This window comes from Nonomuraea sp. NPDC049655, assembly GCF_044465465.1.
Lineage (GTDB): Bacteria > Actinomycetota > Actinomycetes > Streptosporangiales > Streptosporangiaceae > Nonomuraea.
In genome coordinates this window covers 1-54,623 of record NZ_JBITLS010000021.1, presented here as the reverse complement: position 1 = coordinate 54,623, position 54,623 = coordinate 1, and the positions used below count along the sequence as shown (strand labels likewise).

Annotated in this window: 56 protein-coding genes (1 of these 56 running past the window's edge); 36 read left to right on the top strand and 20 right to left on the bottom strand. The window is 74.6% G+C overall.

Annotated elements, in window-relative coordinates:
* Positions 1–1,980, top strand: the 3' portion of a protein-coding gene (locus ACIBQ6_RS46810; protein WP_397219117.1) for a hypothetical protein. 54 nt of this gene lie to the left of the window's left edge; 1,980 of the gene's 2,034 nt are visible here — the last part of the coding sequence; its start codon lies beyond the left edge, outside the window; the stop codon is at positions 1,978–1,980.
* A 15-nt stretch (positions 1,981–1,995) separates the two neighbouring features.
* Here the strand turns inward: ACIBQ6_RS46810 and ACIBQ6_RS46805 are convergent, their stop codons facing one another.
* From ACIBQ6_RS46805 to ACIBQ6_RS46795, 3 genes are all read right to left on the bottom strand, one after another.
* The gene (locus ACIBQ6_RS46805) at positions 1,996–3,411 is read right to left on the bottom strand and encodes an amino acid permease (protein WP_397219116.1); all 1,416 of its coding nucleotides are present in this window, start codon (positions 3,409–3,411) and stop codon (positions 1,996–1,998) included.
* 86 nt (positions 3,412–3,497) lie between these two features.
* Entirely contained in the window at positions 3,498–6,869 is a 3,372-nt protein-coding gene (locus tag ACIBQ6_RS46800; RefSeq protein ID WP_397219115.1) for an OmpL47-type beta-barrel domain-containing protein, read from the bottom strand.
* Between the two features lie 299 nt (positions 6,870–7,168).
* Positions 7,169–7,594 carry a hypothetical protein gene (locus ACIBQ6_RS46795; protein ID WP_397219114.1) on the bottom strand — a complete coding sequence of 142 codons (426 nt, stop codon included), beginning with the start codon at positions 7,592–7,594 and terminating at the stop codon, positions 7,169–7,171.
* A 159-nt stretch (positions 7,595–7,753) separates the two neighbouring features.
* Here ACIBQ6_RS46795 and ACIBQ6_RS46790 point away from each other — a divergent pair, with 159 nt between their 5' ends.
* From ACIBQ6_RS46790 to ACIBQ6_RS46765, 6 genes are all read left to right on the top strand, one after another.
* Positions 7,754–8,416: a DUF998 domain-containing protein gene (locus tag ACIBQ6_RS46790; protein ID WP_397219113.1), complete on the top strand. Its 663-nt coding sequence runs from the start codon at positions 7,754–7,756 to the stop codon at positions 8,414–8,416.
* Positions 8,417–8,456: 40 nt separating this feature from the next.
* Positions 8,457–8,828, top strand: coding sequence for a YciI family protein (locus ACIBQ6_RS46785; protein ID WP_358299488.1), 372 nt, complete (start codon positions 8,457–8,459; stop codon positions 8,826–8,828).
* The gene (locus ACIBQ6_RS46780; protein WP_397219112.1) at positions 8,825–10,063 is read left to right on the top strand and encodes an RNA polymerase sigma factor; all 1,239 of its coding nucleotides are present in this window, start codon (positions 8,825–8,827) and stop codon (positions 10,061–10,063) included. Before ACIBQ6_RS46785 ends, ACIBQ6_RS46780 begins: the two co-directional genes overlap by 4 nt.
* A gap of 113 nt (positions 10,064–10,176) precedes the next feature.
* Positions 10,177–11,301: a winged helix DNA-binding domain-containing protein gene (locus ACIBQ6_RS46775; RefSeq protein ID WP_358299494.1), complete on the top strand. Its 1,125-nt coding sequence runs from the start codon at positions 10,177–10,179 to the stop codon at positions 11,299–11,301.
* Positions 11,302–11,364: 63 nt separating this feature from the next.
* Complete coding sequence (locus tag ACIBQ6_RS46770) at positions 11,365–11,991, top strand: transcriptional regulator (RefSeq protein WP_397219111.1); 627 nt, start codon at positions 11,365–11,367, stop codon at positions 11,989–11,991.
* The gene (locus ACIBQ6_RS46765) at positions 11,988–13,118 is read left to right on the top strand and encodes an aminotransferase class I/II-fold pyridoxal phosphate-dependent enzyme (protein ID WP_397219110.1); all 1,131 of its coding nucleotides are present in this window, start codon (positions 11,988–11,990) and stop codon (positions 13,116–13,118) included. The genes ACIBQ6_RS46770 and ACIBQ6_RS46765 overlap by 4 nt, the downstream gene beginning before the upstream one ends.
* On the opposite strand, the gene ACIBQ6_RS46760 is transcribed toward ACIBQ6_RS46765, so the two are convergent.
* The 4 genes from ACIBQ6_RS46760 to ACIBQ6_RS46745 form a co-directional block, all read right to left on the bottom strand.
* On the bottom strand, positions 13,105–13,914 hold the full coding sequence (locus ACIBQ6_RS46760) for a TetR/AcrR family transcriptional regulator C-terminal domain-containing protein (RefSeq protein ID WP_358299503.1): 810 nt from the start codon (positions 13,912–13,914) through the stop codon (positions 13,105–13,107). The two genes, ACIBQ6_RS46765 and ACIBQ6_RS46760, sit on opposite strands and share 14 nt — an antisense overlap.
* 126 nt (positions 13,915–14,040) lie before the next feature.
* On the bottom strand, positions 14,041–14,394 hold the full coding sequence (locus tag ACIBQ6_RS46755) for a hypothetical protein (RefSeq protein WP_358299506.1): 354 nt from the start codon (positions 14,392–14,394) through the stop codon (positions 14,041–14,043).
* A 210-nt stretch (positions 14,395–14,604) separates the two neighbouring features.
* Positions 14,605–15,240 carry a GNAT family N-acetyltransferase gene (locus tag ACIBQ6_RS46750; RefSeq protein ID WP_397219109.1) on the bottom strand — a complete coding sequence of 212 codons (636 nt, stop codon included), beginning with the start codon at positions 15,238–15,240 and terminating at the stop codon, positions 14,605–14,607.
* Positions 15,241–15,313: 73 nt separating this feature from the next.
* Positions 15,314–15,703: a MerR family transcriptional regulator gene (locus ACIBQ6_RS46745; protein ID WP_352328115.1), complete on the bottom strand. Its 390-nt coding sequence runs from the start codon at positions 15,701–15,703 to the stop codon at positions 15,314–15,316.
* A 53-nt stretch (positions 15,704–15,756) separates the two neighbouring features.
* Here ACIBQ6_RS46745 and ACIBQ6_RS46740 point away from each other — a divergent pair, with 53 nt between their 5' ends.
* Positions 15,757–17,061, top strand: a complete 1,305-nt coding sequence (locus ACIBQ6_RS46740; RefSeq protein WP_397219108.1) for an MFS transporter — start codon at positions 15,757–15,759, stop codon at positions 17,059–17,061.
* Here ACIBQ6_RS46740 and ACIBQ6_RS46735 read toward each other — a convergent pair.
* Positions 16,985–18,421, bottom strand: a complete 1,437-nt coding sequence (locus tag ACIBQ6_RS46735; RefSeq protein WP_397219107.1) for an LLM class flavin-dependent oxidoreductase — start codon at positions 18,419–18,421, stop codon at positions 16,985–16,987. The genes ACIBQ6_RS46740 and ACIBQ6_RS46735 overlap by 77 nt on opposite strands.
* Before the next feature lie 93 nt (positions 18,422–18,514).
* On the opposite strand from ACIBQ6_RS46735, the gene ACIBQ6_RS46730 reads away from it, so the two are divergent.
* Entirely contained in the window at positions 18,515–18,985 is a 471-nt protein-coding gene (locus ACIBQ6_RS46730) for a MarR family transcriptional regulator (protein ID WP_358299520.1), read from the top strand.
* A gap of 23 nt (positions 18,986–19,008) precedes the next feature.
* Here the strand turns inward: ACIBQ6_RS46730 and ACIBQ6_RS46725 are convergent, their stop codons facing one another.
* Entirely contained in the window at positions 19,009–19,854 is an 846-nt protein-coding gene (locus ACIBQ6_RS46725) for an alpha/beta fold hydrolase (protein ID WP_397219106.1), read from the bottom strand.
* Positions 19,855–19,913: 59 nt separating this feature from the next.
* Complete coding sequence (locus ACIBQ6_RS46720; RefSeq protein ID WP_397219105.1) at positions 19,914–20,873, bottom strand: DsbA family protein; 960 nt, start codon at positions 20,871–20,873, stop codon at positions 19,914–19,916.
* A gap of 57 nt (positions 20,874–20,930) precedes the next feature.
* On the opposite strand from ACIBQ6_RS46720, the gene ACIBQ6_RS46715 reads away from it, so the two are divergent.
* From ACIBQ6_RS46715 to ACIBQ6_RS46690, 6 genes are all read left to right on the top strand, one after another.
* On the top strand, positions 20,931–21,494 hold the full coding sequence (locus ACIBQ6_RS46715) for a TetR/AcrR family transcriptional regulator (protein WP_397219104.1): 564 nt from the start codon (positions 20,931–20,933) through the stop codon (positions 21,492–21,494).
* A gap of 136 nt (positions 21,495–21,630) precedes the next feature.
* Complete coding sequence (locus ACIBQ6_RS46710; protein ID WP_397219103.1) at positions 21,631–22,605, top strand: small ribosomal subunit Rsm22 family protein; 975 nt, start codon at positions 21,631–21,633, stop codon at positions 22,603–22,605.
* Positions 22,606–22,632: 27 nt separating this feature from the next.
* Positions 22,633–23,400, top strand: coding sequence for a GNAT family N-acetyltransferase (locus tag ACIBQ6_RS46705; protein ID WP_358299534.1), 768 nt, complete (start codon positions 22,633–22,635; stop codon positions 23,398–23,400).
* A gap of 44 nt (positions 23,401–23,444) precedes the next feature.
* Positions 23,445–24,317, top strand: a complete 873-nt coding sequence (locus ACIBQ6_RS46700) for a pentapeptide repeat-containing protein (RefSeq protein ID WP_397219102.1) — start codon at positions 23,445–23,447, stop codon at positions 24,315–24,317.
* 23 nt (positions 24,318–24,340) lie between these two features.
* Positions 24,341–24,820 carry an Rrf2 family transcriptional regulator gene (locus tag ACIBQ6_RS46695; RefSeq protein WP_358299540.1) on the top strand — a complete coding sequence of 160 codons (480 nt, stop codon included), beginning with the start codon at positions 24,341–24,343 and terminating at the stop codon, positions 24,818–24,820.
* Positions 24,821–24,864: 44 nt separating this feature from the next.
* The gene (locus tag ACIBQ6_RS46690; RefSeq protein ID WP_397219101.1) at positions 24,865–26,100 is read left to right on the top strand and encodes an MFS transporter; all 1,236 of its coding nucleotides are present in this window, start codon (positions 24,865–24,867) and stop codon (positions 26,098–26,100) included.
* Positions 26,101–26,108: 8 nt separating this feature from the next.
* On the opposite strand, the gene ACIBQ6_RS46685 is transcribed toward ACIBQ6_RS46690, so the two are convergent.
* A complete protein-coding gene (locus ACIBQ6_RS46685) occupies positions 26,109–26,606 on the bottom strand; it encodes a MarR family transcriptional regulator (protein ID WP_358299545.1) in 498 nt (165 codons plus the stop codon).
* 76 nt (positions 26,607–26,682) lie between these two features.
* Here ACIBQ6_RS46685 and ACIBQ6_RS46680 point away from each other — a divergent pair, with 76 nt between their 5' ends.
* Together ACIBQ6_RS46680 and ACIBQ6_RS46675 are read left to right on the top strand one after the other, a co-directional pair.
* The gene (locus ACIBQ6_RS46680) at positions 26,683–27,594 is read left to right on the top strand and encodes an EamA family transporter (RefSeq protein ID WP_397219099.1); all 912 of its coding nucleotides are present in this window, start codon (positions 26,683–26,685) and stop codon (positions 27,592–27,594) included.
* A 37-nt stretch (positions 27,595–27,631) separates the two neighbouring features.
* Entirely contained in the window at positions 27,632–28,495 is an 864-nt protein-coding gene (locus ACIBQ6_RS46675) for an SMP-30/gluconolactonase/LRE family protein (RefSeq protein WP_397158406.1), read from the top strand.
* 16 nt (positions 28,496–28,511) lie between these two features.
* Here ACIBQ6_RS46675 and ACIBQ6_RS46670 read toward each other — a convergent pair whose 3' ends face one another.
* Positions 28,512–29,000 (bottom strand): DinB family protein, encoded by a 489-nt coding sequence (locus ACIBQ6_RS46670; protein ID WP_397219098.1) that lies wholly within the window; start codon positions 28,998–29,000, stop codon positions 28,512–28,514.
* A 67-nt stretch (positions 29,001–29,067) separates the two neighbouring features.
* Here ACIBQ6_RS46670 and ACIBQ6_RS46665 point away from each other — a divergent pair, with 67 nt between their 5' ends.
* The 8 genes from ACIBQ6_RS46665 to egtE all read left to right on the top strand — a co-directional run bounded on the left by ACIBQ6_RS46665 (position 29,068) and on the right by egtE (position 36,074).
* On the top strand, positions 29,068–29,466 hold the full coding sequence (locus ACIBQ6_RS46665; protein WP_397219097.1) for a VOC family protein: 399 nt from the start codon (positions 29,068–29,070) through the stop codon (positions 29,464–29,466).
* Positions 29,467–29,582: 116 nt separating this feature from the next.
* On the top strand, positions 29,583–30,290 hold the full coding sequence (locus tag ACIBQ6_RS46660; protein ID WP_358299560.1) for a sigma-70 family RNA polymerase sigma factor: 708 nt from the start codon (positions 29,583–29,585) through the stop codon (positions 30,288–30,290).
* A gap of 40 nt (positions 30,291–30,330) precedes the next feature.
* Positions 30,331–30,576: an anti-sigma factor family protein gene (locus ACIBQ6_RS46655; protein WP_397219096.1), complete on the top strand. Its 246-nt coding sequence runs from the start codon at positions 30,331–30,333 to the stop codon at positions 30,574–30,576.
* A gap of 97 nt (positions 30,577–30,673) precedes the next feature.
* Complete coding sequence (egtA, locus tag ACIBQ6_RS46650) at positions 30,674–31,939, top strand: ergothioneine biosynthesis glutamate--cysteine ligase EgtA (protein WP_397219095.1); 1,266 nt, start codon at positions 30,674–30,676, stop codon at positions 31,937–31,939.
* Positions 31,936–33,231, top strand: coding sequence for an ergothioneine biosynthesis protein EgtB (egtB, locus tag ACIBQ6_RS46645; RefSeq protein ID WP_397219094.1), 1,296 nt, complete (start codon positions 31,936–31,938; stop codon positions 33,229–33,231). Before egtA ends, egtB begins: the two co-directional genes overlap by 4 nt.
* Positions 33,232–33,942 carry an ergothioneine biosynthesis protein EgtC gene (gene egtC / locus ACIBQ6_RS46640; RefSeq protein WP_387674025.1) on the top strand — a complete coding sequence of 237 codons (711 nt, stop codon included), beginning with the start codon at positions 33,232–33,234 and terminating at the stop codon, positions 33,940–33,942.
* An 18-nt stretch (positions 33,943–33,960) separates the two neighbouring features.
* Positions 33,961–34,941, top strand: coding sequence for an L-histidine N(alpha)-methyltransferase (gene egtD, locus ACIBQ6_RS46635; RefSeq protein WP_397219093.1), 981 nt, complete (start codon positions 33,961–33,963; stop codon positions 34,939–34,941).
* Positions 34,938–36,074, top strand: a complete 1,137-nt coding sequence (gene egtE, locus ACIBQ6_RS46630; protein ID WP_397219092.1) for an ergothioneine biosynthesis PLP-dependent enzyme EgtE — start codon at positions 34,938–34,940, stop codon at positions 36,072–36,074. The genes egtD and egtE overlap by 4 nt, the downstream gene beginning before the upstream one ends.
* A 27-nt stretch (positions 36,075–36,101) precedes the next feature.
* Here the strand turns inward: egtE and ACIBQ6_RS46625 are convergent, their stop codons facing one another.
* From ACIBQ6_RS46625 to ACIBQ6_RS46615, 3 genes are read right to left on the bottom strand one after another with little or no spacing between them, the layout of a single operon-like run.
* On the bottom strand, positions 36,102–37,349 hold the full coding sequence (locus tag ACIBQ6_RS46625) for a cytochrome P450 (RefSeq protein WP_397219091.1): 1,248 nt from the start codon (positions 37,347–37,349) through the stop codon (positions 36,102–36,104).
* A 16-nt stretch (positions 37,350–37,365) separates the two neighbouring features.
* The gene (locus ACIBQ6_RS46620) at positions 37,366–38,742 is read right to left on the bottom strand and encodes an NAD(P)/FAD-dependent oxidoreductase (RefSeq protein WP_397219090.1); all 1,377 of its coding nucleotides are present in this window, start codon (positions 38,740–38,742) and stop codon (positions 37,366–37,368) included.
* Complete coding sequence (locus tag ACIBQ6_RS46615; protein WP_352355003.1) at positions 38,735–38,935, bottom strand: ferredoxin; 201 nt, start codon at positions 38,933–38,935, stop codon at positions 38,735–38,737. Before ACIBQ6_RS46615 ends, ACIBQ6_RS46620 begins: the two co-directional genes overlap by 8 nt.
* Before the next feature lie 131 nt (positions 38,936–39,066).
* On the opposite strand from ACIBQ6_RS46615, the gene ACIBQ6_RS46610 reads away from it, so the two are divergent.
* The 9 genes from ACIBQ6_RS46610 to ACIBQ6_RS46570 all read left to right on the top strand — a co-directional run bounded on the left by ACIBQ6_RS46610 (position 39,067) and on the right by ACIBQ6_RS46570 (position 45,860).
* A complete protein-coding gene (locus ACIBQ6_RS46610) occupies positions 39,067–39,639 on the top strand; it encodes a TetR/AcrR family transcriptional regulator (RefSeq protein WP_352327684.1) in 573 nt (190 codons plus the stop codon).
* Positions 39,636–40,997, top strand: coding sequence for a DHA2 family efflux MFS transporter permease subunit (locus tag ACIBQ6_RS46605; RefSeq protein WP_397219089.1), 1,362 nt, complete (start codon positions 39,636–39,638; stop codon positions 40,995–40,997). Before ACIBQ6_RS46610 ends, ACIBQ6_RS46605 begins: the two co-directional genes overlap by 4 nt.
* The gene (locus tag ACIBQ6_RS46600; protein ID WP_352354999.1) at positions 40,994–41,500 is read left to right on the top strand and encodes an FBP domain-containing protein; all 507 of its coding nucleotides are present in this window, start codon (positions 40,994–40,996) and stop codon (positions 41,498–41,500) included. The genes ACIBQ6_RS46605 and ACIBQ6_RS46600 overlap by 4 nt, the downstream gene beginning before the upstream one ends.
* Positions 41,501–41,620: 120 nt before the next feature.
* Positions 41,621–42,010 (top strand): hypothetical protein, encoded by a 390-nt coding sequence (locus tag ACIBQ6_RS46595; RefSeq protein WP_387674007.1) that lies wholly within the window; start codon positions 41,621–41,623, stop codon positions 42,008–42,010.
* A 71-nt stretch (positions 42,011–42,081) separates the two neighbouring features.
* Positions 42,082–42,636: a toxin-antitoxin system HicB family antitoxin gene (locus ACIBQ6_RS46590; RefSeq protein ID WP_397219088.1), complete on the top strand. Its 555-nt coding sequence runs from the start codon at positions 42,082–42,084 to the stop codon at positions 42,634–42,636.
* A gap of 5 nt (positions 42,637–42,641) precedes the next feature.
* Complete coding sequence (locus ACIBQ6_RS46585; protein ID WP_397219087.1) at positions 42,642–43,574, top strand: DUF4097 family beta strand repeat-containing protein; 933 nt, start codon at positions 42,642–42,644, stop codon at positions 43,572–43,574.
* Between the two features lie 17 nt (positions 43,575–43,591).
* A complete protein-coding gene (locus tag ACIBQ6_RS46580) occupies positions 43,592–44,557 on the top strand; it encodes an ATP-binding cassette domain-containing protein (protein WP_397219086.1) in 966 nt (321 codons plus the stop codon).
* The gene (locus ACIBQ6_RS46575) at positions 44,554–45,357 is read left to right on the top strand and encodes an ABC transporter permease (RefSeq protein ID WP_358299601.1); all 804 of its coding nucleotides are present in this window, start codon (positions 44,554–44,556) and stop codon (positions 45,355–45,357) included. Before ACIBQ6_RS46580 ends, ACIBQ6_RS46575 begins: the two co-directional genes overlap by 4 nt.
* Positions 45,354–45,860 carry a DUF1707 domain-containing protein gene (locus ACIBQ6_RS46570; protein ID WP_397219085.1) on the top strand — a complete coding sequence of 169 codons (507 nt, stop codon included), beginning with the start codon at positions 45,354–45,356 and terminating at the stop codon, positions 45,858–45,860. The genes ACIBQ6_RS46575 and ACIBQ6_RS46570 overlap by 4 nt, the downstream gene beginning before the upstream one ends.
* Positions 45,861–45,875: 15 nt before the next feature.
* Here the strand turns inward: ACIBQ6_RS46570 and ACIBQ6_RS46565 are convergent, their stop codons facing one another.
* Entirely contained in the window at positions 45,876–47,954 is a 2,079-nt protein-coding gene (locus tag ACIBQ6_RS46565; RefSeq protein WP_397219084.1) for a prolyl oligopeptidase family serine peptidase, read from the bottom strand.
* A gap of 402 nt (positions 47,955–48,356) precedes the next feature.
* Between ACIBQ6_RS46565 and ACIBQ6_RS46560 the strand changes: the two genes are divergently transcribed.
* On the top strand, positions 48,357–49,148 hold the full coding sequence (locus ACIBQ6_RS46560) for a putative protein N(5)-glutamine methyltransferase (RefSeq protein WP_397219083.1): 792 nt from the start codon (positions 48,357–48,359) through the stop codon (positions 49,146–49,148).
* Between the two features lie 166 nt (positions 49,149–49,314).
* On the opposite strand, the gene ACIBQ6_RS46555 is transcribed toward ACIBQ6_RS46560, so the two are convergent.
* The 3 genes from ACIBQ6_RS46555 to ACIBQ6_RS46545 all read right to left on the bottom strand — a co-directional run bounded on the left by ACIBQ6_RS46555 (position 49,315) and on the right by ACIBQ6_RS46545 (position 52,976).
* Positions 49,315–49,659 (bottom strand): WGxxGxxG family protein, encoded by a 345-nt coding sequence (locus ACIBQ6_RS46555; RefSeq protein ID WP_358299613.1) that lies wholly within the window; start codon positions 49,657–49,659, stop codon positions 49,315–49,317.
* 184 nt (positions 49,660–49,843) lie between these two features.
* Entirely contained in the window at positions 49,844–51,214 is a 1,371-nt protein-coding gene (locus ACIBQ6_RS46550; RefSeq protein ID WP_397219082.1) for a diaminopimelate decarboxylase, read from the bottom strand.
* A gap of 151 nt (positions 51,215–51,365) precedes the next feature.
* Complete coding sequence (locus tag ACIBQ6_RS46545) at positions 51,366–52,976, bottom strand: helix-turn-helix domain-containing protein (protein WP_358299619.1); 1,611 nt, start codon at positions 52,974–52,976, stop codon at positions 51,366–51,368.
* Positions 52,977–53,021: 45 nt separating this feature from the next.
* Here ACIBQ6_RS46545 and ACIBQ6_RS46540 point away from each other — a divergent pair, with 45 nt between their 5' ends.
* Positions 53,022–53,555 (top strand): hypothetical protein, encoded by a 534-nt coding sequence (locus tag ACIBQ6_RS46540; RefSeq protein ID WP_397219081.1) that lies wholly within the window; start codon positions 53,022–53,024, stop codon positions 53,553–53,555.
* A gap of 72 nt (positions 53,556–53,627) precedes the next feature.
* On the opposite strand, the gene ACIBQ6_RS46535 is transcribed toward ACIBQ6_RS46540, so the two are convergent.
* Positions 53,628–54,392 carry a PP2C family protein-serine/threonine phosphatase gene (locus ACIBQ6_RS46535; protein WP_397219080.1) on the bottom strand — a complete coding sequence of 255 codons (765 nt, stop codon included), beginning with the start codon at positions 54,390–54,392 and terminating at the stop codon, positions 53,628–53,630.
* Positions 54,393–54,623: the final 231 nt, after the last annotated feature.

Genomic DNA, 54,623 nt, shown 5'->3' with positions numbered 1-54,623 from the left:
ACGAGCGGTCCCGCGAGCGGCGCCGACCGGGCGGACCTCGTCCTCGGACGGCGTCTCGGGCCGGACGGGCGGGGCATGGTCCACGAGGTGCCCGGCCGCCGGATCAACGGCCAGTTCGAGGTCGTCTACAAGGAGTACGACCCCGACGTCCTGCCCGGCCTCGACGCGGGCGTCCTCACCGAGATGGCCGGGCTGATCGGCCGGCTGCCCGGATGGGACGCGGCCTGGTTGTGCGACAAGGCGGCCTGGCCCGCCGAGATCGTCGTGTCCGGCGGCGCGGTCCGTGGCTTCCTCATGCGGTCGGTGCCCCGCCGGTTCTCCTTCGACCTGCGAACGCCGTCGGGAACCGAGCGCCGCCCGGCCACGATGGAGCTCCTTCTCGACGACGACGCCCACGCCCATGCCCACGTCGGCGCTCACGCCCCCGCCCATGGCGGCGTCCATGGCGGCGGCATCGGCCGGCGGGTCGGCGATCGCGATCGTCTGCTGCTGCTGGCCGACCTGGCCGACACGCTCGCCCGCCTGCACACGATGGACATCGTCGTCGGCGGTCTGTCGCCCGAGCACCTGCTGTTCGCCACGGAGGGCTCCCCGGAGTGCTTCCTCATCGGCTGCGACGCGATGCGGCTCGCCGGGGCGGCGGCGTTACCCCAGGTGCACACGTCCGGGTGGGAGATCCCCGCCGACGAGCCCGAGGGCACGCCGCAGGGTGACGCCTACAGGTTCGCGCTGCTGGCCGTACGGCTCCTGGCCCGCGACCGGACCTCCACGGACCCCGGCCGGCTGGCCGCGGTCGCCCCCGCGGCGGCCGACCTCGCGGCGGCGGCGCTCCACGGGCCCGCGGACGAGCGGCCGCGTCCGGAGCGGTGGGCGCAGGAGCTGCGGCAGGCCGCCTCGTCGGCCACGACCGCGCCCACCCACGCACCGTCCCCGCTCCTGCCACCACCGCCGCCGTCACCTCCACTGGCGCCATCGCCATCACCACCGCCGCCGTCACCTTCGCTGCTGCCACCGGCACCGCCGCAGGGGCCACCGTTCCTGCCGCCGGCGTCACCCTCGCTGCCGCCGCAGGGGCCTTCGAGGCCGCCTTTTCCCGGGGCCGGGGGGCCGTCCCCGTCCGGCGGTGGGCTCAGTACGGGGATGAAGGTCGGTCTGGGGGCCGGCGTGGGAGTGGTCGGTGTGGTGCTCGCCGTGGCGGCCGCGGTGTTCGTGGTCTCGGTGGTGAAGGATCTCGGCCCGGAGCGCGAGGACAGCAGGCTGACCGCGGCGTCCTCCGGCTCGCCGGACGCGGTCGTCCCCACACCGTCGCCGTCCTCGGGCACCCCGTGGCCCAGCGAACAGCCCACCGAGACGCCCACTGAGACGCCCACTGAGACGCCCACTGAGACGCCCACGCTCGAACCGCCCACCGAGGAGCCGTTCGATCCGGGTGACCTCGACCGCCAGGACACCGACCCGATCCCGCTCACGCCGAGCGCCCTGCTTCCCAGCTCCTTCACCACGGCCAAGGGCGTGCGCTACACCCTCCGGTCGAGCGGCGTGGACAAGTGCCCGGACGCCTACCACGCGGCCAACGTCCGCTCGGTCCTGCGCAAGGCGCGCTGCTCCAAGATGGTCAAGGGCTCGTACGTGAACCCCGGGGCCCCCGGGAACAAGCGCATCATGGTCTCGGTGTGGGTCGTGCCGCTGAAGAACGACGGCCGGGCCGACACCGCGTACGCGCGGCTCGACGACGCCTACGCCGACGCCTGGGGGATCGTCTGCCCCAGGAAGGGCCCCGGCTCCGGGCTGTGCCACTCGACGAGCTGGAGCAGGGCCCAGACCTGGGGATGGGTCGGGTACACCCACCGCTACCTGCTGCACACCATGGCCCTCTACACCAACCGCGCCAACTCCACCAGCACCCGGCCGTGGCTCAAGGACGCCTCCAAGGCCGCGTACAAGGCGATCGGCCCCAAGGTCTACCAGGACACGAACTGAATCCGCCGCCGGACGTCAGTCGCGGCGGTTCAGCGCCGAGTGGCGGCGCCCGTAGGCGAAGTAGATCACCAGCCCGATCAGGAACCACACGACGAACCTGAGCCAGGTCAGCGGCTCCAGGAACGTGATCAGCCAGAGGGAGAAGAGCACCCCGATCGCCGGCACCACCGGCATGCCCGGCATGCGGAAGCCGCGCGGCAGGTCGGGACGCCGGTAGCGGAGCACGATCACCGCCGCGCAGACCACCACGAAGGCCAGCAGGATGCCGATGTTGGTCAGCTCCGCCGCCTCCCTGATCGGCAGGAACCCGGCGATGAGCGCGGAGCCGGCGCCGACGATCCAGGTCACCCTGGACGGCACGTGCCGTACGGGGTGGAGCTTGGCGAACCAGGAGGGCAGCAGCCCGTCCCGGCTCATCGCGAACCACACGCGGGTGACGCCCAGCATGAACGTGAACATGACGGTCAGGATGCCGACGATGGCGCCGACCGCGATGACGCTGGCCAGCCCGGACAGCCCGACGGAGGCGAACGCCGAGGAGAAGCCGCTCTCGGGGTCGATGTCCTGGTAGTTCTGCATGCCGGTGAGCACGAGGCAGGCCAGCACGTACAGGACCATCGAGATGGCCAGGGAGTAGAGGATGGCCTTGGGCATGTGCCGCTGGGCGTCCTTCGACTCCTCGGCCGCCGTGCTCATGGCGTCGTAGCCGAAGACCGCGAAGAACACGGTGGCCGCGCCCGTCACCGCCCCGCCGAACCCGTAGGGGAAGAACGGCGTGTAGTTGGCGGTCTTGATGTAGAAGAAGCCGACCACGATGACCAGCAGCACCACCGCGACCTTGATCGCGACGACGAACGTCTCGAACCGGGCGGCCGACCGCATGCCGAGGTTGAGCAGGAACGCGATGAACAGGCACAGGATCGCCGCGAACAGGTCCACGACGTGTCCGGGCCCGGTGCCCGGCGCGCCGAGCATCCAGGCGGGCAGGTCGATGCCGAACTGGCCGAGGAGGAAGCCGAAGTAGCCCGAGATGCCGATCGCCACGACCGCGACGATGGCGGTGTACTCCAGCAGCAGGTCCCAGCCGATGAACCAGCCGACGATCTCGCCGAGCACCGCGTAGCCGTACGTGTACGCCGATCCGGCCTTCGGGATCATGCCGGTGAACTCCGCGTAGGAGAACGCGGCGGCGGCGCTGGCGATGCCGGCGATCAGGAAGGAGATCACCACGGCGGGCCCGGCGGTCTGGTTGGCGACGGCGCCGGCCAGCGCGAAGATGCCGGCGCCGATGATGCCGCCCACCCCGATCGCGGTGAGCTGCCAGAGCCCGAGCACGCGGTTGAGCTCGCCCTCGTGCTCGGTGGCGATCTGTTCTACCGGTTTGCGGCGGAATATCCCGGACCCGCCGCCGAAGCCTCGCGCAGACGTCATGGCGGGGTCCTGCCCTGACAGGAAGCCCGCCATGCGCATGACGGCGGAAGTCGGACGAACCGGCTCGAAGGAGCCGGTTCGTCCGTTCACTGACCGGCGCGTCCCACGGTGACCTGGGCGCGGGTCTCGGTGGCGTTGCCCGCGCGGTCCATCGCCCGGTACGTGATCGTGTAGACCCGGTCCTGGCCGCCGTCCCGCTCGGCGCGCAGGGCGAAGGACGTGTCGGCGGTGCCGGTGGCGGCCTCGCGCACGTCGTCCCGGGCGTTGCCCTGGGAGCTGGTGATCGAGACCAGGGTGACGGTGACGGGCCCGGCGTCGGACGCCTTCAGCGCCACCTCCACCGGCACCAGCCTGCGGTTCGGCGGCCACAGCCGGGCGGGGTCCGGCGTGACGGTCAGGGTGGGGGCCGTCGCGTCGATCCGGACGGTGACCGACTTCGGCTCCTCGACGTTGCCGGCCTGGTCGGCGCTGCGGAAGGCCAGCACGCTCTCCCCTTCGCGGTCCACCCGGACGGGGGCCGTGTAGGGCTGCCAGGAGCCGTCGCCGAGCCGGTACTCGGTGCGCGCCACGCCGGAGCCCGCGTCGGCGGCGGTCAGGACCACGTCCACGGGCCCCTCCGACCAGCCGGCGGGCACCCCGGACGCGGTGGTCACCGGCGGCTCGCCGTCCTCGTTCGCGGGGGCGGAGTGGATCTTGAAGCCGTCCACGATGAAGTACGAGCCGTCCTTCTTGACGCCCTTGAGCGTGTGCGGGCCGGGCGGCAGCCCGGTCCTGGTGTAGACGACCTTCTGGTACTCGCGGGTCGGGTTGCTGTTGTCGATGGTGGTGTCGAGCTTGCCGTCCAGGTAGAGGTCGACCTTGCCCTCGTCGGAGTTGACCTGGGCGATGTACTCCACGCCGGTGCCGTGGAAGGCCAGCTCGAAGGAGTCGCCGTCGGTCTGGGTGGCGTGCAGGTCGTCGAGGGTCGAGCCGCCGCCGCCGCGCCGGTCGTTCTTCCAGTCCCAGCCCTCGCCGGTGTAGGTGACGCCGGAGACGTTGTCGATGGTCTCCACTCCGTACGCCTTGGTCAGGCTCAGCTCGGTCAGCGCCTGCGCGCGCCAGACCTTCAGCGGCACCGGACGCCCGGCGGGCGTGCGGTTGTAGACCTTCCAGAAGCTGTCGCGGCCGGTGACCTTGGTCCCCGCGATCTCCCTGATCACGTCGCCGGTGCGCAGCCCCTGCCCGTGGGCGTGGGACCCGGCCGGGACGGCGGCCAGGAACAGGCCGTCGTAGTCGGTGAGCCCGACCGAGGACTTCACCTCGTCGCTGTGGACCTCGGTGGCCGTCGCGCCCATGAGCGGCTCGGCCAGGTTGCCGATCGTCATGCCGGTCTCGGGCTCACGCCAGGTGAGCGGCGGCGGCGTGGGCGAGCCGGGCTTGCCGAACCCGGTCATCGGGAACGGCTGGAAGCCCAGCGCGAGGGCGGGGGAGCCGGCCTTGAGCGTGTAGTCGAGCTTGGCCGGGTCGGCGTACGGGCTCTGCCCCTCGAACAGCGGGTCGGCGACCACCGAGCGGGTGTCCAGCCCGCGGGCCCGCCAGGCGGCGGTGATGTCGGCGACCGGCTTGCCGTTGTTCCAGAACAGGTTGTCGTCGTAGACGGTGCCGGAGGTGGACGGGTCGCTCTGGATGAAGTCGTAGGGGTCGTCGGTGACGAAGATGTTCTTCTCGACGACGTCGCCGTTGCTCGCGTAGGAGACGTGGAAGTGGCCGCCGCCGTTGACGAAGATGTTGCCGCGCACGGTCCTGAAGAAGCCCTCGCGCAGCTTCACCCCGCCGTTGAGCAGCAGGTTCCCGGTGACCTCGTAGTTGGAGGAGCCGTCGTCGAGGTCGACGTCCCAGTGGGAGGAGTGCCGGATCCGGTTGTGCCGGATCTTCGTCGTCTCCATCGCGTCGAGCTTGGCGTACGCCTTCTTCTGGGCGTCCCCGGCGGTCAGCGGCCAGAAGCGGTCGCGGCCCCAGCTGTTGATCGGCCCGTGGTCGGAGGTCTCCTTCACGCAGTCGAAGATGTCGTTGTCCTCGATGACGTGGCCGCCCCAGGTGCCGTCGTTGATGTCGACGCAGGCGCGCGGGCCGTCGTGCACGGTGTTGCCGGACACCGTCACCCGGCGGCTCATCGAGATCTGCACGCCCGAGCTCTGCTTCTCGAACCGGCCGTTGCGGGTCATGTGGTTGCCGCTGATGGTGATGTCGCGCGGGTAGTCCTCGGTCTTCGGGCCCGGCGTGGTGTCGGTGATCGTGCGCCGCATGTCGTCCCAGGTGGACGGCTCGCGGACGGCCGCCGGAGAGCCGATGACCGCGACGTCGCTGGCCCCTGACTCGCGGAACTCGCCGCCGGAGACGACGTTGCCTTCGGCGTACCCGTCCATGAAGACGGCGTTGCCGCCGACCTGGTCGAACCGGGCGTCGCGGATGGCGACCCGCTGGGTGTCGCGCAGGTAGACCGCGCCGGCGCGGACGATGGCCCAGTCGCCGAGCTGCAGTTTCTCGTACGGGCGGCTGAACAGCGTGCGGTGGGTCTGGGTGAAGGTGAACCCGGTGAAGGTGAGGTCGCGCACCGGCGCGGAGGGCGAGTCGCCGACGACCCGCACGAGCTCCTCGCGCTCGGCGGTCTCGACGCGGGCCTTGGCCGGGTCGAGACCCGCGGGCGGCTGGAGGTAGAGGCGGCCGGCGTCCTTGTCGTAGAACCACTCGCCGGGGGCGTCCAGCTCCTCCAGGACGTTCTCGACCATGCGCTTCTGCGGATGCAGGCCGTCGCCCCGGTTGTTGTCGCCGACCCACTTCAGGATCGGGACGCCGCCGTCGCCGACGCCGGTCACCCTGAAGGAGTTCCCACCCCATTCGCCCTGGTGCAGCCCGCGGACCAGCGCGGTCGTGGGGTTCTTCCAGCGGGCCACCCGTTCGGGCGAGATCGCGTCGGCGGCGTACCCGTCGAGCACGGCCTCCTTGGGATCGACGTTGGGGTAGCGGGCCAGGACCTGCCGGGTGCCGTCGAGGAAGAGCTCGTCGAAGTCGAGGCCCGCGCCGATGTCGGCCACCAGGGTCGCACCCTGGTACGGGGTCCAGGCGGGGGTCAGCCGGCGTCCGCCGCTGAGCACGACCTGCTCGCCGGCGGCCGCCTCGTAGACGGCCCCGGAGTCGGCGGGGGTGAAGGTGAGGGGCTCGGCGAGGTGGTAGACGCCGCCGCGGACCCGTACCCGGGGCGGCTCGGCCGCGGTGGGCAGGACCGCGCGCACAGCGCGCTGGGCCCGCTCGATCGTACGGAACGGCGCCGCCTCGGTGCCGGCGGCGCCGTCGTCGCCGTCGGGGGAGACGTGGAAGACGGTGCCGGCCGCCTGGGCGGAGGCGGGGGAGAGAGCGGTCAGTCCGGTCGCGGCGAGAGTCGCCGCGAGGAGCAGCCGCCAGGGCTTGCCATGGCGCACAAGGGCCTCCAGTCGGGGGATGGCCCTCATTGTGGCCAACCCCTCAGACGAAGGCGATCACGCCAAGGTCACGTTTCATCCGACCAATTCACTCCAGAAGGCTCGTGGTGCACCGAAAATCGCGTTTTGTCCCCCAGATGATCGGATCTCTCCGGTCGTGCCTGAGCAGGTTGCCCGCGGCGTCCGAGGCGCTGACCGCGCGAGCGCCCGCGATGGCCGACGAGCAGCCACGCGGGCGGAAGGCGGCGGCGGGCCGTTCAGGACGGCTCGCCGCCACCGTGGGCTTCCCCGGCCGGGCGTCAGACGCGCGTCGAGGTGGAGGCGTACCCGCCGCCGCCGGGGTAGACCCACTCGCCGGTGAGCATGGTGCCCTCGGCGTCGAAGGTGCCCGCGTAGTAGGCCGGGCCGCCCTTGGCCCCGGCCCAGATGGTCAGCCGGTCGCCGTCCAGCTCGTAGACGTAGTCGAAGGTGTTGCCCGCCGAGTCGTAGTAGCGGGACACCACGTCCGCCCCGGTCGGCTCGCCGAACGGGCGCAGGTTGCCGATCACCTCGATGCCGGTGACCGGCTCGCCGAACTGGGTGAGCTCGACGTGCTGGACGAGGAAGAACCGTCCGGGCAGCCACTCGTAGCGCACGGTCCCCTCGGCGCCGCCGGTTACCTTCCAGGTGCCGACCAGCCGGTCCAGGGCCTTCAGGTCGGGGCTGGGCTGCTGGGTCTCGATCATGTCGTCCTCCTCTGTGGGTTGTTTCACCGGTACCTCGGAGCCCCCTGCCGGGCTTTGACACGAGATCGCTGTGACGTGAATCACACTCGATCGGCGTCAAGAAGGCCGATCCGGGTCCGAGGTAGCGAGCGGGAAACCCACCGACAAAGGAGGACGTTCATGACCACCACCACCGCCACCGGCGTCCCCGTCCGCAGGAGCGCCCGGACGTCCGGACGCCTGCTGCTGGCCGGGGCGCTGGCCGGGCCGATCTTCTTCGCCTCGGCGACCACGCAGATGCTCACCCGTGAGGGCTTCGACATCACCCGGCACCCCATCAGCCAGCTGTCCACCGGCGACCTGGGGTGGATCCAGATCCTCACCTTCGTCCTCGCGGGGACGGGGGCGCTGGCGCTGGCCGTCGGCGTCAGGCGCACGCTCACCGAAGGGATCGGGCGGCGGGCGCTGCCGATCCTGGTGGGCGTGTTCGGCGCGGGGCTGGTGGCGGCCGGGGTCTTCACCATGGACCCCGAGAAGGGCTTCCCGGCGGGGACCCCTGAGGGACCGGTCGCGCAGATGTCCTGGCACGGCATCGCGCACTCCGCCGCCGCCGCCGTGGCCTTCACCGCGCTGGCCGTCGCGGCCGTCGTGATGAGCGTCCGGTGCGCCCGCCGCCGGTCGGCGCCGCCCGCCGTGCCGGGCGCCGTGCTGAGCGCCGTCGCCGCGCTGGTGCTCCTCGTGCCGATGTCGCCCGACCGCATGAGCGTCCAGATCGCCGTGAACGGCCTGGTCGCCTTCACCTGGACGACCGTCCTCGCGGTGTCGCTGCGGCGTGCCGCCTGAGGCGAACGTAGAATCGGCTGCCACGATCAAGGGATTCACCATGAAATACCTGCTGCTCGGCTACACCCCGGCCGCCGCGTGGGACGCCGCCACCGCCGACGTCCCCTCCGAGGAGGCGCTGGCCGCCTTCGCGACCTACCAGAAGCTGGAGCAGGAGCTGATCGCCTCCGGCGAGTTCGTCGGCAGCGAGGGCCTGGGACACCCGGCGGTCAGCACCACCGTCCACCGCGACGGTGACAAGGTGGTCGCCACCGACGGTCCCTTCGCCGAGCTCAAGGAGGTCCTGGCCAGCTTCGCCGTGATCGACGTGACCGGCAAGGAACGGGCCGTCGAGATCGCCGCGCGCATCGTCGAGGCGCTCGGCGAACCGATCGAGATCCGCCCGATCATGGGTGCGGACTTCGGGGCGTGAACCGCGAGCTGGAGCACCTGCTGCGCACGGAGGCGCCGCAGGTGCTCGGCGCGCTGGTCCGCCGCTTCGGCCGGTTCGACATCGCCGAGGACGCGGTGCAGGAGGCGCTGCTGACCGCCGGGCGTACCTGGCCGGTCGAGGGCGTCCCGGAGAACCCGCGCAGCTGGCTGATCCGCGTCGGATACCGGCGCATGGTGGACCTGCTCCGCTCCGACCAGGCCCGCCACCGCCGCGAGCTGCGGGCCGGAGTGGCCGACCTGGCCATGCAGGAACCCGGGCGCCGGGCGAACCCCGCGGCCGAGAGCGACGACAGCCTGACCCTGCTGCTGCTGTGCTGCCATCCCGCGCTCGACCCCACCTCCCAGGTGGCGCTCACGCTGCGCGCGGTCGGCGGCCTGACCACCGCCGAGATCGCGCACGCCCACGGCACGACCGAGCCCACCATGGGCGCCCGGATCAGCCGCGCCAAACAACGGCTGGCCCGCGCCGGAGCCCGCTTCACACCGCCCACCGACGCCGACCGCGACAGCCGCGTGAGCGCTGTGATGCGGGTGCTCTATCTGATCTTCAACGAGGGCTACACCGCCACCGCCGGCGACCGGCTCGCCCGGGTCGACCTGACCCGCGAGGCCATCCGGCTGACCCGCATGCTGCACGCCGCGCTCGGCGACGACGCCGAGGTGACCGGCCTGCTGGCGCTGATGCTGCTCACCGAGTCCAGGCGCGCAGCCCGTACGGACGGCGGCGACCTGGTCCCCCTGGACGAGCAGGACCGCACCCGGTGGGACCGCGACCTGATCGCCGAGGGCACCGCGCTCATCGACGGCGTCTGGAACCGCGGCCGGACGGGCCCCTACCAGCTCCAGGCCGCGATCGCCGCCGTGCACTCCGCGGCCGCCGCGCCCGACCGGACCGACTGGGCCCAGATCGCCATGCTGTACGTGTGGCTCGAACGGCTCACTCCCACCGCGCCGGTCCAGCTCAGCCGGGTGGTGGCGGTGGCCCACGCCTACGGACCGGCCCGCGGCCTGGCGCTCCTGGACGACCTCAACCGCCGCCACCACCTGGACCGGCACCCGCTCACCAGGCAACGTGAGCACGCGGTCCGCGCCCACCTGCTCCAGATGACCGGCGACACCGCGCGGGCCGCCGCGCTCTACCGTCAGGCCGCCGGCCTGACCGCGAACCAGGTCGAGCAGCGCTACCTGCTCGGCAAGGCCGGCGATCTCAGCTGACCGGCCCCCGCGCCGGCACCGTGGGCGGATCGCCGGGGTGACACCCGCCGTAGCGGAACGAACCTTTCCGCCTGTCCCTCTACGGTGAGGGCGAACGCACCGAGGAGGAATTCGTGATCGAACTGTCGTGGCCGCAGGTCAGCGCGCGCCGTCTGGAGCGGGCGCACCTGGCCGCCCCCGCCGCCGACAAGGGCCAGGCCGCCGTCGTGGCCGCCATGTGCGGGGCGCACGCCCAGGTCATGTCGGCGGCCGAGCTCTCGATCGGCCTGCGGCTCGACGGCGTCACCCGCGCCCACGTGCGCGAGGCGTTGTGGGACGAGGGGACCCTGGTCAAGACGCACGGGCCGCGCGGAACCGTGCACCTGCTGCCGGCGGACGACCTGCCCATGTGGCTGGGCGCCCTGTCGTCGCTGCCCCCGGGGCCCGGCGGGGCCGAGGGCGTCCGGCTGACGGCGGAGCAGACCGACCAGGTCGTCCAGGCCGTCCGCGACGTGCTGGCCGGGGCCGACATGACGATCGACGAGCTGAGCGACGCGGTCGTGGCGGCCACCGGGCCGTGGGCGGGCGACCTGGTCATGCCCGCGTTCCAGGGCATGTGGCCGCGCTGGCGGCAGGCGATGCACACCGCGGCGCACCGCGGGGCGTTCGTGTTCGGGCCGGTCAGAGGGCGCAAGGTCACCTACCGCGCCGCGCCGGCCGCGCCCGTGCCGCCGGACGCTCGGGCCGGCCTGGTCAGGGCCTACCTGGCCGCGTACGGGCCGGCCACCCCGGCGCAGTTCGCCCAGTGGGTCGGCGCGACGGTGCGGTGGGCGGCCGAGGCGTTCGCGACGGTGGAGACCGAGGAGGTGTCGTTCGACGGGCGTCCGGCCCGGGTGCTGGCGGGGGACACGACGGTGCCGGACGAGCCGCCGCGCGGCGTGCGCCTGCTGCCGTACTTCGACGCCTACCTGATCGCGGGCCGGCCGCGCGAGCTGCTCTACCCCGGTCCGGCCTGGCAGCGGGCGCTGTCCGGGGGGCAGGCGGGCACCTTCCCCGTGCTGCTGGTGGACGGCGAGGTGCGCGGGGTCTGGCACCAGCGGCGCTCCGGCAGCCGGATCGACGTCACGGTGGAACTGCTGTCCGGCCTGACCGCCGCCCAGCGCGGCGAGCTCGACGAGCAGGTGGAACGGGTGGGAGAGATCCTGGAGGGCCGGCCGCGCCTGACCCTCGGCCCGGTCACGGTGGGCGCGCACGCCTGAGCTCGGGGAACGCGCATCGGCCCAGGCTGGACAAAGCGTCCGAATTGGACATAGCATCCGGGCGTGACGAACACGGATGAGCGCGTGCGGCTGTGGTCGCCGGTGTGCGAGGCGGTGGCCGCGCTGCTGGCCCCGTACGCCGAGGTGGTCCTGCACGACGTCCGCGGCGACCGGGTCCTGGGCGTGTGGAACCCGATGTCCGGGCGCGGCCCCGGCGCCCCGTCGCTGCTCGGCGAGCTCGACCGGCTCGACCCCTCGCCCAACGGCGTCTACGGGCCCTACGAGAAGCTGCTGGCCGACGGGCGGCGGCTGTCGTCGGTGAGCGCCGTGCTGCGCGACCCCGGCGGCGAGCCGTCCGCCGTGCTCTGCGTGAACCTCGACCGCACCCCACTGGAGCAGGCCGCGGCGCTGCTGGCCGCGTTCGCCGCGCCGTCGGCGCCGCGTCCGGAGGGGCTGTTCGAGCAGGACTGGACCGAGCGCGTGCGGCAGATCGTCGGCGCCTACGTCCGCGAGCACGGCCGGCCGGTGGAGCGGCTGACCCGCGAGGACCGCCTCGCCGTGCTGGCCGAGCTGGACCAGGCCGGGGTCTTCACCGTCCGGCGGGCGTCGTCCGTCGTCGCGGGGGCGTTGCGGACGTCCCGCTCCACCCTCTACGCCCTGCTCGCCGAGCTCAGGAGGAGCCGACCGTGACCCCGCTTCCCGACTTCCGGCTGGAGGTCTACTTCTCCCGCTGGGAGTTCACCGCCCGCCACCACCTGGCCGCCTCCGACGCGCAGACCATGACCATGGCCGAGCTGCTCGCCCTGGCCGGCGACGACGACAGGCACGCCTGGGAGACGCTGTCCCTCGGCTACACCGAGACCTTCGGCGACCCGGGGCTGCGTCAGGCCGTCGCGGACACCTACGAGCGCGTCGGCGCGGACGACGTGGTCGTCTTCGCGGGCGCCCAGGAAGCCCTGTACCTGGCCATGCAGGTGCTGCTCGGCCCCGGCGACCACGCCGTGGTGGTCACGCCGTGCTACCAGTCCGCCGAGACGGTGCCGATGGCGTTGTGCGAGGTCACCGGCGTCGCGCTCGACCCGGCCCGCGCCTGGGCCCTCGACCTCGACGCCGTGGAGGCCGCGATCCGGCCGAACACCCGCGTGGTGTCGGTCAACTTCCCCAACAACCCGACGGGCAAGGTCATCGGCGCGGCCGACCTCGCCCGGCTGGCCGCGCTGTGCGAGGAGCGCGGCATCCACCTGTTCAGCGACGAGGTCTACCGCGGCCTGGAGCTCGACCCCGCCCGCACGCTGCCGCAGGCCGCCGACCTGTCGCCGGCGGCGCTCTCGCTGAACGTCACCTCCAAGTCCCTCGGCATGCCCGGCCTGCGCATCGGCTGGATCGCCTGCCGCGACCGCGAGCTGCGCGCCCGCCTCGAACGCGCCAAGCACTACACGACCATCTGCAACTCCGCGCCCAGCGAGCTCCTCGCCCGCATCGCCATCAAGGCCCGGGACCGCATCCTGGAGCGCAACCGCGGGATCATCGCCGCCAACCTGCCGCGCTTCGAGACGTTCTTCGGCGAGTTCGGCGACCTGTTCGAATGGCGGGCGCCCGACGGCGGCTGCGTCACCTTCCCCCGCTACCTGGGGCCGGACGGCGTCGAGGCGTTCTGCGCCGAGCTGGTCGAGCAGGCCGGCGTGCTGCTGCTGCCCGCGGGCGTCTACCGCTCGGAGCTCACGTCCACGCCGGACGACCGGTTCCGCCTCGGCGTGGGCCGCGCCGACCCCGAGCCGGGCCTGGAAGCCTGGGCGTCCTTCCTCAAGGGGCGCTGACCGGCCCGGCGTGCGGGCCGGTCCGCTCGACGGCGGCCTGCACGCCGTCGAGCAGCACGGTGAGCCCGACCGTGAACGCCTCGTTCACCTGGTGTTCCAGGTACGGCTCGCCCTCGCCGGGGACGCTGCCCTCGCTCTCGATCCAGGCCACCATGGGGAAGCGGGCCGGGAAGCCCGGCGCGACCTCCTCCAGCAGCTGGGAGCGGGTGTGCCACCACTCCTCGTCCGACACGCCGGTGGCCGACGGGGCCTGCCGGGACTCGGCGACCGTCCGGGCCGCGCCGCGGACGAAGTCGAACAGCAGTGACACCACGCCGCGCAGCGCGGGCGGGCGCAGGCCGGTCTCACGCAGGATCGCGACCAGGCTCTCCAGCAGCGCGAACTCGTTGGGGCCCAGCACCGGACGGGCCTGCGACACCTGGAGCACCCAGGGATGGCGCTGGTAGAAGTGCCACAGATGCCCGGCCCACGCGGTGACCGCCGCCCGCCAGCCCCCGGCCAGGTCGTGGGCGGTGGGCAGCTCGCCCAGGGCCTTGTCGTACATGAGGTCCACCAGCTCGCCCTTGCTGGGGACGTAGGTGTAGAGCGCCATGCCGGTACGGCCGAGCCGTTCGCCGACCTTGCGCATGGACAGCGCGGCCATGCCCTCGGCGTCGGCGACGGCGATGGCGGCGTCGACGATCAGGTCCACGCTCAGGCCCGGCTTGGGGCCGGGACGCGACTCGCCCGGCTCCTCGGTCCGCCACAACAACGCCATCGAACGGCGCGCGTCCCCCTGCCCGGCGAAGACGACCACGGTACGACTCTCCTCTGCCCCGGATCTCTTTACGGCAGAAGATATCAGCGCTCTGAGTGGCAGGGCGGGGGCGTGCGTCGATCCCGGCGCCCCGCGGGGGCGCCGGGATCGAGGTGGGTGAGGGCGTCAGCCCCCGACGCCGACCCCCGCGCCGGGGCCGTAGCCGTGGCCGATCCAGTTGCCGTTGCCGCTGCCCGGCCAGTTGTGGCGGCCGTGGTCGTGCTTCCAGCCCCATTCGTCGTCGTCGGAGTCGTGCCCGTGCTCGCCGCCCTTGCAGGCGTCGGCGTCACGGGTGCCGGCGAACCGGCCGTACTTCGTGACGTGGTGGTACGTGGAGTCGTCGTTCGTTCCGAGGCTGCAGTTGTCCGGGTGCCAGTGCCTCTCGTCGGACCAGGCGTCCGCGGCGGCCACGCCGGCCATGCTGAACACCGCGGCCGCGACGAGCAGTGCACCGCCGGCGGCGATGAGGTTACCTCTCATGAGCTCCCCCTGTAATCACGAAGTGACATCGGCCATCACTATACGTAGCGATCTTGGACGCCCTCCGCAGCGCCACACCCGGTTTCCCCCAACAGCGGGCCCCCTACCAGCAAACTCCCGGACACCGGCAACCCCGGCCTGGCAAGGGCGGACGGGCCTTCCGCACGGCGTTCCGGCGCAAGCGGACGCCGGGCGCGCGACGCCTCCGAGTCAGCCGTTCTCCGGAACGAGCAGCACCTCGGCCCCCATCGGCAGATAGCCCGCGGCCAGGAAGGCCCGTACGCTCGCGGCGTTGCCCGGCGCGATCTGCGCCCACAGCGGGCCGGGCGTCAGGTGCCTGGCCGCCGCGGCCAGCGACCTGCCGAGCCCGCGCCCGCGGTGCTCGGGCTCCACCTCGACGGCCGCCTCCCAGCGGCCCGCCACTCCGCGGCCCAGCGTGACCAGGCCGGCGCCGTCGCCGGTGACCCACACGCGCACGGCGTCCCGGTAGCGGCGGGCCCGGACGACGCGCGGATGGTCGCCGGCGGTGAGCTCCTCCAGCGGGAGCGGGGGCGGCCCGGGGGCGGGGGCGGCCAGCGCCAGCAGGTCGAGGTTGCCGGTCCGCCTGCCGGTCGCGGCCTCCATCGCCGTCAGGAACGCCGGCATGAGCGGCGCCGACAGGTCGCCGGCGGGCAGCAGGGCGTGCACCCGAGCCGGATCGACGTCCGCGAAGACCACCGTGTGGGCGGTGAAGGCGATGATCCCCGCGTCGCGCTCCGACGGCTGGGGGAGGACGGTCACGCTGCCGTCGGGGGCGGGCGGGCGGCCCGCCGCCGCGTCCGAGAGAAGGTCGGCCAGGGTCTCCATGCCCTCATTCCAGCAGACCGGATGCGCAGCGGAACGATCAGCCCGAGGCCGGACTCCCGTCCCTGCGGAACGGTCACTCCGAGGGTGCGCCCCCGTCCGCCGCGGACCGTACGGCGGCCAGGTAGGCGTGGATGGCGTCCCGGTTGCGGGACAGGCAGTCGATGCGCTGCTGGATGCGGCCCGCCTCCGCCCGCAGCAGCTCGGCCAGTTCCGGCGTCAGGCACTCCGGATGCAGGTGGATCTCGTCGGGCTTGTTCAGGAACGGCAGGATGCGGCGGATGATCTCCGTGGTGAGCCCGGAGTCGAGCAGGCCGCGGATCTGCTGGACCCGGTACACCGCCGACTCGGGATAGTCCCGGTAGCCGTTGACGGCGCGGTCGGGGTGCAGCAGATCCTGCTCCTCGTAGTAACGCAGCATGCGCGTCGGCACGCCCGTACGCTGGGACAATTGTCCGATCTTCATGCTTCCCTCGGGATTTGCCTTCACACTGATGTGAAGGTTTCAGCATAGGCGGCATGTCTCCTGCGAAACTCCCGTGGGCGGGGCTGCTCGCGCTGTTCACGGCGGCGTTCACGGCCGTCATGACCGAACTCCTCCCGGCGGGCCTGCTGCCGCAGCTCTCCGCCGCCCTCGGCGTGCCGGAGGGGACGGCCGGGTTCCTCGTGACCGCCTACGCGGTCGCCTCCTTCCTGGCCGCGATCCCGCTCACCGCGTTGCTGCGCGGGCTGCCCAGGCGGCAGGTGCTGGTGGCCGCGCTGCTCGGTTTCGCGCTGCTCAACGCGGTCACGGCGGTGTCGTCGTCGTACGCGGTGACGTTCGCGGCGCGGGTGGGCGCGGGGGCGATGGGCGGCATCCTGTGGGCCATGCTCGTCGGGTACGCCGCCCGCATGGTTCCCGCCGAGCGCCGCGGCAGGGCCATCGCGATCGTCTCGGCCGGGATCACGGTGGCGCTGTGCGCGGGCATCCCGGCCGGGACGCAGCTCGCGGCGGCCGTCGGATGGCGGGCGGCGTTCGGGTCGCTGTCGGCGGTGGCGGTGGTCCTGGTGGGCTGGGTCCTGTGGAAGGTGCCGCCCTTCCCCGGCGAACCGGCGGCGCGGCGGGTGCCGTTGCGGCAGGTCGCGGTCGTGCCCGGCGTCAGGACCGTGTTGTCGGTGACGGCGCTGGTGCTGCTGGGGCACCAGGCGATGTACACGTACCTGGCGCTGTTCGCGGAGCAGGCCGGGTTCGGCCGTCCGGGGACCGTGCTGCTGGTGTTCGGCGTGGCCACGGTGGCGGGCATCTGGGTGGTCGGCGCGGTGATCGACAGGCGGCCGCGGGCGACCCTGCTCGTGGCGCTGGCCGCGGTGGCCGCGTCCATGACGGCCCTCGGTCTGTACGCCGGGTCCGCCGGGGTGCTGCTGGGCGCGGTCGCGTTGTGGGGCGCGGCGTTCGGGGGAGCGCCGACGCTGCTGCAGACCGCGCTGGTCATCGCCTCGGGGCCGGAGCACGCCGACGTGGCCACGTCGATGCAGACCACCGTCTACAACGCGGGCATCGCGGCCGGGTCGCTCACCGGCGGGCTGGTGCTGGAGGGCGCTGGGGCGGGCGCGCTGCCCTGGACCGCCCTCCCGGTGGCGCTCGCCGCCCTCGCGGTCGTGGCCGCCGCCCGCCGGCACGCCTTCCCGGCCCCCGGCGGCACGGCCCCTGGTGACCTGGCCCCCGGCGACCCTGTTGCCGGCAGCCGGGCCGCCGGAACGGGCGCCGCTAGAAGCCGTGCCTCGACAGCGGCGGCACCAGCTCCCGCTCCTCGTACGACAGGTGGGACAGCAGCGCGTCGCTGAGCAGGTCGACGGCGGCGCGCAGGTCGCCCAGGCCGCCGGGCTCGCCGACGAAGGCGACCAGAGTCCGGTCCACCCGTTCGATGATCTTGTGGATCGCCTCGTGCTCCTCCTGCAGCCGGTCCAGGACGGGCGCGAGCCCCGGCTCGGCGCGGCGCAGCTTCGGGAAGACCATGCTGTCCTCCCCGGTGTGGTGCATGGTGACGAGCCTGCAGTACGACTCGCAGTACGCCCCCAGCGTCCAGTTGTTCTGCCGCATCGTCATGGTCGCGATCTGCGAACGGGCCGCGCCCGCGTCGATCGTGCCGGCGGCCACCTGCTCGACGAGGTCGCGGAGCTGGGCCAGCTCGGCGCGCAGGTGGTCGTGCACGTCCACGAGGTGCTGCCCGGCGGCCTGCTCCGCCGGGGTGTACCGGCGGCCGGGGTCGGGGTCGGGCGCGGTGGGCCTGGTGGCCTCGTCCCAGACCTGGATCGCGGCGCGGGTCCCGGCGCGGTTGGCCGGTTCCGGCGACTGTCCGCGTCCGGCGGCGACCAGCTCCCGTACGGCCGGGGCGGTCTCGGCGGCGAAGCGCTCGATCTCGCGCGGATCGCCGGACATGAGGATGAAGACGCTCACCCCGTGGACGAGCGCGAGCTCGGCGAGCTGCGCGGCGGGCAGCGGACCGCCCAGGTTGAGCAGCCGCCGCACGTCGGACGGCGACCGACCGGCCTCCAGCGCGGCCTCGTCGATGACGGCGTTGCCCTCGCCCAGGGCGGCGACGTCCTGGAAGCGGGGGAGCGAGGGCAGCCAGCCGTCGGCCAGCCGCCCGGTGAGCCGGAGCATGCGCGGCTTGTACGCCCCGAGCCAGATCCCGATGTCGTGGGCCGGTCGCGGGCCGCGCTTGAGCCCGTCCACCCGGTAGTGCTCGCCGCGGTGATGGATGCCGCCGCGCGTGCCGATGTCCCAGACCGCGCGGATGATCCCGATGCCCTCCTCCAGCGCGGCCACGGCCTCGGACGGGGTGTGCCGGGGGCCGCCCATGGCCCCGATGGCGTCCCAGTAGCCGCCCGCGCCGAGCGCCAGCTCGAACCGTCCGTGGCTGAGCAGGTCGAGACTGGCCGCCGCCTGGGCGAGCACGGCCGGCGGGCGCAGCGGCAGCGGGTGCACGTTGCCGGCCAGCCGGATGCGCTCGGTGCGCGCGGCGACGAAGCTGAGCAGCGTCCAGGTGTCGAGGAGGGCGGGCTGGTAGGGGTGGTCCTGGAAGGTCACCAGGTCCAGCCCGGCGCGCTCGGCGAGCTGGGCGAGGGCCACGACCTCGTCCGCCTGCCCGGCGGCCGGGACGAGGTTGGCGCTGAACTGCAGGTCGTGACCGTAGTCGGGCATGAGGGGCTCACCCATTGGTTGGTTGTGCGAACTGTTGGTGTCGCGAAGTAAATTTAGTTCGTGCCGCCAACTACTGTCAATTACACTGGTCGCATGGTCGCCACCGAAGCCCCGGGTCTGAGCCTCACCGAGGCGCTCGTCCGCCTGGCGCACCTGGTCGAGCAGGTCTACGGCGAGGTCAGCAGGGAGCACGACCTGACCCCGCAGCAGGCCCAGCTCCTGTGCCTGCTGGTCGGCGGGCCCATCGGGATGACCGGCCTGACCCGGGCGCTGCACCTGGAGAAGTCGAGCCTGACCGGGCTCGTCGACCGCGCCGAGAAACGCGGGCTGGTGGCCCGGGTGCGCGACGCGCGTGACCGCCGCGCCTGCCTGATCGAGCTGACCCCGGCGGGCGCGGAGATCGCGGTGCGCGCCCACGACGGGGTGGCGGCCCGCCTGGAGACGCTGGCCGCCGGCCTGCCCGCGCGCCACCGCGACCTGCTGGCCGCGGCCATCGGGGAGATCCTGACCGAGGACACCGCCCGCACCGGCCGCGCCTGGGGCCGCCTGGAGCCCGGCCGCTGAGACGGCCGCTGGTCAGGGGGGCGTCAGGGGCGGGGGAAGACCTCCGCCAAGAACGACGTCAACGCCGCCGTCACCTCTTCGGGGCGTTCGAGGGGCGCCAAGTGGCCGGTCTCGGGCAGGTCGAGGCGGCGCGCGCCCGGAATGCCCGCCGCCAGGATGTCCGACACCTCCTGGATGCCCGGCACGTCCGACAAGCCGTTGATCACCAGCGTGGGCGCGGCGACCTCGCGCAGCCGCCCCGCGGCCGGCGGGGACAGGAACCGCTCCGACGACCTGGGCCCGGTCCAGGACCGCTGGAACACCAGGGCGCACATCTCCACCGCCGCCTCCCACACCGCGCCGGGCAGCGCGTCGCGGCCGCGGCCGGGCCCGGCGACCTGCCAGGCCGTGTGCGCCTCGGCCATCGCCCGCACGTCACGCGGATCGACGCCGGTCGCCCCGCCCTCGCGGTAGCGGGCCAGCCGGTCGGCGGGCACCGAGGTGTGCACGCGTTCGCGGGCCTGCGCCAGCATCTCCGGCGGCCACTGATGTCCGGCCAGGCCGGAGCCGACCAACGCCAGGGCCGCCACCCGGCCGGGCGCGGCCAGGGCGGCCTCCACGGCGTACGCGCCGCCCATCGAGCAGCCGACCAGCGCCGCCCGCCCGACCTCCAGCGTGTCCATCAGCTCCAGCAGGTCTTCGTGGTGGCACACCTCGCCCTCGGCGTCGCCGGACCCGCCGTGGCCGCGCCGGTCGTAGCGGATCACCCGATGACGCCGCGACAGCGCCGCGAACTGGTGCTCCCACATGCGCCGATCGGCCACCCCGGCATGGACCAGCACGACGGCGTCGCCCGACGCGGGCCCGGCCTGGTCAAAGGCGATCGTCATCCCCGCAACCTACTCCCGCGGGGGTGCGGGAGAAGGTCGCGTTCGCCGCGGGCTCAGCGTCAGGCGTAGTCGGGGGTCATGACGGCGGCCAGGGTCAGGTGCGGGGCGGCCTCCTCCGGGCGGCCCTGGCGGTGCAGGGTGCGGCCGAGGAGGTGGCGGGCGTAGGAGTCGTCGGGCGCCTCGGCGACCAGGCTCTCCAGGGCCGTGCGCGCCCGGCCGAGCTGGGCCGAGGCGAAGTACGCGCGGGCCGCCAGCAGCCGCACCCCGCGATCCGTGCCGTGCTCGTCGAGCAGCGGGCGCAGCAGCGTGAGCGCGCCGAGCGGGTCGCGCTGGTCGAGCAGCGACTCGGCGTGGCGCAGGCGCTCCACCTCGGCGGGCAGCCGCCGGACCGGGTGAGCGGCGGCGTCGGCCAGGAAGTCCCTGATCACGTCCGGCGGCTGGGCCCCGGCCAGGGCGCGGCCGCCCGCCACGATGGTCGGCGACGTGCGCACGCCCTTGGCCTTGCCCGTGAGCAGCAGCTCGCGCACCAGGCCGGCGCCCCTGCCGTCCCACGGCACGCCGGTCTCGGCGGCGATCGCCGACAACACGGCCGGGTCGCCGATGTCGAGGGTCTCGACGAAGTGGGCCGACAGGACCCGGCCGACCACGGCAGACTGCAGCGCCGCGCCGCCCGTCTCGTACGCCACGGCGATCAGCCGGTGCGCCTCCAGCGTGTTGGGGTGCCAGGCCGCGCCCCACTGCTGCCCGAGCCCTTCGTCGGCGGCGATGCCGGCCACCCGCAGCCGGTTGTCGGCCGGGGACAGGCCGGGCGAGCAGACCTGGAGCGCCTCCTCGACCATGGGGTCGCTCAGCACCTCGGCCAGCGGCTCGGCCTTCGCCGGCGCCGACGGATCGATCTGGAACGGCCGCCAGACCACCTCGACCGGCTCGCCCTCCCAGGAGGCGAGGGCCTTCTCCAGCCGCCGCTTCCCGATGTGGGCCCATCCGCAGACCATGTCCGCCCAGACTTCGATTCGCATGACGGGCAATTTATGCGACAACTGTCGATTAGTCAACATGTGTCGTATAGTGGCGGCGTGAACCCGGATGATCCACGGGCGCGGCGTACCCGCGCCCGTCTCAAGGCCGCCGTGCTGGACCTGGCCGCCCGGCAGGAAGTGGGCAGCATCACCATGTCGGCGCTGGCCCAGCACGCCGAGGTCAACCGCGCCACGATCTACCTGCACTATCCGGACGTCGACGCGCTGGTCACCGACGCCATGGAGGACGCCGTCACCGCCGTGGCGCGGGCGGCCGCCCTGTGCCCGCTCGACGCCCCCCGCGACCGGCCGCCGGCCCCGCTGGCGGAGCTGTTCGACCACGTGGCCGCCAACGCCACCCTGTACGAGCGCATGCTGGGCGGCCAGGGCAGCGCCCGCTTCGCCGCCCGGATGCGCGAGCGGCTCACCGAGGAGCTGACCGGCCGCTTCGCCACCGGCAGCCGCCCGGCGGGGTTCGAGGACGTGCCCGCCGACGTGCACGCCGCCTTCCTGGCCGGGGCGCTCATCGGCGTGATCACGCACTGGGTGTGCGGCGGCCGCCGCGACGCCGCCGCGGCCCAGTCGTTCTGGCGCCTGTTCCGGCCCCCGGCCCCCGGCTGAGCTCCGCCGCCGCAGCGCGCCGCCCGCTTGGTACGCTGCGTCGCGACATCGCCGGACAGGTCAGAGGCGTCGTTCCTCGCCTGGCAGCGGTCGCCCGCCCCGTCCCCGACCCCGACCCGACCGCCAGGACCACACGATGACCATGCTTCCCGACGAGCTCAGGACCGCCCTGGACTCGGCCCTGGCCCGCTTCGCGCCGCACGACCTGTCCCGCGCGACGGAACAGCTCACCGAGCGCTACCGCACCGGCCCGTCCGCCGCCGCGCCGCACCTGCGCACTCCGGCCGACATCGCGGCCTACGCCGCCTACCGCATGCCCGCCACGTACGCCGCCGCGGGCACCGCCATGCGCATGGCCGCCACGATGACCCCGGGCTTCGCGCCGCGGACGCAGCTCGACGTGGGCGGCGGCACCGGCGCGGCGGTCTGGGCGGCCGGGCCGGTCTGGCCCTCGCTGGAGCGGGTCACCGTCGTCGAGCACGACCCGCAGATCATCGAGCTCGGCCGGCGGCTGGCCAGGACCGCGCCCGTCCGCGACGTCACCTGGCGGCGCGCCTCGATCGACCCGGGGCTCGACCGGCCCGCCGCCGACCTGGTCACCATGTCGTACGCCCTGAACGAGCTGCCCGCGCAGCGGCACGCCGACGTCGTGCGCTGGCTGGCCGCGGACGCGACGATGGTGATCGTCATCGAGCCCGGCACCCCCGCCGGATACGCCAACATCGTCACCGCCCGGGAGACGCTGACCGGGTGCGGCCTGACCGTCGTCGCCCCCTGCCCGCACGACGGCCCGTGCCCGATCCGGCCGGGCCGTGACTGGTGCCACTTCTCCGTACGCCTGCCGCGCACCACCCTGCACCGCCGCGTCAAGTCGGGCACCCTCGGCTTCGAGGACGAGAAGTTCTCCTACGTGGCCGCCGTGCGGGGGGAGTGGCCGCGGGCGGCGGCACGCGTCCTGCGCCACCCGCAGAAGCGCAAGGGCCTGGTGTCGCTGCGCCTGTGCACCGCCGAGGAGGGCGTGCGCGACGTGGTCGTCTCCAAGCGGCAGGGCGAGCTGTACCGGCTGGCCCGCGACGTCGACTGGGGCGACGACTGGCCGGCCGCCGAGTGACCCGGCCGGGGCGGTAGGGTCGGCCGAATGGATCATGCTGAGGTGCTGGCGCTGTTCGACCGGCAGATGCGGCGGGAGGCGCGCCCCGACGGGCCGGACGTCAGGGTCGAGCGGGACGCCGACGTCGTCCGCCAGGTCGGCCCGCCGCACGCGTGGAACGGCGTCCTGTGGTCCGGCCTCGACGAGGGCAGCGCCGACGCGGCCGTCGCCCGCCAGGTGCGCTTCTTCGGCGACCTCGGCCTGGGCTTCGAGTGGAAGCTGTACGCCCACGACCGGCCCGCCGACCTGGCCGACCGGCTCCTGGCCGCCGGGTTCGCCGCCGAACCGGCCGAGACCGTGATGGTGGCCCGGGTCGCCGACCTCGACACCGAGGTGCAGCCCCCCGACGGCGTGAGCCTGGTGCCGGTCACCGACGCGGCGGGCGTGCAGGCGCTGGTCGAGGTGCACGAGCTGGCCTTCGGCGCCGACGGCGGCCGGCTGCGCGACCACCTGCTGGCCCGCCTGTCCGACGACACCGTCGTCCCCGTCCTCGCGGTGGCGGACGGGCGGGCGGTCAGCGCGGCCCGGCTCGACCTGTCCCCGGGCACGAGCTTCGCCGGGTTGTGGGGCGGCGGCACCGTGCCGGGCTGGCGGGGGCGCGGGCTCTACCGGGCGCTGGTCGCCTGGCGGGCCCGGCGGGCCGCCGCGCGCGGCTACGACTACCTCCAGGTCGACGCCTCCGACCAGAGCCGGCCGATCCTGCTCGGGCTCGGGTTCGTCCCGCTGACCACGACCACGCCGTACGTGCGGGACTGACCTCGCCGGTACCCTGGGCACACCCCGTCGTGACAAGGAGAGCGTTGCCCGAGAGGACCCCGCGCGAGCTCGGCCTGCTGGCCGACTGCGAGAGCTGTTTCGGCCTGTGCTGCGTGGCCCTGCCGTTCGCCGCCTCCGCCGACTTCGCCGTCGCCAAGGACGCCGGCCGCCCCTGCGTCAACCTGCGCGACGACTTCCGCTGCGGCATCCACGCCCAGCTCCGGGAGCGCGGCTTCCCCGGCTGCACCGTCTTCGACTGCTTCGGCGCCGGGCAGAAGGTCTCCCAGGTCACCTTCGAGGGCCGCGACTGGCGTGCCGCGCCTGAGACGTCCGGGCAGATGTTCGCCGTGTTCCCGGTCATGCGGCAGCTCCACGAGCTGCTGTGGTACCTCGCCGAGGCGCTGACCCTCGACGCCGCCGCGGAGATCGCCCCCGAGCTGCGGGCGGCGTACGAGGAGACCGAGCGCCTGACCCGCGAGAGCCCCGAAGTCCTGCAGCGGCTCGACGTGGCCGCCCACCGGGGTGAGGTCAACACGCTGCTGCTGCGTACGAGCGAGCTGGTCAGGGCCGGTCGGCGGGGCAGGGAGCACCGCGGCGCCGACCTGATCGGCGCCAACCTCAAGGGCGCCGACCTGCGCGCGGCCAACCTGCGCGGCGCCTACCTCATCGGCGCGAACCTGCGCGGGGCCGACCTGCGCCTGGCCGACCTGATCGGCGCCGACCTGCGGGGCGCCGACCTGTCCGGGGCCGACCTCACCGGCTGCGTCTTCCTCACCCAGGCCCAGGTCAACGCCGCCAAGGGCACCCCCGCCACGAAACTGCCCGCCGCGCTGACCCGTCCCGCCCACTGGACGGCCGCCGCCGGGCCGGAGCCGCGCGCCCGGCGCGGCAGGCAGGGCCGCCGCGGCCGACCTTAAAGGGACATGTAGTATCCCCTTTCATGCGCATGGGTGAAGGCGTCGAGTGGGGGCTCCACTGCTGTCTGGTGCTGGCGTGGCTGGAGGACGAGGCCCCGCTGCCCACCGGGCGGCTGGCGGCGCTGTTCGAGCTGCCGCCCGTCTATCTCAAGAAGCGGCTCCAGGCGCTGGTCCGCGCGGGCGTCCTGGCCTCGGTGCCGGGCGCGCAGGGCGGGTTCAGGCTGGCCAGGCCGCCCGCCCGGATCACGCTCATGGACGTCGTCGCCGCGGTCGAGGGCCCCGACGAGGCGTTCAGGTGCACCGAGATCCGGCAGCGCGGCGCGGGGGCCGAGGCGCCCGCCCGCGAGTTCGCGCATCCGTGCGGGGTCGCGGCGGCCATGCGCCGGGCCGAGCTCGCCTGGCGGCGCGAGCTGGCCGCCCAGACGGTCGCCGACCTCATGGACGCGGCTCCGGCCAACGCCCCCGACCGCGCGCGCCGTCACTACGAACGCCTTCGCGGCTGAATTCGACCCCGCCCGTGGGGCGCACACGTGGAAGGAGAATCGGGATGTTGAATGTCCCGAATAAGACGGAGTCCCGGGGCCTCGCCCCGACGCTGGTGCTGGCGCTCGGTACGTTCGCCGTGGGCACGGACGCCTTCGTGGTGGCCGGGTTCCTGCCGGACCTGGCCGCGTCGCTGGAGGTCACCGAGGGGGCGGCCGGGCAGTCGGTGACGGTGTTCGCCGTCGCGTACGCGCTGTCGTCGCCCGTGCTGGCCACCGTCGCCGCGCGGGTCCCGCGGCGGGCGCTGCTGGTGACGGCGCTGGTCGTGCTCGGGCTGGCCAACCTGGGGTCGGCGCTGGCGCCGTCGTTCCCCGTGCTGGTGGTCAGCCGGGTGCTGGCGGCGGCCGGGGCGGCGGCGTACACGCCGGGCGCGGGCGCGGTGGCGGCCGTCCTGGTGCGGCCCGAGCTGCGGGCGCGGGCGCTGGCCGTGGTGGTGGGCGGGCTGACGGTCGCGACGGCGCTCGGCGTGCCGCTCGGCGACCTGGCCGGCGAACGGCTCGGCTGGCGGTACGCGCTGGGGGCGGTGGCCGTGGCCTGCCTGGCGGTCGCCGCCGGGGTGTACGCGATCATGCCGGTGCTGCCGGGCGCGCCCCGGGTGCCGCTGCGCGCCCGGCTGGAGGTGCTGAGGCGGCCGGCGGTGACGGCCATCCTGCCGCTCACCGTGCTCGGGATGGCGGGCAGCTACACGGTGTACGCCTACAGCGTGCCCGCCCTGCGCGCGGTGGGCGTGGAGGGGACGGCGGGCATGCTGTTCCTGTACGGGCTCGGCGCCGTCCTCGGCAACCTGGCCGCCGGGTACGCCACCGACCGGTGGGGCGCGCACCGGGTGCTGCCGGTCGCGTACCTGGTCATGGCCGTCAGTCTGGGGCTGCTCGGCTGGATGGCCGCGGCCGGCCCGGCGGGTGGCCCTGCGGTCGGCGCGGCGGCCGGTGTTGCGGCCGGACCTGCGGTCGGCACTGTGGCGCTGGTCGGTGTGCTGGTGCTGGCGTGGGGGGCGAGCAGTTGGTGCCAGACGCCGCCGCAGCAGCACCGGCTCATCGCCGCCGCGCCCGGGGAGGCGCCGCTGGTGGTCTCGCTCAACTCCTCGGCGATCTACGCGGGGATCGGCGCGGGCACGCTGCTCGGCGGGCTCACGCTGCCGTCGGGCGCGGCCCTCACGTACGCGACCGGCGCGGCGCTGGCGGCCGCCGCCCTGCTGTTCGCCCTGGCCACCAGATCCGCGGGCGGCGCCCCCGAGTGACCCACGCGTCAGGAAGTGTGGTCGCCGAGGGATTCGAGCAGGTCGCGCAGGGTGGCGGCCAGCTCGTCGCGTCGTTGCCCGGTGAGCGCCGACAACATCCGTTGCTCGGTCGCCAGATGGTCGGGCAGCGCGCGGTCGATCAGCGCGAGCCCCTCGGCGGTGAGCGTCACGTGCACGCCGCGCCCGTCGGAGTCGCTGGGCGTGCGCCGCACCAGCCCCCGCGACTCCAGCCGGTCGAGCCGCTGGGTGACGGCCCCGGAGGTGACCATGGACGCGCGCATCAGGGCGGCGGGGGTCAGGCGGTGGGGCGGTTCGCTGCGCCGCAACGTGGCCAGCACGTCGAACGAGGCCCGGTCGAGCCCGTGCCCGGCGAACGTACGGCCCAGCTCGGCCTCGATGAGCCGGGACAGCCGTGACAGCCGCCCGATCACCGCCATGGGGGAGACGTCCAGGTCAGGGCGCTGCGCGTGCCACTGCCTGAGGATGTAGTCGACCTGGTCAGCCACCCTCGCAGCCTACAAGTGTCTTAGCGGTGAGGAAAATCACCTGGCCGGAACGTCGGCGTTCGGTTAATTTGTCTTAGTGCTAAGTAATCGAACGGGAACCGTTCTGCTGACCGCCCTCACCCCCGCCATCTGGGGGACCACCTATCTGATCACGACCGAACTGCTGCCGCCCGGCCGGCCCTTGCTGGCCGCGTTGATCCGCGCCCTGCCGGCGGGGCTGATCCTGATCGCGATCACCCGCCGGCTTCCCCAGGGGAACTGGTGGTGGCGTGCCCTGGTGCTCGGCGCGCTCAACATCGGGTTGTTCTTCGCGTTGTTGTTCGTGGGCGCCTACCGGTTGCCCGGAGGGGTGGCCGCCACCGTGGGGGCCATCCAGCCGCTGCTGGTCGCGTTGTTGTCGGCGGGGTTGCTGGGGGAGCGGCTGACCTGGCGCGTCGCGCTCGCCGCGGCGGCGGGCGTGGCCGGGGTGAGCCTGCTGGTGCTGCGCGCCGACGCCCGGCTCGACCTGCTGGGCGTGGCCGCCGCGCTGGGCGGCGCGGTGGTGATGGCCGTCGGGGTCGTGCTCAGCAAGCGCTGGCAGTCGCCCGCGCCGCTGCTGGCCACCACCGGATGGCAGCTGACGGCCGGCGGCCTGCTGCTCGCCCCGGTGACGTTCCTCGTCGAGGGGCCGCCGCCCGCCCACCTGACCGGCGAGAATCTCGCCGGGTACGCCTACCTCGCGATCATAGGCTCGGCCCTGGCCTACACCCTGTGGTTCCGGGGCATCCGCGAGCTGTCGGCCACCAAGGTCACCTTCCTCGGGCTGCTCAGCCCGGTCGTCGCCACCGCGCTCGGCTGGCTGGTGCTCGGCCAGCGGCTCACGCTCGCGCAGGTGGCCGGCGCCGTCATCGTGCTCGCCGCCCTCCTCGTGGCGCAGCTCCAGCCCGTACGGCACCGCGCCGCGCCGCAGCCGCTGGAGGCCCCCGTGCCCGCGGGCGGGAAACGATGATCGCGTCCGACGCTAGGATCGGGCCGAGGAGGCCGGTATGAGCGTGCAGGCGTACCCCGTGACCGGGCCGGTGGCCGAGCACGGCGAGGGGCCCGTGTGGTCCGCCCGCTGGGGCGGGCTGCGGTGGGTGGACATGCTGGCCGGTGACGTGCTCGCCCTCGACGACTCCGGCGGCGTGCGGCGGCGGCACGTCGGCCCGGTCGCCGCGGCCCTGCGCCCGCGCGTGACCGGCGGTTACGTGGTAGCCGGCGAACGCGAGCTGCTGCTGGCCGACTCCGACGACCTCGACGCGCCGCTGCGCCCGCTCGGCCAGGCGTGGAGCGACCCCGGCGTGCGCATGAACGACGGCGGCTGCGACCCCGAGGGCCGCTTCTACATCGGCAGCATGCCCTACGACGAGACCCCCGGAGCCGGCTCACTCTACGTGGCCGGGCCGGACGGCGCGCTCAGCCCGGTGATCAGCGGCGTCACCGTCTCCAACGGCCTCGACTTCAGCCCCGACGGCGGCCTGGCCTACTACGCCGACACCGCCACCGGCCGGGTGGACGTCCTCGACCACGACCCGGCGGGCGGGCTCACCGGGCGCAGGCCGTTCGTGACGATCGACCCCGCCCAGGGCGCGCCCGACGGGCTGACGGTCGACGCCGAGGGCGGGGTGTGGGTGGCGCTCTGGCAGGGGTTCGCCGTGCACCGGTACACCCCCGGCGGGCGGCTCGACGCCGTGGTGGAGCTGCCGGTCGGCAAGGTCACCGCGGTCACGTTCGGCGGCCCCGGCCTCGACCGGCTGTACGTCACCACGTCGAGGCTCGGGGTGGACGCCCGGGAGCAGCCCGAGGCGGGCGCCCTGTTCGCGGCCGACCCCGGCGTGCGCGGCCGCCCGGTGCTGCCCACCACCCTGTGACGGGAGCGAAAGGCGATCAGCGGGGGTGGTCGCCGGTGGCGCCGTCGATCAGCTCGCGCAGGATGTCCATGTGGCCCGCGTGCCGCACGGTGTCCTCGATCATGTGGATGAGCACCCAGCGCAGGGTCACCCGGCGGCCCGCCCACGAGGTGCCGGGCTCGTCGAGGGGGAGGTCGGAGATCGCCTGGTCGGCGGCGGCGCGGGCCCGGCCGTAGAAGGCGACGATCTGCTCGGTGGTCTCCCGGTCGCCGATCGCGAAGTCGTCCTCGGGGGCGAACCACAGCGGCTCGGCCTCGCGGCCGAACGTCGAGCAGAACCAGCCGTACTCGACGGCGGCCAGGTGTTTGACGATGCCGAGCAGCGACGTGCCGGACGGTGTCATCGGCCGCCTGACCTGCTCCTCGCCCAGGCCCTGGAGCTTCCACACGATGACGTCGCGGTGCCGGTCGAGGCTGGCGTGCAGGCTCTCCTTCTCGCCACCGGATGGCGGCACTCCTCTTCCCATGCCCGCGACCGTAACAGCCGGGACCGACACGTTGCCGTCGCCCGCCGGGGGCCGCGATACTCCCTGCATGATCGGTCATATCGGCATCAACGTCCCCGACATGCGGGCGGCCAAGGAATACTACGACGCCCTGCTGCCGTACCTCGGTCTCAAGGAGTTCTTCAGCAGCGAGGAGGAGATCGGCTACATGCCGGCGAACGACAAGCCGGGCACGTACCTGTTCCTCTACCCCGCGCAGGAGTCCGGGGACTACTCGCGGCACCGCACCGGGCTCCAGCATCTGGCGTTCTCGCTGCCCAGCCGGTCCGCGGTCGCCGAGGCGCACGCGCGGGCGGTGGAGCTCGGCTCGCAGGTGCTGCACGAGCCCAGGGAGTTCCCCGAGTACCCGCCGCCCTACCACGCCGCGTTCTGGCTCGACCCGCACGGCGTCATGCTGGAGGCCGTCTGCCACTACGACCGCGACTGACCTGCGGCGATCCCGGTCCCGCGCGGCTGGATGGCCTCCGCCGGGGAAGGTTCCCCATGGGTGCCGCCGTACGACGTGCGGGCGTGGACCGGTGTGCGATCTTCAGGTGCGAGGGGGTGAGGGCTAGCCTGGAGCATGACGTCCCGCACGGGCCCGGCGGCAGGCCGGGCGTGGACGACGCGCGGCCCGATGTCATGATGTCCCCGACGCTCGACCGGGAGGAAACGATCGTGGGGCCTTTCGCGGGCGGTGGGCTGCCCCCGGACGACGTCGTCGTCGCGGCGCTGCGGGCCGGGGACGAGTCGATGTTCGCCGCGCTCCTCGACACCTGGTCGCGGGGGATGTTGCGGGCGGCCAGGTCCTACGTGTCCACCGACGACTCGGCCGAGGAGGTCGTGCAGGACACGTGGCTGGCGGTGATCGGCGCCATCGACGCCTTCGAGGGGCGCTCCTCGGTCAAGACGTGGGTCTACCGCATCCTGGTCAACACCGCCAAGAAACGCGGCCTGCGCGAGAGCCGCACGCTGCCGTGGAGCGCGTTCGAGCCGCCCGCCGAGCCGGCCCAGAAGGTGGACGGCCCGACGCCGGAGGGCGCGGTGCTCGCCTCGGAGGCGCGCGGTCTCATCGGCGAGGCGCTGGCTGGCCTGCCGCCCCGGCAGCGGATCGTCATCACCCTGCGTGACCTGGAGGGATGCACGTCCGAGGAGGTTTGCGAGATCCTGGAGATCTCGGCCGCCAACCAACGGGTGCTCCTGCACCGGGCAAGGGCCACGGTCCGCGACCGGCTCGAAGGCTACTACCAGTCCGTGAAGCGGTCAGAATAGGTTAAACGGTTCAACGTTCAGAGGTGAGGCGGTCAACGTCGTGAAGCGGTTCACGTGCGACGAGCTGGTAGAACTCATCACCGCCTACCTTGACGGCGCTCTTGACCAGCCCGAACGCGAGGGGTTCGAGGCGCACGCCGCGGCCTGCGCCGACTGCGCGCGGCAGCTCGACCAGTTCCGCGAGACCGTCCGGGCCCTGCGCGAGCTCCCGCCGGAACGCAAGTTGTCCGACGGCACGCGCGACCGCCTGATGTCCGCGTTCAGAGCCCGCCGCCACCGGAGCTGACGGCCCCTTGCCGCACCAAGAGCCGCAAAAAGGGCAAATCTCAGCAGATCATCAGATTTCCGTGTAACGCTGGCGGGTCTCGCGGGTCTGTAAGCACATGCGCCACGCGATGACCGGCCCGGCGGCCGGCGGGTCCGGCGCCTCGGGAGCGGCCGGCGAGCCGCTCCGGGGCGTGCCGGAGGTGGAGGAGTTCGCACGCCGGTGCTTCGCCCCCGCCCCGGGTGACCGGGTGGGGGCCGAGCTGGAGTTCCTGATCTTCGACCGGGCGGATCCGGCGCGGCAGGTGCCGATGGACCGGGTGAAGCGGGTCGTCCCGGCGCTGGCCGGCGGGAGCCGGGTGACGTACGAGCCGGGCGGCCAGATCGAGCTGTCGGGCCCGGCCGGGCCGCCCGCCGAGGCCATCGGACGGCTGGCCTCCGACGTGGCCGCCGTCCGCGCGGCGCTCGGGCGGGCCGGGCTGGTGCTGGGCGGCGTGGGGCTCGACCCGCTGCGCCCGGCCCGGCGGCAGCTCCGCCAGCCGCGCTACGACGCCATGGCCGAGTTCCTGGGCCGCCCGTACGGGCCGCTGATGATGTGCTCGACCGCGTCCGTCCAGGTCAACGTGGACCTGGGGGAGCGGCCGGCGGTCCGGTGGGAGCGCGCCAGGCTGCTCGGGCCCGTCCTGACCGCGGCCTTCAGCAACTCGCCGCTGAGCCGCGGACGCCCCTGCGGCTGGATGTCGGGCCGTCAGGCCGTCTGGGAGAACCTCGACCCGACCCGCACCGCCCCCGTCGACGGCTCCGGCGACCCGGCGGCGGCCTGGGCGGCGTACCTGCTCGACGCCCGGCTCATGCTCGTCCGCGAGGACGAGCGCCGCTACCGCGCGGTCGGCGACGGCTCGACCTTCCGCGACTGGCTCGACGGCGCGGGCGAGCGCCCGCCCACCCCCGACGACCTGGCCTACCACGCCACCACGCTGTTCCCGCCGGTCCGGCCGCGCGGCTGGCTGGAGATCCGCTACCTCGACGCCCAGCACCCGGACGACTGGCCGGTGTGCGTCGCCGTCACCCACGCGCTGATCACCGACGACCGCGCCGCCGACGCCGCCCTGTCGGCCGCCGAGCCCGTCGCGGGCCTGGCCGAGGTGGCCGCCAGGTGCGGCCTGACCGACCCGCGGCTCGCCCGCGCCGCCGAGGCGGCCTTCCGCGCCGCCGTCGAGGCGCTGCCCCGGCTCGGCGCGCCCGCCGACCTGGTCGACGGCGTGTCCGGCTTCGCCGCCCGGTACGTGAGCGCGGGCCGCTCCCCGGCGGCCGACCTGATGGACCTGATGACGGACCCGGTACGGCGCCTGCCGGCCTGGCTGAGCGGAGAAGGACGGGCATGAACGACATCAAGGAACGCATCGCCGCCGAGCTGACCGCGGTGCGCGACCGTTCGCTGACCTACACCGAGGCCGAGGACGACCTCCTGCTGCGCCAGCACTCCCCGCTGATGTCGCCGCTGGTGTGGGACCTCGCGCACGTCGGCAACTACGAGGAGCTGTGGGTGCTGCGCGAGGCCGCCGGCATCACGCCGCTGCGCCCCGAGATCGACGACATCTACGACGCCTTCAAGCACCCCCGCAAGGACCGTCCCACCCTGCCGATCCTCGGCCCCGAGGAGGCCAGGAGGTACATCGGCGGCGTGCGCGGCCGGGTGCTCGACGTGCTGGACGCGATCGACCTGGAGGCCGCCGCGCCGCTGCACCGCGACGGGTTCGTGTTCGGCCTGGTCATCCAGCACGAGCACCAGCACGACGAGACGATGCTGGCCACCTGGCAGCTGTCCCGGCAGCCCGGCCTGGTCCGCGACGGCGACCTGCCGCCGGGCCGCGCCACCGGCCCCGCCGAGGTGTACGTCCCCGCCGGCCCCTTCCAGATGGGCACCGGCACCCTGCCCTGGGCCTACGACAACGAGCGCCCCGCCCACCGGGTCGACCTGCCCGCCTACTGGATCGACCGGCTGCCCGTCGGCAACGCCGCCTACGCCGCGTTCGTCGAGTCCGGCGGCTACGACGACCCGCGCTGGTGGCACCCGGACGGCTGGCGCTGGCGGCAGGAGAGCGGCGCCACCGCGCCGCTGTTCTGGACCCGCGAGGGCGGCTCCTGGTGGCGCACCCGCTTCGGCCGCGCCGAGCCCGTCCCGATGGACGAGCCGGTCCAGCACGTGAGCTGGTACGAGGCCGACGCCTACGCCCGCTGGGCGGGCCGCCGGCTGCCCACCGAGGCCGAGTGGGAGAAGGCGTGCGGCTGGGACCCGGACGCCGGGCGGGCCCGCAAGTACCCGTGGGGCGACGAGGATCCCCGTCCCGACCTGGCCAACCTCGGTCACCGGGCGGCCCGGCCGGCCCCGCTGGGGGCCTACCCCGCCGGGGCGAGCGCGTACGGGGCCGAGCAGATGGTCGGCGACGTGTGGGAGTGGACCGGGTCGTGGTTCCAGCCCTACCCCGGGTTCCGCAGCTTCCCGTACAAGGAGTACAGCGAGGTCTTCTTCGGGCAGGAGTACCGGGTGCTGCGCGGCGGCTCGTGGGCGGCCGACCCGGCGGCGGTGCGGACGACGTTCCGCAACTGGGACTACCCGGTCCGGCGGCAGATCTTCACCGGCTTCCGCTGCGCCCGCGACGCCGAGAGGGCCTAGATGTGCCGGCACGCCGCCTGGCTGGGCGCCCCGCGCCCGCTGACCACGCTGATCCACGAGCCGCCGCACGGCCTGCTCGCCCAGTCGTACGCGCCCCGGCGGCAGCGCCACGGCACGGTCAACGCCGACGGCTACGGCATGGCCTGGTACGACCCGGCCAGGCCGGAGCCGGTGCGCTACCGCCGCGCCATCCCCATCTGGGCCGACGCCAACCTGCCCGCGCTCGCCGAGATCGCCCGCTCCGGCTGCCTGATCGCGGCCGTGCGGTGCGCCACGACCGGGATGCCGGTGGAGGAGAGCGCCACCGCGCCGTTCGCCGGGGGCGGCTGGCTGCTCAGCCACAACGGCCGGGTCGAGCGCGACGCGGTCATGGACCTGGCCGACGACCTGCCCGAGAGCCCCTGCGACTCGGCCTGGCTGGCCGCCGCCGTGTTCGCCCGCGGCAGCGCCGGGCTCGGCCTGGCCGCGGCGCTGGCCGACGTCGTCGTGCGCGCGGGGGAGAAGGACCCCGCCGCCCGCCTGAACCTGCTCGCCTGCGACGGCACGGCGCTCGCCGCGACCGTCTGGGGCGACACCCTCTTCTTCCGCGCCGACCGGGACGGCGTGTACGTGGCCAGCGAGCCGCTCGACGACCGGCCGGGCTGGCAGGCGGCGCCCGACCGCAGCCTGCTCACCGCCACGCCGGACGACGTACGCGTCCAGCCGTTGTGACCTTTTCAGGAGGATCTCGTGCCCGTCACCCAGCCGACCGTCCATGTGATCAACCATCTTGACCCCGGCTACCTGCGCCAGGCGCTCGAACACGACGTCAGGACCGGGCTGACGGCCACGCCCAAGTGGCTGCCGCCCAAGTGGTTCTACGACGAGGCGGGCAGCGACCTGTTCTCGCGCATCACCCGGTTGCCCGAGTACTACCCGACCCGCCGCGAGCTGACGATCCTGCGCGCGCGGGCGGCCGAGATCGCCGCCGCGAGCGGCGCCGACACGCTGGTCGAGCTGGGGTCGGGCACGAGCGAGAAGACCGTGGTCCTGCTGGACGCGCTCACTGCGGCGGGCACGCTGCGCGCCTACACGCCGGTGGACGTGGACGCCGTCACCCTGGAGGCGGCCGCGCGCCGGCTGGGCGGCCGCCATCCCGGGCTGGAGGTGCGGCCGGTGTGCGCCGACTTCGAGCGGCACCTGCGGCTGCTGCCGCGCTCGGGCAGGCGCATGGTGGCCTTCCTCGGCGGCACGATCGGCAATCTCGAACCGGCCGCCCGCGAGGTGTTCCTGAAGGAGGTGCGCGCCACCCTGCGGCCCGGCGACACGTTCCTGCTCGGCGCCGACCTGGTGAAGGACACCGGGCGGCTGGTCGCGGCCTACGACGACGCCGCCGGGGTGACGGCCGCGTTCAACCGGAACGTCCTGCGCGTGGTGAACCGGGAGCTGGCGGCCGGGTTCGAGCCGGCGGCGTTCGAGCACGTCGCCCTGTACGACCAGCGCAACGACTGGATCGAGATGCGGCTGCGGGCCACCCGGGACATGCGGGTACGGGTCGGCGCACTCGGCCTGACCGTGGACTTCGCCGCGGGCGAGGAGATGCGGACCGAGATCAGCGCCAAGTTCCGGCTGGAGCCGCTGGGGGAGGAGCTGGCCGCGGCCGGGTTCACCGTCCTGCGGTCGTGGACCGACCCCGCCGGCGACTTCGGGCTGCTGCTGGCCGGGGCGTGATCGCCGCACGCTGGCGGGCCGCCCGCTCGGCCGCGCCGCCCGGACACCTGGACGCGGCCGGCTGCAACGTGCCCAGCGACCGGACGCTGGCCGCGACGGTCGAGCACCTGCGGCGCGAACGCGATCTCGGCGGGTACGCCGCCGTGCCGGGACTGACCGCGCCCAGGGCCGCGCTGGCCGCACTGACCGGCGCGGACGCGGCCGACGTCGCCTTCCTGGAGAGCGGCACGGCCGCGATGGCGGCGCTGCTCGGCGGCTGGCGGCTGCCGCCGGGCGCCCGGGTCGGCTTCACCCGCTCGGAGTACGGCAGCACGCTCATGCTGCTGCGCCGCCTGGCCGCCGAGCGCGGCTGGACCCTCGCCGAGCTGCCCGCCGACGACGACGCCCGCCTCGACCTCGACGCCCTGTCCGCCGCCCTGCGCCGCGGCCTGGACCTGGTCACCCTGCCGCACCTGCCCTCCCACCGGGGCACCGCGCAGCCGGTCGGCGAGATCGGCCGCCTGTGCCGGGAGGCCGGCGTGCCCCTGGTCCTGGACGTGTGCCAGTCCCTCGGCCACCTGGACGTCACCGGCGCGCGGGCCACCGCCTACGTCGGCACCTCCCGCAAGTGGCTGGCCGGGCCGCGCGGCGTCGGCTTCCTGATCGTCCCCGGCCTCACCGAGGACATGGACGCGGCGGCCCCCGCGCTCGGCGGCCACGTCTGGCTGGAGGACCCGGCGCACAGCGGGCCGCTGCCCGGCGCCGCGCGCTACGAGAGCGCCGAGTCGGCGGTCGCGGCGCGGATCGGCCTCGGCGTCGCCGTCCTGGAGCACCACGCGCTGGGGCCGGACGCGGTCCGCGCCCACCTCGCCGAGCTGGGCGCGGCGGCCCGGCGCACGCTCGACGGCAGGGGCGGCTGGCGGGTGGTGGAGCCGCACGACGAGCCGACGGCCATCGTCACCCTGCGCCCGCCCGGCGGCGCGGACCCCACCAGGACGGCCGCGGCGGCGGCCGCGGCGGGCCTGCTGGTGGGCGTCGCGCCGGTCGCCCGCGCCCCGCTCGACCTGCGGGAACCGGTGCTACGCGTCTCGCCGCCCCCCGGAACCCGGCAGGAGACCCTGGACGCCCTGGCCCGCGTCCTCGACGGACATTAGAGCGGGCGGGCGCCAGAGCGGGCGGCGTCAGAGCAGGCGGTCGAAGCCGACCAGCAGGTGCGCGGGCCCGCGCAGCGACGCGCTGTGCCGGTACGGCGGCGGGCCGGCGGCCAGCTCCGGCCCGACCAGCCTGCTCACCAGCGCGCCCAGCGCGACCCGCGCCTCGATCCGGGCCAGCGGCGCCCCCACGCAGTAGTGCACGCCCCCGCCGAACCCCAGATGCTGGTTGTCCCGCCGCGCCGGGTCGAAGCGGTCGGCGCCGGGGAAGCGGGCCGGATCCCGGCTGCCCGAGGCCAGCAGCAGCGCCACGTCCGCGCCCTGGGGGACGGTGACCCCGGCGATCTCGATGTCGGCCAGCGTCGTGCGGGTGCGGAACTGCACCGGCGGGTCGTAGCGCAGCACCTCCTCGACGGCCGGCACGATCAGCCCGGGGTCGGCGCGCAGCCGCGCCAGCGCCTCCGGGTTGCGCAGGAACGTCAGCATGCCGTTGGCGATCAGGTTGACGGTGGTCTCGTGGCCGGCGATGAGCAGCAGGGCCATCGTCGCGATGATCTCCGGGGCGTCCATGCGCTCGGCCTCGCCGTCGGTGAGCAGCGCCGACAGCAGGTCGTCCGACGGGTGGGCGTGCCGCTCGCCGGCCAGCTCCACCAGGTACGCGCGCAGCTCCGGCGCGGCGGTCTCGGCCTGCCGCACCTCCTCGGCCGACAGCCCCTCGGGCGGGTCCAGCGTGCGGGCCAGGGCCGAGGCCCAGCCGTGGAAGCGCGGCTCGTCCTCCTTGGGCACGCCGAGCAGGTCGCAGATCACCGTGACCGGCAGCGGGTAGGCCAGGTCGTCCACCACGTCCATGGAGTCGTGGCCGGCGCGCCGGTCGAGCAGTTCGGCCACCAGCGACACCACGTGCTCCCCGAGCCGGTTGACGCGCTGCGGGGTGAAGTGCCGCATGACGATCCGCCGCAGCCGGTCGTGGTCGGGCGGGTCGAGGAAGATGAACGCCGGTTTGCGGGACTCCTGGCCGTCCTGGGCGTCCTGTCCGGCCATCAGCCTGCCGGAGGCGCCGAACGAGCCGGAGCCGCTCCTGCTCTTGCGCTCGTCGGAGCTGATCCGCGGGTCGTGCAGCAGCGAGACGATCTCGGCGTACGTGCTCACCGCGTACAGGTCGTCCCCCTGGCGGGAGACGGGCGTCTCGCGCAGCCGGGCGTACAGCGGGTACGGGTCCGGGCGGCTCGCCTCGTCCAGGACCTGCGCGAACAGGCTCTGCGTCACCTGGTGGGCCATGGTCGTCCTCCGGCTCTCATTCCAGCGGCGGCGCGGTCAGCGGCGAGCGGGGGTCGCGCTCGCGCGGCACCTCGCGCGCGGTCGGGCCCTGCCCGGTCACCGCGGCCGTCGGGCTGTGCGTGGACTGGCCGTCCACGGCCAGGCCGGCGGCCACCGGGAGCAGCGTGCGCGGCCCGTCGGCGGCCCGCAGGTCGGGCGGGAAGGGCGCGGCCGCCTCGATGAGGCCGGCGTAGGCGGGCAGCGAGCGCGGGGCGTCCACCGCGACCGCCGCCACACACCGGCCCTGGCGGCCGAAACAGGCCACGAAGCGGCGCTCGGCCACCGAGCCCTGCGTGACCACCACCTCGTCGGCGATCGTCGGCAGCCCGACGGACTTGATGCTGACGCCGAACTGGTAGGACCAGAACGCCGGCAGCCCCCGGTGCGGGCGCGGCCGGTCGGCGACCATGTTGTGCGCGGCGGTGGCCGCCTGGCGCACCGCGTTGTCCCAGTGCTCCACGGCCAGCAGCAGGCCGTCGTAGTGCGGGTGCGGCCAGCGCGCCACGTCGCCGGCCACGAACACGTCGGAGGTGACGATCGCGTCGGCGTCGAAGGCCCGGCAGGCGGCGTCGCACACCACCCCGCGCGCGTCGGCGGCCAGGCCCGCCCCGTCCAGCCATTCGGTGTTGCGGACGGCCCCGAGCGCCACCACCGCGACCTCGACCGGCAGGACGTCGCCGTCGGACAGGTGCGCCGCGCGCAACCGGCCCTCCGCGTCGCCCTCCAGCGCCATCACCGTGGTGTTCACCCGCAGGTCCACGCCGTGCTCGCGGTGCAGCCGGGCGGCCACGCTGCCGGCCGCCGCGCCCAGGGCGCCGGCCAGCGGGGCCGGGCCGCGTTCGGCGACCGTCACGGCCAGGCCCATCTCGCGGCACACGGAGGCGATCTCCGAGCCGGTGAACCCGCCGCCGATGACCAGCACCCGGCTCGGCCCGGCGGCGAGCGCGGCCCGCAGGCTCGCCGCGTCGTCGCGTCCGCGCAGGGTGAACACGCCGGTCAGGGCCGCCTCGGCGGGCTCGGGCCAGGGGCGCGCCCGGGTGCCGGTGGCGATCAGCACCCGGTCGAAGCCGATCTCGCGCCCGCCGGCCAGGCGTACCTGCCGGGTGCGCAGGTCCAGGCCGGTGGCGGGCTCGCCGAGCAGCCAGCGCGCCCGCAGGTCCCGCGCCGCGACGAGCGCGGTGTGCGCGGGCGAGGCGCGTCCGGCCAGCACCTGCTTGGACAGCGGCGGCCGGTCGTAGGGCTCGTACGGCTCGTCGCCGATCAGGGTCAGCTCCCCGGTGAAGCCCTCGGCGCGCAGCGTCTCGGCGGCCCGCAGGCCGGCCAGCGAGGCGCCGACGATCACCGCGCTACGCATGGTCGTCCGGCGAGCAGGTGATCGCCTGCACCGGGCAGGCCGCGGCGGCCTCGCGCACCTGCTCGCGCAGCGCGTCGGCCGGGGCGTAGTCGTACTCGAGGGACTCGGCGCCGTGGAACCGGAAGACCGCCGGCGCCGCGAACACACACTGGCCGTAGCTCAGGCAGCGGTTCAGATCGACGAGCACTCTCATGTCCGCCACGTTACGAACGGCTGCTCCAGCCACGTTCCAACCTGATCCCAAGTTTTCCTGATTTGCGAAACCTAGGACTCCTAGGGTAAAACCTAGGAACGTTAGGTTTCCTGCTGCGGAGGTGGATCATGATGGCTCGGGCCGGTCTGACGGCGGACCGCGTGACGGAGGCGGCCGGGGAGCTGGCCGACGAGGCCGGGTTCGACAACCTGACGGTCTCGGCCCTGGCGCGCCGCTTCGGCGTCGCGGACGCCAGCCTCTACTCCCACGTCAGGAACCTCCAGGACCTGCGCGTCCGGGTGGCGCTGCGCGCCGCCCGCATCCAGGCCGACGCGCTGACCGCGGCGGTGGCCGGCAAGGCGGGCAAGGACGCGCTGGCCGCCTTCGCCGCCGCCTACCGCGACTTCGCGCTCGCCCACCCTGGCCTGTACGAGGCCACCCAGCTCCGGCTCGACCCCGAGATCGTCGCCGGGTGCGCCGACGTCCAGCGCATCTTCACCACCACCAACGCGGTCGTGGCCGCCTACGGGCTGCCCGAGCCGGCCCACACCGACGCCATCCGGCTGCTGCGCAGCACCTTCCACGGCTTCACCAACCTGGAGGCCCGCGGCGGCTTCCAGGCGTCCCGCGACGTCCGCAGCTCGTGGGACGCGATCATCGACGCGCTCGACAGCGCACTGAGACATTGGCAGGTTTCCCCATGACCGGAACGACCGCGGCCCGGCCCGGCCTCGACCGGCGGCTGCTGACGGTCGCCGGGGTGCTCACCCTCGGCGCCTTCACCGCCCTGCTCGACGGCACGGTGGTCGGCGTCGCCACGCACACCCTGGCCCGCGCCTTCTCCGCCGACCTGGCGGCCACCCAATGGGTGACGACGGCCTACCTGCTCGCCCTGGCCGCGGTCATCCCGGCGACCGGGTGGGCGGCCCAGCGGTTCGGCGCCGGGGCGGCCTGGACCGCCTCGCTCGCCGTGTTCCTGGCCGGCTCGATCCTGTGCGGGGCGGCCTGGTCGCTCGGCAGCCTCATCGCCTTCCGCGTCGTGCAGGGGGCCGGGGCGGGCATGCTCTTCCCGCTCAGCCGGATCATCGTCGTCGAGGTGGCCGGGCGCGAGCGGCTCGGCCGGATGATGGCGCTGATGGCCGTGCCCGCCGTGTTCGCGCCCGTCCTCGGGCCGGTCGTCGGCGGCGTGCTGCTGGAGACGCTGTCGTGGCGGTGGGTGTTCCTGGTCAACGTCCCGTTCGTGGCGGCCGGGGTCGTCCTGTCGGCTCTGTACGTGCGCACCGCCCGGCCGGAAGGCCCGGCCGAACGCCTCGACGTGGCCGGCCTGCTCGGCGTGAGCGGCGGCCTGACCCTGCTGCTGCACGGCCTGAGCGGGGCCGGTGAGCCCGTGGCCGCGCTGACCGCGGCCGCCGGCGCGTTACTGCTGGCCGCCTGCCTGTGGCGGGCCGCCCGCACCTCCGGGCCGCGGATCGTCGAGCCCGGCCTGTTCCGCGACCGGGCCTTCGCCGCCTCCGCCGCGCTGGCCTTCCTGGCCAACTTCTCCCTGTTCGCCGCCGTGTTCCTGGTGCCGCTGTTCGTCCAGACGGCCGAGGGGGCCGGAGCGCTCGGCGCCGGGCTGGTGCTCGCGCCGCAGGGGCTCGGCATGCTCGTCGCGGTGCTGGCGGCCGGTCGGCTGATCGACCTGAACGGCAACCCGCGCCGGATCGTCGTCACGGGCCTGGTCCTGCTGGCGGCCGGGACGCTGCCGTTCGCGCTGGCCGATCCCGGCGCGGGCACGGCGCTGCTGCCGGTGGCGCTGTTCGTCCGCGGGGTGGGGGCCGCGCTCGCGGTCGCACCCACCATGATCACCCTCTACCACTCGCTGCCGCCGGCCAAGGTGCCCGCCGCGACCACCGCCAACGCCATCGGCCAGCAGGTCGGCGCGGCGGCCGGCACCGCCTGCGTGGCCGTGCTGCTCCAGCACGGCGGCTACCGGCCCGCCTTCTGGGTCACGCTGGCCGCCGTCGCGCTCTGCCTCCTGCCCGCCATGTTCCTCCCGTCCTCGAAAGCAGGCACGTCATGAACCCCGTCACCGAGAACGAGATCCGCTCGTCCTTCGTCAACTGCTCCAAGGGCGAGGCCCGCCGGCTCGCCGTCCCTAGGGGGCTGCCCGAGCTGCCCTGGCCCGACCTCGACTTCCTGGGCTGGCGCGATCCGGGGGCGCCCGAGCGGGCGTACCTGGTGGCCGAACGCGGCGGCGCGCCGGTCGGCGTCGCGCTGCGGCTCGGCCAGGAGGTGCGCAGGAGCTTCACCAAGAGCACGCTCTGCTCGGTCTGCGTGACCCCGCACGCCGGGACCGGCGTCGCGCTGTTCACCGCGGCCCGGGTCGGCGCGGCGGGGCGGCAGGGCAACACGGTGGGCGCCTACATGTGCGCCGACCTGGCCTGCTCCCTGTACGTCCGGGGACGCAAGGAGACCGAGCTGGGCGTCCGGTTCGAGTCGCTGAGCGTGGCCGAACGCGTCGCCAGGACCACGGTCAACCTGGACGCCTTCCTCGACAAGATCCTGCACGACACCCTGGCGTGATCCGGGTGTGGAGGGGCGGCGTCCGGCTCGCGCCGCGGGGCGGGAAGGACGCCGCCCGGTTCCCTTCCTCGGGAACGTGGCGGCCGGTGAACTGTCGGGGCTGCCTGCGACACTCCCCGGATGCTGATATTGGAACTGTTGCGGCCGACGTTGCGCGCCGCCTGGGGGCCCGACACCTGCGACACCGCCGCGCGGGAGGAGTGGCGGGCCGACAACCCGGCCAGAGGGCAGTGCGGGATCACCGCGCTGGTGGTCCAGGACCTGCTCGGCGGAGACCTGATCCTGGCCGAGGTGCACGCCGACGGCGTCAAGGTCGGCCACCATTACTGGAACGTGCTGCCCGGCGGCACTGAGGTCGACTTCACCTCAGACCAGTTCCACCCGGGTGAGGTCATCGTGAATCCCCAGCTCCAGCACCGTCCCCCGGACGCGCCGCGCCGGTGCCGCGAGCAGTACGAGCTGCTGCGCCACCGCGTCGTCACCGCGCTGTCCGGGCCGCCGCCCGCCTGAGACGCCATGTGACGCCATAATGACGCCATAGCGCATTGCGATGGCGTCACTTCGCGTGTCATGATGGCGTCATGGACCTTGCCCCGTATGTCGATCAACTCCGGCGCGAGCTCATGCTCGCCGCCGGGACGGGCGGCGAGGAGGCCCGTGCGCTGGCCGAACGCTTCGCCGCCACGTTGGAGTCGGCCGCCCGGCTCGCGCTGCTGGAGGCCCTGTCGGCCGCCGCGGACGAGATCACCCAGGACCTCGCGCCCGGCTCGGTCGAGGTGCGCCTGCGCGGCCGCGACCCCGCCTTCGTCGTGACGTCACCGCCCGCCGCCCACCCGTTCCCGGACCAGGACGAACCGCCCGTCAGCGCCGGGCCGGGCGAGCGGCCGCCCACACCGCCGCCGCCACCCGAGGCGGACGAGGGCGGCACGTCCCGGATCTCCCTCCGGGTGCCCGAGGCGCTCAAGCCGCGCATCGAGGAGGCGGCCGCGCGTGACGGGCTGTCCGTCAACGCCTGGCTGGTCCGCGCCGTCTCCGCGGCGCTCGACCCCGCCGACGCCACCCGCGACGCCACTCGCCGCGCCACCCGGCGCCCGGCCCCGCAGACCGGCAACCGCTACAGCGGCTGGGTGCGCTGATGACCATGCCGACCGATGACAGGGAGACCGGAATGCCGGCCTTCGACACGCCCCGCCCCATCGTCGCCGTCCTCGACCTGGCGACCGCCGCCGTCCGCGTCGTCGCGGGTGACCGCGGCGAGACCGTGGTCGAGGTCCGCCCGAGCGACGAGCACAACGACGCCGACGTGCAGGCCGCCCGGCACGTCCAGGTCCATTACGCCGACGGCAGGCTCACGGTGGCCGCCGACAAGGAGCAGGGCGCGCCGGCGCTCGGCTGGGGGCTCTCGCTCGGCAAGCTCGTCGAGTCGCCCGCCGACTGGGCGCGTTCGCTGCTGCTCGGCACGGGCTCGGTGGAGGTGACGGTCGAGCTGCCGGCCGGCTCCCGCCTCGACGCCAGGACGTCCGGCGGCCTGTCGTGCCGCGGGCGGCTCGGCGACGTCACGGCGACCACCACGTACGGAGACATCCGCGTCGAGGAGGCCGGACGGCTGCGCCTGAAGAGCACCCACGGCACCGTCTCCGTCACCCGCGCCCGCGGGCACGCCGAGATCACCACGAACCACGGCGACATCCGCGTCGGCGAGATCGACGGCACCGCCGCGGTCAAGACCGCCCACGGCGACGTGCGCCTCGGCGAGGTCACCGGCGAGCTGCGGCTCAACAGCGCCCACGGCGACATCACCGTGGAGCGCCCGCTGGCCGGCGTCGTCGCCAAGACCGCCTACGCCGGTGTGGAGATCCGCGAGGTGGCGTCCGGCACGGTCGTCATGGAGACCACCGGCGGCGGCCTGGACGTCGGCGTCCCCGAGGGCACCTCCGCCTGGCTCGACGTCAGCTCCCGGTACGGCACCGTGAACGTCGCCCTCGACCCCGGCGACAACCCCGGCGACGCGGCGCGGACCGTCGAGATCCACGCCCACACCACGCACGGCGACATCGACATCCACCGTTCCTGACGACCGAGGAGACCGACATGCCAGACGCGATCGTGGTCGAAGGGCTGACCAAGAGGTTCGGCGACGTGGCCGCCCTCGACGGCGTCGACCTGACCGTCCCGGAGGGGACCGTCTTAGGACTGCTGGGCCCCAACGGCGCCGGCAAGACCACCACGGTGAGGATCCTCACCACGCTCCTGCGACCGGACGCCGGGCACGCCACGGTGGCCGGGTTCGACGTCGTCCGCGACGCCCGCCGGCTGCGCGCCCGCATCGGCGCGTCCGGCCAGTACGCCGCCGTGGACGACCACCTCACCGGCGCCGAGAACCTGGAGATGGTCGGCCGCCTCTACCACCTGGGCGCCCGGCGCAGCCGCGAGCGCGCCCGCGAGCTGCTGGACCGCTTCGACCTCGCCGACGCCGCCGACCGCCCGGTGCGCGGCTGGTCCGGCGGCATGCGCCGCCGCCTCGACCTGGCCGGCGCGCTGGTCGCCGACCCGCCCGTGCTGTTCCTGGACGAGCCCACCACCGGCCTCGACCCCCGCGCCAGGATCGCCCTGTGGGACGTCATCGCCGAGCTCGTCCGGGAGGGCACCACCGTCCTGCTCACCACCCAGTACCTGGAGGAGGCCGACCGGCTCGCCGACCGCATCGTGGTGGTCGACCACGGGCGGGTGATCGCCCGCGGCACGGCCGAGGAGCTGAAGGACCAGGTCGGCGGCGACCGCATCCAGCTCTCGGTGACCAGCGCGGCGAGCCTGGACCACGCCGCCCGCGCCCTGGCGCCGCTGGCCCTGGGCGAGATGCAGGTCGACGCCGCCGCCCTGCGCATGACGATCCCGGTGACCGGCGGCGCGGCCGCGCTGACCCGGGCGCTCGGCCACCTGGCCGCCGAGCGGATCGCCGTACGCGACGCCGGGCTGCGCCGGCCCACCCTCGACGACGTGTTCCTCACCCTCACCGGACGCCAGGCCGTCGACAAGACCGAGGAGACCGTTCGATGAACGCCTTCCAGCTGGCCGCCGCCGACGGCCTGACCATCGCCAGGCGCAACGCGCTCAAGATCCGCAGAGCCCCCGACCTGCTGGGCGGCGTGATCATGCTGCCCATCGTGTTCGTGGTGCTGTTCACCTACGTCTTCGGCAGCATGATCGAGCTGCCCGGCATGTCCTACGGCGAGTACCTGCTGCCCGGGATCTTCGTCATGACGATCGTCACCAGCGCGCAGATCACCGGCTACACGCTCACCCAGGACCTGCAGAAGGGCATCTTCGACCGGTTCCGCACCCTGCCGATGTCCCCGACGGCGGTGCTCACCGGCCAGACCGTGAGCGACGTGATCATGAACGTCACCAGCATCGCCACCATGGCGCTCGTCGGCCTGCTGGTCGGCTGGCGCGTCCACAGCTCGCCGCCGGAGGCGGTGCTCGGGTTCGCGATGCTGCTGCTGTTCGCCTACGCCTTCTCCTGGGTGACGGCCACCGTCGCGCTGGCCCTGCGCACGCCCGAGGTGTTCAACAACCTCGCCACCCTCACCTCGTTGCCGCTGGTGTTCCTGTCCAACGCGTTCGCCGACTCCACGCGCCTGCCCGGCCCGCTGCGGCCGATCGCCGAGTGGAACCCGGTCTCGACGCTCGTCCAGGCCGCGCGTGAGCTGTTCGGCAACACCAGCGCCGCCCTGCCCCAGCCCGCCGCCTGGCCGCTGCGGCACGCCGTGCCGGTGTCGCTGCTGTGGTCCGTGCTGCTCCTGGCCGTGTTCGTGCCGCTGGCCACGCGGCTGTACAACAGGGCCGTCAGCCGATGAACACCGTCTCGGGCGCGGACCGCGAGCGGGCGGTCGAGCTGGTCCAGCAGGCGTACGCGGACGGCCGGCTCGACCCCGGCGAGCTGGAGCGGCGGCTCGAACTGGCGCTCACCGCCACCTCCGCCCGCGAGCTGGCGCCGATCGTCGCCGACCTGCCGGACGAGGTGGTCCGGCTGGGCTCCACCGGCGGCGCCGTCACCCGGACCGGCGACTGGGAGGTCCCGCGCCGCCTGTGCGTCGACTCCAGGTACGGCCGGGTGCGGCTCGACCTGTCGCGGGCCCACGTGCCGTACGCGCGCATCGACATCGAGCTGCTGCTGGCGTACGGCAGCGCCACGATCGTCCTGCCCGCGGGCGCCACCGCGAACGCCGACGGGGTGCGGTCCGAGTGGGGGCGGGTGACCTGCAAGGTCCCCGGCCGGCCCCGCCCCGGCCACCCGCACGTCCAGGTGACCGGCGACCTCCCCTACGGCCGCCTGCTCATCCGCCCGGCCCGCTGCTGACCCGGCCCCCGGCGGCTACCCGTTCAGGTGGCGGCGGAGGAAGTCGAGCTGGAGGAGGAGCAGGCCCTCGAAGACGTCCTCGTCCGAGGTGGGGGCGTGGGAGGCGCCGGACAGCGGCAGCACCTCGTGCGGGCGTCCCGCGGCCAGCAGGGCGGACGACAGGCGCAGCGTGCCCGCCGGGAACACGTTGTCGTCGGACAGGCCGTGGACGAGCTGCAGGGGGCGGGCCAGGGTGTGCGCCTCGACCAGGGTGGAGCAGGCTTCGTAGCGGTCGGGGTGGCGGTCCGGGTGGCCGAGGAAACGTTCCCGCCAGTGGGTGTCGTACAGACGCTGCTCGCTGGTGCCGGCGCCGGCGACGGCGGCGTGGAAGACGTCCGGACGCCGCAGCACCGCCAGGACGGCCAGCGTGCCCGCGAACGACCAGCCGCGCATCGCGACCCGGCGCAGGTCCAGCTCCGGGTGGCGGGCGGCGACCGCGTGCAGGGCGGCCACCTGGTCCGCCAGCACGGGGCCGAACATGTCGCCGTGCACCTCGCGCTCCCAGGCGGGGCCGCGGCCCGGCGTGCCGGCCCCGTCGGTGACCAGGACGGCGAACCCCTGCTCGGCGAACCACTGCGAGACGAACATCATGGGCGCCTGCTCGTCGGTGACCCGGCGCCCGGCCGGCCCCGCGTACGGGTCCAGCAGGACGGGCAGCGCCGGGTCGCCGGGGCGGTGCCAGGAGGGGAGGTGCAGGTGGCTGCGCAGCTCGCGCGCGGTGGTGACGAGCGACAGCCGGCGCAGCGCCAGCACCGGCCGCTGCGCCGCCGACGCCACCTCGACCCCGCTCCCCGTCGGGGACGCCGTCCCAGGGCCTTCCACGCGGACGCGCTCGCCCGGGTGCTCGGCGGTGCGGATGACGTGGACGAGGGTGCCCCCGCGCCGGGTCCCGCCGTGCACCCCGGGCGCGACGCTGAGCCGGTGGGCGCCCGCCGCCGGGGTGTGCAGCCACAGGTGGGTCTGCGCGGGGTCGTCGGAGGCGGTGAAGAGCACGTCCTCGCCGTCCACGCCGAGCACCGCCTCCAGGTGCAGGCCGGGCGGCGTGACCGGGACGCCGCCGACGGTGAGCCGCCGCGTGCCGTCCAGGTCGGCGTGGGCGACCAGCCGGCCGGAGCCGGTACGGGCGGGCGTGCCCGGGACGAGCTGCACCCAGTACGGATCGTGCTGCTCGGCCAGCAGCCGCGTCCGGCCGGAGTCCGGGTCGGCGGCCAGCACGCGGACCGTCCGCTGGTCCCTGCTCTGCACCGACAGGTACGGGCCGTGGGCGTCCCAGCCGGCGGCCGTCACGTACTCGAAGGCGGTCCGGTCCCAGGCGACCTCGACGCGCCCGCCGTCCATCGCGCCGTCCACCCCGGCGATCCAGAGGGTGACGTCGGCGTTGGCGGTGCCGGCCGCCGGGTACCGCACGGCCCGGGGCGGGCGCGCGGGCTCGGCGGGGTCGCCGACGTGCCAGAGCGTGACGCCGGCCTCGTCCACCCGGGCCGTCAGCAGGCGGCCGCCGTCGGGGGACCACCAGTAGCCGCGGGATCGGCCCATCGAGGCGGACGCGGCGTACTCGGCCACGCCGAACCGCACGTCCGGCCCGTCGGGCTCGGCCACGACGTGGTCGCCGGCGCCGTCCGCGCCGATCACCCGCAGCGCGCCGCCGGAGAGGTAAGCGACCAGCCGCCCGGCCGGGTCGGGCCGCGGGTCACGGGCCGTGCCGAGCGCCGGCAGCGTACGGGCCGCGCCGGTGGGGACGTCCACCGCCCACAGCGCGCCCGCCAGGGCGAACACCGCCAGGCCGGCCGCGTCGTCCGTGGCGTAGGAGCCGATCCCCTGAGCGCCGCCGCCGGTCAGCGCGGCGGGGTCGGCGAGCAGCCGCTCCTCGCCGGAGCCGGCGTCCAGGGCCCAGAGGCAGGTGACCGGGTCGTCGCCGGCGCGGCTGCGCAGGAACAGCACGACGGAGCCGTCCGCCGAGACGGTGAAGGCCGAGGGGGCGCCCAGGGTGAACCGCCGGGTGCGGGCGAACTGCCGGGGCAGGCTGATCTTGGTGTCGTCGTCGTGGTGCGGCATATGTGCCTGGTTCCTCTCACGGTGGTCCGGTTGTCGGGCACGACAAAAAGCGCACACCGTAGTGGTGTGCGCTTCGTTCGTGTCAGGTGATCGGCGGGACTTCTCGCGCGGCTCCCGCGGCCGCCTCCTGCTCGCCGGGACGATCTCCGCGGCCGAGCTCCCGGACATTTTACTACGTGATCATCCGCGTGGCGGCGTGCGCGTGACCGGGGGAGATCCCCGGCGGCCGCCCGCGTCGGGCCGGATCGGCTCTGGTACTGTGACGGTCTCTGGCCGAGAACGTCCGTAGGAGGTGAGACCCATTACCGCTTCGTCAGGCTGGGGCTCCCTTCCGGCACACGTCCGGCCCGCCTGGGCCAGGTGACCGCGGGGAGCGCCCATCGGCATCCCGAAAGGCTCCCCATGTCCCCCTCCCCGATCCCCGTGTCCGCCGTCGTCGCCCGGCTGCGCGCCGCCGGCTGCGTCTTCGCCGAGGACGAGGCCGAGCTGCTGGTCTCCACCGCCCGTACCCCCGCCGAGCTGGCCGGGATGGTCGAGCGCCGGGCCGGCGGGCTGCCGCTTGAGCACGTCCTGGGCTGGGCGCGGTTCTGCGGCCTGCGCGTCGCCGTCGAGCCCGGCGTGTTCGTGCCGCGGCCGCGCACCGAGTTCCTCATCCGTCAGGCCGTCGCGCTGGCCCGCCGGGCCGGCCGCCCGCCCGTCGTGCTCGACCTGTGCTGCGGCACGGGCGCGATGGGCGCCGCGGTCGCGGCGGCGCTGGGGGAGGGGGCCGAGGTGCACGCGGCCGACCTCGACCCCGCCGCCGTGCGCTGCGCCCGGCTCAACCTGCCCGGCGGCCACGTCCACCAGGGCGACCTGTACGACGCCCTGCCCGGCTCGCTGCGCGGCCGCGTCGGCATCCTGATCGCCAGCCCGCCCTACGTGCCGACCGAGTCGGTCGGCCTGCTGCCGCCCGAGGCGCGCCTGCACGAGCCGCTGATGGCGCTCGACGGCGGCGGCGACGGGCTCGACGTGGTGCGGCGGGTGATCGCGGGCGCGTCCGGCTGGCTCGCGCCGGGCGGGCACCTGCTGGTGGAGACCAGCGAACGGCAGGCCGCGGCCACCGTCCGGGCCGCCGTGGCCGCGGGGCTCCCGGCGCGGGCCACGGTCTCGGAGGAACTGGACGCCACCGCCGTCATCGCCACCCGCCCCGCCTGAGGCCCGTACCCACGCGAACCGGACAACGCCCGCCTGAGGCCCGTACCCGCGCGAACCGGACTACGGCGGATCGGGCCGCGGCGGCGCTGCAGGGGTCGGGGGCTCCGGGGGCGGGCAGCGCGGTGCCCGGCGCGCCGGAGCGTGCCGGGCACCGCCCGCGTCCTCCTTACGGACGCTGCGGGCGGGTGGGGTTGGCGGTGGTCCCCGTCGTGGTCCCGGTGGTACCCGTGGTCCCGGTGGTACCTGTGGTTCCTGTCGGGCGGGTGGTCATGTGCTCAGCCGTCCCCACCGGGTTGCGGCCCTTGCGCAGGCCCGCCAGCCCCAGCAGTCCGAGCAGCCCCAGCAGGCCCCACAGACCGCCGTTGCCGCCGCCCTCGTCGTATCTGTTCTCGGTCGGTTGCGGGCTCGGCGTCGCCTGGCTCTGGACGACGGGCGTGTCCGCCACAGCGGTGGCGGCCGGGGCCAGCGCCAAGCAGAATGCCATCCCCAGGCCGGTGAGCGTCTTGCGCATGTGGGTTCCCCCGGATCCGGCGGCCCTCAAGGCGGAGAGCCGCCTGTCGCGCCTTCCGGGCGACGGCCCGGAAGGTTCCCCCGAAATGGAGCGAGAACTCCATACTCGCTGGTAGACCTACCCTCACGCGCGAAAACAATCCCCACAAACCAGGACATACCGCCATAGTTGGGACGGCAGGCGTTCAGGCGATGGCCGCCAGGAGGCCGGTCAGCGCGTCGGCCTGGGCCAGCCCGCTGGCCGCGGCGATCTCGTCCAGGGTCTGCGCCGGGCGCACCTCGCTCAGCCGGACGTCGCCGTCCGCCGTGACGGTGAAGCCGTGCACCGCCGGATAGGGCAGGCTGTTGTAGGCCCACGGGGTGGAGAAGTAGTAGGCGCCGGTGTCGTGCAGCACGACGATGTCGCCCTCGGCCAGCTCCGGCAGCTCCCTGGCGTGCGCGACCACGTCACCGGCGAAGCAGCACGGGCCCGCGACGTCCTGGGCGAGCAGGGGGCCGTCCTTGGGGTCGCCCGCCGGGCCGTACGCGCCGACCCGCAGCGGCCAGGCGTCCGGCATGAGCACCGTGCGGGTGGCGACCTGCGCGCCCGCGTGGGTGATCGCCACCCGACGCCCGCCCGCGTCCTTGGTGTACTCCACCAGGGCCGCGACGAAGCCGTTCTTGGCCAGCAGCGACCGGCCGAACTCGGTGACCAGCGCGTACCGGCCGTCGAACAGCCCGGGGACGGCCGCGCGCAGCGTGGCGACGTAGTCGGCGTAGGTGGGGGCCACCTCGTCGCCGTCGAAGTTCACCGGCAGGCCGCCGCCGATGTCGATGCTGGTGATCTGCCGGACCCCGAGCGTCGCGTTGATCTCCTCGGCCAGCCGGTAGGTCTCGGCGATGCCCGCCGCGATCAGCTCCAGCGGGCAGCCCTGGGAGCCGACGTGCGCGTGCAGGCGGGTCAGCCACGGCCGTTCGGCGAAGGCGCGGACGACGGCCTCGCGGGCCCCCGGGTCGCGCAGCGCGACGCCGAACTTGGAGGTGGCGGTCGCGGTGCTCATCGCGCCGATCGTGCCGGTGCCGACCTGCGGGTTCACCCGCAGCCCCAGCACCGAGGAGGAGTCCGGCGCGCGCAGCTCGTCGATGCGGCGCAGCTCGGCCAGGCTGTCGGCGTTGACCGCGACGCCCAGGGACAGGGCCTGGCGCAGCTCCTCGCGGGTCTTGGCGGGGGAGTCGAAGACGATCGTGCCCGGCGCGAACCCGGCGTCCAGCGCGATCCGCAGCTCGCCGGGGCTGGCCACCTCACACCCCATGCCCGAGGCGGCCAGCAGCCGCAGGACGGGGATCAGCGACGCGGCCTTGGCGGCGAAGGTGTGCAGCACGTCCGGGACCTCGCCGAACGCCTCGTGCAACGCCCTGACCGAGTCCCGCACGCCGGCGGTGTCGACGAAGCCGGCGACCGGCTCGCCCGGGCCGAGCGCGCCGGCGCGTACGGCATGGCGCAGCACGTGGGCGGCGCGTTCGGCGGTGGTGCCGCGGGCCGGGGCGGGCGCGAGCGTGGCACTGCTCTGGATCACGTCCAAGGCTCCTGGATGCATCGGGAAAGAGGGAGTTTCGGAGGGGGGCCAGACGAGATTCGGCCATGACCGCAGGCCAAGTCTTCAGCCGGGCGGACAAAGCCCGCATACGGCTTTGTCCACCCGGCCAAGGAAAATCCGGAGCCCCAGGTCAGGCGGCCAGGCGGACGGCGAGGGTGAGCAGCAGCCGGGTGTCGGGGTCGTCGAGATCGACGCCGAAGCGCTCGCGGACGCGGCGCAGCCGGTAGCGCAGGGTGTTCGGGTGCAGGACCAGCCGGCGTGCGGCGCGGCCGACGTCCCCGGCGGCGTCGAGGTAGGCGGCGATCGAGCGGACCAGCTCGCCGCCCGCCGCCAGGTCGGCGTGGACCAGGTCGTACACCGGGCCGCTGCCGCGTTCCCACACCGGGCGGACGGCGTCCAGGACGCGCAGCACGTCCAGGGCGGGGCCGAGGTCGGCCGCCAGGGCGTGGCGGGGGCCGGCGTCGCGGGCGCGCAGGACCCGTACGACCAGGTCGGCCTCCTCCCGCGAGCCCGCCGCGACCAGCGGCGAGGCGGCCACCGACCCCGCCCCCACCAGCACCGCGGCGGCGCCCGGCGTCGAGGCGGCCAGCCCGTCCAGCTCCCGGGCCAGCCCGAGCACGTCCCGCTCGTCGCCGCCGCGCACCGGCACCAGGGCCAGCACCCGGCCGGTCTCCCGCAGCACCCGCACGCCCGTCCGGTAGGAGGCGGCGTGCAGCGCGAGCACCTCCAGCACCCGCTCACCGGCCGGGCCCCGGGCCGCCGCGCCCTCGCCCGCCGCGTCGGGGCCGGTCTCGGCGATCACGACGGCGCAGCGCAGGTCGGGCGGCAGGCCCAGCGTCCAGGCGTGGGTGCTCATGTCGCCCTCGCCGCCCAGCAGCCCGCGCAGCGCGTGCTCCTCGCGCAGCCGCGCGCCGCTCTCCCGCAACCGGTGCTGCACCAGGTACGGCACCGCCACCTCCGCGGCCCGGCTCAGCGCGCTGGCCGCGTTGGGCGACAGGCTGCGGCCGTCGGCGGCGGCCCAGATCGAGCCCAGCATCTCCCGCCCGCTCCGGATGGCGATGATCAGCCGCTCGGGGGTGTCGCCGTCGGCGGGCCGGTGGATCACCTCGCCGGAGGACCACAGGGTGCGCAGCAGGCCGCTGCGGCGCAGTTCGTCCACCCGCCAGTCGGGCACCCGGCCGCCCAGGATGGTGGAGCGGCGCAGCTCGTCGGCCTCCGGCCCGGTGGCCGAGTGCGCCAGCACGCGGAACTGGGTGTCCTCGATGGTGATCGAGCCGCCGGTGAACTCGGCGACCACCGACGCCAGCGCGGCCAGCCCGCCGCCCGCCGTGGCCTCGGCCATCCGGTCGCCGCGTCCCGCCTCGCCGTAGGCGGCGGCCGAGCGCAGCAGGGTCGCCACGTCGTCCCAGTCGGCCCACTCGGCGCGCGCCAGCAGGGCGATGCCGACCTGCTCGGCCGCGTCGAGCGCGTCGTCGGCCAGGTCCTCGCCCGCCCGCACGACCACCGCCGCGGCGCCGCGCCGCGCCGCCTCGCGGATGGAGGCGGTGGCCGCGCCGGTGGAGTGGAACAGCCCGGCCGCGAGCACGATGCGGCCCGCGTACGAGCGGGCGGGCCCCTCGTCGCCGATGATCATCCCGGACACGTGCACGTCCTGGCCCGACGGCGCGAGCAGCAGCCGCAGGACGCCGCCCTCGTCGAAGGCGAGCAGCTCGCGGAGGGTGATCTGCCCCCGTTTGTTCATGACGGGGAGCATACGCAGGTCACGACGCCTGGCAGGCTGGGGGCCATGCGATTCGGCGTACGCCAGTTCGAGCTGGCCCTGATGCACCGCATGCGCGACCTCAACCCGCGACGCGTGGAGCAGGCGCTGGCCGACCTGGACGCCTCCCGCGCCGAGCTGCGCGCCGCCCACGCCCACTGGACCCGGCTGGCCCACGCCCCTCGGGCGCCCAAGGGACGGGCCGCGCTGCGGATGGCGCTCGGCCCGCCCGCGTACGCCGGCGAGGCCCCGTTCGGCAGCCTGACCTGCGACGTGGCCCGCTGGCGGCTGCCGTCCTGGCCGGAGTTGGAGTTCGAGGCGCTGACCGGCCCCGGCGGCGAGGTGTGGAACCTGTGGTTCGTGCGGCCCGGCGGCGACCGGCGGCTGTCGGCCGCCGACCTGACCCCGTGGGGGTGCGTCGTGGCCGACGTCGCCGCGAGCTTCCCGGTGCGCTTCCAGGGCGAGGGGGCGGCCCCGCACCACTGGGCGGTCGACTTCGCCTGCGAGGGCACGTCCCGCCGTGCCCTGTTCGTGTACGGCCTCCTCCAGCGTCTGGGCTGACGCCCCGGCGCGCCCCCATGCCACCCGGCCCCCGCCTTCGCGTCGGTGGCACGTTCCACAGGCGGCCGGAGGTCAGGCGGTGACGAAGTCGGCGACGACCATCGTGGCGTCGTCCTTGGGCGCCGCGGCGGCCACCTCGTCGTACAGCCGGTCCAGGCAGGCGGCCGGGGACGGGCCGACGGCCAGCAGCTCGGTCAGCCGGTGCTCGCCCAGCGCCTTCAGCACGCCGTCGGTGACGACCGCCACGCGGTCGCCCGGCCGCAGCGGCACGGTGCCGACCTCGGGGTTCAGCGTGGAGGCCAGCCCGATCCCGCGCAGCAGCGGCCCGTCGTCGAAGGAGTGCGACGTGGTGAGCCGGCGCGGCTTGCCGCCCTTGGCGCAGTGCCAGATCGCGCCGTTGCCGACGTGGGCGAAGCGCAGGCACGGCGTCTCCCCGGGGACGAGCACCAGCAGGTCCATCGTCGTGACCAGCGCCGGCCTGGACGGCGTGCGCAACGCGGCCCGCCGGACGGCCCGGTGGGCGGCCTGGGCGCACTCGTCCATGTCCTCCTCGCGCCGGGCGGAGTGCTGCGGGCGGGCGGCGACCACGGCGCCCAGGGCCAGCGCGGCCGCCGTGTGCGCGACCTCCGTGCCGCCCTGCCCGTCGGCCAGCGCGATCAGCCGCTCCTGGACGACGTAGGCGTCGGAGGGGTGGCCGTGCGAGCCGTCGTACGTGCCGCCCGCGGTCACCAGCCGGGGCCGCGCCGCCGGCATGCCGGGCGGCCAGTCCCCCCGGCGGCCCCGGACCGCCATCACCGAGAGGCAGCCGAGCAGAATCGAGATCGAGAAAACAGTCATGATCGTCCCTCCCGTCGCGCGCGACGACACCTGCCCAGTACATCCCTCTTGCGCGGGATGCGACTGACGGCCGATCAGCCGTCGTGGGGGGGGGGGGGGGGGGGGGGGGGGGGGGCGGGGGCGGCCGCCGCGCCCCCCCCCCCCGGGGCGCGGGGGGGGGGGGGCCCGCGCCCCGGGGGGGGGGCGCCCGGCGCGGGGCGCGCGCGGCCCGCCCCGCCGCCGCGCGCCGCG

Coding starts and splice junctions, on each gene's coding strand:
- egtA (WP_397219095.1), top strand. CDS start 30,674: ATGCGCCACGCGATGACCGGCCCGGCGGCCGGCGGGTCCGGCGCCTCG.
- ACIBQ6_RS46675 (WP_397158406.1), top strand. CDS start 27,632: ATGAGCGTGCAGGCGTACCCCGTGACCGGGCCGGTGGCCGAGCACGGC.
- ACIBQ6_RS46750 (WP_397219109.1), bottom strand. CDS start 15,240: ATGGAGACCCTGGCCGACCTTCTCTCGGACGCGGCGGCGGGCCGCCCG.
- ACIBQ6_RS46785 (WP_358299488.1), top strand. CDS start 8,457: ATGAAATACCTGCTGCTCGGCTACACCCCGGCCGCCGCGTGGGACGCC.
- ACIBQ6_RS46600 (WP_352354999.1), top strand. CDS start 40,994: ATGAACCCCGTCACCGAGAACGAGATCCGCTCGTCCTTCGTCAACTGC.
- ACIBQ6_RS46805 (WP_397219116.1), bottom strand. CDS start 3,411: ATGACGTCTGCGCGAGGCTTCGGCGGCGGGTCCGGGATATTCCGCCGC.
- ACIBQ6_RS46730 (WP_358299520.1), top strand. CDS start 18,515: ATGGTCGCCACCGAAGCCCCGGGTCTGAGCCTCACCGAGGCGCTCGTC.
- ACIBQ6_RS46625 (WP_397219091.1), bottom strand. CDS start 37,349: ATGGCCCACCAGGTGACGCAGAGCCTGTTCGCGCAGGTCCTGGACGAG.
- ACIBQ6_RS46585 (WP_397219087.1), top strand. CDS start 42,642: ATGCCGACCGATGACAGGGAGACCGGAATGCCGGCCTTCGACACGCCC.
- ACIBQ6_RS46535 (WP_397219080.1), bottom strand. CDS start 54,392: ATGACTGTTTTCTCGATCTCGATTCTGCTCGGCTGCCTCTCGGTGATG.
- ACIBQ6_RS46540 (WP_397219081.1), top strand. CDS start 53,022: ATGCGATTCGGCGTACGCCAGTTCGAGCTGGCCCTGATGCACCGCATG.
- ACIBQ6_RS46615 (WP_352355003.1), bottom strand. CDS start 38,935: ATGAGAGTGCTCGTCGATCTGAACCGCTGCCTGAGCTACGGCCAGTGT.
- ACIBQ6_RS46555 (WP_358299613.1), bottom strand. CDS start 49,659: ATGCGCAAGACGCTCACCGGCCTGGGGATGGCATTCTGCTTGGCGCTG.
- ACIBQ6_RS46580 (WP_397219086.1), top strand. CDS start 43,592: ATGCCAGACGCGATCGTGGTCGAAGGGCTGACCAAGAGGTTCGGCGAC.
- ACIBQ6_RS46690 (WP_397219101.1), top strand. CDS start 24,865: ATGTTGAATGTCCCGAATAAGACGGAGTCCCGGGGCCTCGCCCCGACG.
- ACIBQ6_RS46740 (WP_397219108.1), top strand. CDS start 15,757: ATGTCTCCTGCGAAACTCCCGTGGGCGGGGCTGCTCGCGCTGTTCACG.
- ACIBQ6_RS46570 (WP_397219085.1), top strand. CDS start 45,354: ATGAACACCGTCTCGGGCGCGGACCGCGAGCGGGCGGTCGAGCTGGTC.
- ACIBQ6_RS46670 (WP_397219098.1), bottom strand. CDS start 29,000: ATGGGAAGAGGAGTGCCGCCATCCGGTGGCGAGAAGGAGAGCCTGCAC.
- egtC (WP_387674025.1), top strand. CDS start 33,232: ATGTGCCGGCACGCCGCCTGGCTGGGCGCCCCGCGCCCGCTGACCACG.
- ACIBQ6_RS46790 (WP_397219113.1), top strand. CDS start 7,754: ATGACCACCACCACCGCCACCGGCGTCCCCGTCCGCAGGAGCGCCCGG.
- ACIBQ6_RS46705 (WP_358299534.1), top strand. CDS start 22,633: ATGGATCATGCTGAGGTGCTGGCGCTGTTCGACCGGCAGATGCGGCGG.
- ACIBQ6_RS46695 (WP_358299540.1), top strand. CDS start 24,341: ATGCGCATGGGTGAAGGCGTCGAGTGGGGGCTCCACTGCTGTCTGGTG.
- ACIBQ6_RS46725 (WP_397219106.1), bottom strand. CDS start 19,854: ATGACGATCGCCTTTGACCAGGCCGGGCCCGCGTCGGGCGACGCCGTC.
- ACIBQ6_RS46745 (WP_352328115.1), bottom strand. CDS start 15,703: ATGAAGATCGGACAATTGTCCCAGCGTACGGGCGTGCCGACGCGCATG.
- ACIBQ6_RS46565 (WP_397219084.1), bottom strand. CDS start 47,954: ATGCCGCACCACGACGACGACACCAAGATCAGCCTGCCCCGGCAGTTC.
- ACIBQ6_RS46605 (WP_397219089.1), top strand. CDS start 39,636: ATGACCGGAACGACCGCGGCCCGGCCCGGCCTCGACCGGCGGCTGCTG.
- ACIBQ6_RS46665 (WP_397219097.1), top strand. CDS start 29,068: ATGATCGGTCATATCGGCATCAACGTCCCCGACATGCGGGCGGCCAAG.
- ACIBQ6_RS46710 (WP_397219103.1), top strand. CDS start 21,631: ATGACCATGCTTCCCGACGAGCTCAGGACCGCCCTGGACTCGGCCCTG.
- ACIBQ6_RS46610 (WP_352327684.1), top strand. CDS start 39,067: ATGGCTCGGGCCGGTCTGACGGCGGACCGCGTGACGGAGGCGGCCGGG.
- ACIBQ6_RS46575 (WP_358299601.1), top strand. CDS start 44,554: ATGAACGCCTTCCAGCTGGCCGCCGCCGACGGCCTGACCATCGCCAGG.
- ACIBQ6_RS46545 (WP_358299619.1), bottom strand. CDS start 52,976: ATGAACAAACGGGGGCAGATCACCCTCCGCGAGCTGCTCGCCTTCGAC.
- egtB (WP_397219094.1), top strand. CDS start 31,936: ATGAACGACATCAAGGAACGCATCGCCGCCGAGCTGACCGCGGTGCGC.
- ACIBQ6_RS46735 (WP_397219107.1), bottom strand. CDS start 18,421: ATGCCCGACTACGGTCACGACCTGCAGTTCAGCGCCAACCTCGTCCCG.
- ACIBQ6_RS46755 (WP_358299506.1), bottom strand. CDS start 14,394: ATGAGAGGTAACCTCATCGCCGCCGGCGGTGCACTGCTCGTCGCGGCC.
- ACIBQ6_RS46595 (WP_387674007.1), top strand. CDS start 41,621: ATGCTGATATTGGAACTGTTGCGGCCGACGTTGCGCGCCGCCTGGGGG.
- ACIBQ6_RS46720 (WP_397219105.1), bottom strand. CDS start 20,873: ATGCGAATCGAAGTCTGGGCGGACATGGTCTGCGGATGGGCCCACATC.
- ACIBQ6_RS46590 (WP_397219088.1), top strand. CDS start 42,082: ATGGACCTTGCCCCGTATGTCGATCAACTCCGGCGCGAGCTCATGCTC.
- ACIBQ6_RS46620 (WP_397219090.1), bottom strand. CDS start 38,742: ATGCGTAGCGCGGTGATCGTCGGCGCCTCGCTGGCCGGCCTGCGGGCC.
- ACIBQ6_RS46560 (WP_397219083.1), top strand. CDS start 48,357: ATGTCCCCCTCCCCGATCCCCGTGTCCGCCGTCGTCGCCCGGCTGCGC.
- ACIBQ6_RS46795 (WP_397219114.1), bottom strand. CDS start 7,594: ATGATCGAGACCCAGCAGCCCAGCCCCGACCTGAAGGCCCTGGACCGG.